This is a genomic window from Pseudoalteromonas aurantia, from assembly GCF_005886875.1.
In the GTDB taxonomy this organism is placed as follows: domain Bacteria; phylum Pseudomonadota; class Gammaproteobacteria; order Enterobacterales; family Alteromonadaceae; genus Pseudoalteromonas; species Pseudoalteromonas aurantia_A.
In genome coordinates, this window is sequence record NZ_PNBY01000089.1 from 1 (window position 1) to 57671 (window position 57671).

Below are 57671 nucleotides of genomic sequence, written 5' to 3' on the forward strand. Positions count from 1 at the left end.
CAGGTACAGGTACAGGTACATCATGAATTGAGCACCTTAGATATTACGACCAAAAGCAAAACGTTCAAGTCTGACAAAGAACAGTCAATTGCTAGATATATGAATACCAAAATAGGTCATCATCACAGTAAAATAACACACAAGCTATATAGAAAATTAAGCTGAGAATTTATCGTCCCCAATCGTCACTAAATTTGTTCATATTTTTTGGTTGTCACCCGACGCCACTTTGGCGTCATACGCTTCCCATTAAATAGCTGGCCCAGCCAAGTATATCGTACGAGTAACTGATAACTAATAACTGATACAATAGATGTGATTGCAATATTAACTAACATTTTTATATAAAAATGCCACGTATAATCGTAAATAGCGTGACTGATCAAGAGTATTATTGGCAAATGGATAATATAAACCCAATAAGCACTGTCTGATAAATATCTAAGCCAAGGTTGATAACCATTGATCCACTGCTTAAAAAACCCACACAATGCAAAACTCCAACACCACCCCCAAAGGCCATAACAATAAGCCACGATAAAATTATCAAATTGCTCACCTGCATCATTGAGAAATGGCTCTATCGCCACCAAAGTTGCAAACATCATACAGCAACCTAAAAGAGTATAACGACCCCAGCAACGCTGGTAGTGTTTAAGCCATATACATCTATATTTAAAAATAAAAAAACCAAAAGCGAAATAGGGAAGATAATGGAATAACTGTAAGAAATTAGGTGTGAGGTGACCTTCAGCTGGGATCATGCCTTTATCATAAAAGCTATCTAAATACGCAATGAGTAAGGTATAAAAAAATACCATTGAGGGGTGACCAACCCAATACCTTAACTTTTTTAAGAGGTGAACTTTGCTTGATGTGAGCTTATAAACAAACGGGAGTATGATTATATGGCAAAGTAGTAAATAATATAAAAACCACAAATGCGCAAAATTGAACTGATACTCCTGCGCTTTAGCAAGCCACTCTGGATCAACATAAACCCCATTGACTTGCATTACCTGTAAGTATTCCAAAATGATGAATGCCAGTAAAAAGGACATTAACGGCGAAAAGATCAAAAGAGGTCCACCAATCCTTAGTAAGCGCGACTTTAGCGTTGCCTTTAATCCTTTGCGCTTCAAAATCGCTGCTAAAAAGAACCCTGACAGAATAAAAAATAATGGCATTCTAAAACTATGTATTCCAAAAACCAGCATATCAGCCCACTCGCTCAAGCCACTTTCACGCAGCTTTTGTGGTGTCTCAGACACCATTTGCAACATAGCAACATGGATTACGACACCGAGTAACATAATATAAGCACGCAAATTGTCTAAGTAGTTAACGCGTAGACGTTGAGTTTCCTTTTTCATTACCTGTCTACTACTTCTTTTAATGGCTGTTTTTTCAAAGTTCGACTGGCGCATAACTTTAATATTGCAACACTTACTCCCGTTAGCGCACACAGCAATGTTAATAACACACTCATTATTATTGCCGTTTGATATCGATAACTCTCTATATCAAAAAAACCGTTAAAAGCAGCTAAAAACATTACTAGCCCAATTGGCACAAACATAATTAAGCTAAAGGCTTCTGATCCCGTAACATGTCCAATACCAGCCAAATGTATACGCCCTAGAATATGATCCAACCGAGCCATCTGTCCCACTTCAAGCCACAGCCAAACAGCAACAAATACACCTGAAATGTAACTACTACCAATAACATAACCCGTTTCTACATAACCGCTTTCATCTGCCAAACCCAAATAGTATTTCACAAAAAAAGTAAGGAGTGTCGCTGATGCAATACCTGCCCAAGGTAGCAAGTGAAAGCGAATACAATGATCAATTGTTTTTGTGTCATTAGACACTCGCCTACGTACTAGGTACGATTTATACACGGCAACAGACATAGGTACTGATGCATTAATGATCACCCAGTTTGCACACGCGAAAGTAGCGATGATGATAGCAATGAACAATACAAGCAAATCAGTAAAGCTCTTTGCACTTTCGCTATAACATAGCGCAATTAATACGCCACAAGACACCATCACTAGCACCTTCTTCCAGCTAATATATTGCCATGCTGATGTCACAAGTTTTTCATTGTTAGTATCAGTAATAGTTATATTTAAGTGCTTTGCTTGCACCATCACCTGTGAAGCAATTTTAGTTAAACCATTTACTGCAACCGAACAAGCACAAGCGGGTACCATAATTAGACAAAGCAGATACCAAAAAACCTGATACGACGCAAAATAAGGCTTAGTGAGAAAAAATAACAATACAATGACAACGACTTCAAATACACTCAGCATCAATATTCTCAGTAGGTATCTTGGAGATTGAGCTTTTATAAGATCTAAAATTTGATTCATTTTTATGCTCCTTTGACCTATTGAGCGTGTTGTGACAATTTTGTAATTTGAAGGTTTAGCCACGACATAACATCATCTACAAATCGCTCAGAAAAACCATCCTCTTCCCATAAAGACACTTTAATTAGCCACCAAAGAGACGGTGTCAAGTGGCCAAATTCACTATTTTTAAGTAATGTATGATCTGCATTTTGGTATGTTTTTAGCTTTAGTTGGGCAGGGTTTTGTGTAAATATCCGTTCAAAGTGTGCTGCATTATTGGCGACGTTAATATTCACATCGTGGTTACCGAATGCGACAAACAACGGCTGATGTATTTCTCTTAACTCAAGCTCTGAGTCTACATTGATATTTTTTTGCACAAATTGGTAACGCGACTTGTTCATTGCCGACTCTACTGCGTTTGGTGCAGTACGTTCTAAAAAGTCTAAATACGTATCATATTTCGCCCCTTCAGCAATCAATTTCGACACATCTTGTGCATGCTTCATTTTTTCTGATTTAGATTTACCAGTGATGCCTGCCCTTTTTAATCGTGTTTGTGTTAAAAACTCGCTCTGTTTTAGCCAGTTTATGGGTGTTGAAACAAAAACAGCAAAGGAAAGTTCTGAAGACTCTTTCAGCGCTTTAGGCATTACCCACCCTGCCTGTGAAAACCCTATGAGTCCAATTGGAATATCTTTAAACCGTGGCTGCTTCCTAAGCATAATAACTACATCAAGTATTTCATTAGCACGACTTTGCATATTTTGCTCAAGCCAATTGCCCTCAGAACCACCTACACCTGCTTTATCCCACGAATAAGATGCTATACCCTCTTTTGCAAGCCGCTGCCATAAAGGATAGTAATAACCAAAAGCACTGCGCCCCATGGCTCCATCGCCATGTACAAAAATCATGAGCCCTCTGGGTGAGGACACCTTTGTAGGCATAATAAGCGCGCCTGAACGATTTGAATGATCTGTCGTAAAATCTTGAGTAATATTTTCATACGGTGCGCTATCGAGCATTAGGACCAACGCACCAATCAAACCAAACACCGCAATATAGAGGCTCCAACGACTGAACACTACAGAGTTCTTACCGCCTAAATTCGTCAATTCATTCCCTTCTTGTTGCATCTATATTCCCTTACTTTATTGCGTAATGCATGATCCTATTGTGAGGTAGTATCACTAACTTTGGCTATCTTAGGTCAATATCACCTATACAACTGCTAATGCTTCACAATTCACTCCAAAACACCGATAAATCAAACTACATAAAACACCTATTATGAACCCAAGCATACCTGCTTATGAATCAAACACCGTCATTGTCACTGAGCATCTAAACCAAATGGTCACACACTGTAATACTCAAATTAAAACGACCCCTGTCATTCTTTCATTAAAAATGTCATATACGCATTTTTTAAAGGGTCTCTAATAACCCCATTTTCTATACTGATCTTTTATATGAATTTGAACAAGAACTTACAGGCGAAAGTAACGACTGCTGAAGCTTGTGATAGGCAAAAAGTACAGCCGCCAGGATCCCGACAATAGCTGCAAATATAATAGTACTTACCGCGATTAAAATTAGCCATATCCCACTGCTTATTACTGGGACAAAAAAGCCTATAAAAAACAACGCTAACCACGCGATAAACCCGATACCAAAGATCATGCCGGTTAATTCTGAATAGGTGAACTTATCTGTGCCTGACAAAAACATTGGCTGCAATTTCATATCGACTTGAATCGATTGTAATACGTTGTGGCAACACCAAAAACCAACAAAGGAGAAACTAGCATAGCTATATGCGGCAAGACTAGACAGACTAATTTCCCCAACCTCTCCGACATAACCTAAATAATACTTACTCATCAGCAATCCAAACACACAGGTAGCAAATATTAACCAAGGCAACAAATGATATGTCACTAAAAAGTCAACAGTTTCAGACTCGCTTAACGGTTTAGGATCTCTGCCCTGTTGAAATGAACCTGCAACGAGTGCTTTTGCATAACGTTCAAATACAAGTGCGCTCCCTATAAAAATAACCATCCCAGTTAGTAAGGCGAGTAATAACATCACCAACATAGTCTTTGAGCTATAAAAATATGCCATCGCGCATCCAGCTGCGGCGAACAATGTCACTAAAAGTGCTCGAGTGCTGACACATTGCCATTGATGAAAAATAGGTTTATCACTTATTGATGAAACGATAATATCACTGAACTGAGTATGCCCTGCTTGCGCAATACACCTTAATTTTGCTAACGCCAATGACGCCTCAGAAAATATATAAAAAGGAATGAATAAGAAAAAGAATCCATACCAAAATATGTTGAGCGTTTCAAAATAAGGAGTGAGTAAAAGCATCACAGCAAAGATAGCAAGCACTTCTAATAGACAAGAGACAAACATACCCCACAACAAATCTTCACGTTGCTTTTCATACCAAGTTGTAAATTCATTTTGCATTGATATTCACCTCTTCAATATACAACTGAGTATGCGTTTTCACGAATCCCGTCACATCCTCTATGAAGCTGTCTGCCATCGCATCTGCACCGAGCCAATTCATTTTTATGCCAAACCATATCGAATCACGGCGAATATCTGAAAAGTATTCATTTTTAAATAAGCCATGGTCAGCATTTTCATAAACCTTATAACGGAATAAACCTGAAAGCTCTTCCTCGTAATGTCTAATACTATTCTTAACATCAACTACGTCATCCGAATCACCAAATAAAGCCAACACTGGCTGAATAACTCCAGATAGCTCATTTCGAGCATCAACATCCATATTGTTTACGACAAACTCATAACGCTTTTTACTCAGAACCCCACCACCGTAGCTTTCTGGCTGACGACTCTCAGTAAACTGTTTATATGTGTTATATGGCACCTGCTCATTAAGTAAGCCATCCAGTGTAGCGTTATACTCCAGATTCTCTCGAAGTTGCTCTCCCTCTTGGCCTACCGATGTTAAACGCTGTAAAGTTTGATAATGACCTTGTTGCTGCCAATTAACCGCTGTAGATACCATTATCGCGTATTTCAACCTGCTATCATTCGCCAACACTTTAGGTAAGACCCAACCTGCTTGAGAAAAGCCGATCACTCCAATTCGCTCAGGATCTAGGTTTGGCTGGTTTTCTACCCAATCAATGGCGGCACTGATTTCATCGGCTCGCTGCGCCATAGTTTGATCTAGCCAATGACCTTGTGAACCGCCTATTCCCTGTTTATCCCAAGATAAAGAGGCGACCCCTTCATTGGCGAGTGCCTGCCAAAGTGGCTCGTAATAGCCGTAGCTACCGCTGGACATTGGCCCATCACCATGCACAAAAATAACCACGGGAAGTAGTTCATTACTCTTTCGTTTAGGCGTTACGAGCGACCCGAATAAAACGTTTTCCTGATTGATAATTTCTACCGCTTGTCGTTCATAATTAGAAAACCAAACAACAGCAACAAATAAAACGATAAAAAGTCCTATTGCACTTTTAATTATCGGATGCATTGATATATTCTCACCAGTAAATATTCATGAACACACCTATGTGATTGGTGTTCTTTTCTACACTTTGAGTATAAATTTTCCCCATTGTAGGTCAATCAAATCTAGACCAATTTGGTCTCCTCCTTACAATGTCTTACTAATGGGGATTTAATGTACTCAAATACCAGATGCAAACTTGTGGTCACCATCTGACAGTTCAACTTCAAGTACCCCCTCAAACTCTTCTTTTAGCAACTGCTCTGCGTCTGATGTGAGGCATTGATGCGATACACGAATACCTGGACCTTTCACTGCGTGATTTTCAATATAGAAATTTAAAACATCTTTTTCCCATTCACTTTCATCTGGGGGTAATGGAAAATCTAATTGTCGCTGAAGGGTTATCTGGCAAGTTTCCTGATCAAGATCTAACGCTTCATTGAATTGGTTTTTTGGCTCATAAAAAGATGGTAGCATGTTAACGTTAATGGTCATGGCTCGGCATTGGGGACCTAAAAGCTTAACGTTCTTATTATCTTCAATGTCAGCTGCTGCAATGGTAGCAAAGTCTTTCAGTGCGAGAGGTGATAGACCGGATTCTTGACTCATAAAATGATAAGTACCACTGAAAGCAGTGAGTACTTCTAACCACCAAGGACGGTTTTGTATTTTATTTTCTCCGAGAATAGATAACGGAGTACTCCAAGATACATGTCGATATTCATAAACAGCCAACGTTGTTTTTTTTACTTGCGCAAAAAGTTCGTCAAAAGGCTGTGTATCTAAATTTCGTATAGGAATGGGAAGCGAAGTCAGTAACGCCCCAAATAACTCTCTCGCCCCATCGATATCTCGGTTCTCTTGAACGGTTGTAAGGCAAAGGCTAGTGTTACCTGTTACTTTTGATATTACTTTTGCGAATAACGCCAAAAACACCATTTGCTGAGTCAATTGATATTCTGAACACCAGCGTCCAATCAGGTTTAACTGCGGCTGACTAAGCGGGATAAAAACGCCTCGCCTACAGCAATTACTTATATCTAATAATGATTGGTCAAAATAAGTATGCTCAATCCCTTCTAGTTGCTTCAACCAAAATTGTTCTGCACTTTCACTTTGTGTGTTTTTTTTAACCTGCTCTTGTGAGATATAACTTGCCAAACTAAGCTTACCGGTCGTTCTTAGTGGCTTTCCCTGCAAGGCTTTTTTATACAAAGTGCGCAACTCAATGTCTAATTGATGAAGCGCTGCACCATCCATTGCGAAGTGCGGCGTAATCAACATAAGTAAATGTTTCTGTGGCGCTAGTTTCACTAGGCAGGCTCGAAGTAATGGCGGTCTCATCAAGTCAAAATTAGGAGCACAATACTTTAAAAATAACTCTCCCATAGCAGTCGCTATCGCACTGTCACTGAAGCGACTTAAATCAACGTAGGGGAGGTGAAAATACTCGTAAGGGCATACGTATTGAATCGCACACCAATCACTCACCGATACTCTAAGTATTTCATTATCTTGTAGCAGTGTATTTAGCACTTTTTCAAGATGCTCCGTTTGCAGCGGACCATCAAATTCATAGGGCAAGAAATGATTCGCAGTTTCCTTTGTCAATTGATAAATATACCAAAAACTCATTTGTCCATTCGTTAAGGGGATCTTTTGTCTATTATTATCAATACGGATCTTCATGATGTCACTCCATCACTTTTAGCTGATGTATGTGCCAACACTAATTTGCTCAACTTTGCGATACTTGGTCTTTCGAGTATATTTTGCAGTGTCAGCTTCGTAGCGAACATATCATTTATACGATTAATAATTTTAAGCGCTAACAAAGAGTGCCCGTGCAGCATGAAAAAGTCATCATTACGGCCAATCTGAGATAAATAAAAATAGCTCTGCCAAACTTGTGTAACTTGCTGCTCTAACGTAGTTTTTGGTGCTTCATATGGAATATCCAACGCTGGGCGGGCTGCATAACCTTGTTGCTCTTGCTGTAAAGACTGCTCACTCAGTTTATTTGATAACCCTTCACTCAGTAACGCTTCATCAATAAGCAGTTGATGAACAGGTTGAGACAATACACTTAGATACTCTGAAAGCGCTTGAACATTTAATTCATGATTAGCAAATACAGCACTGGCAAACGTGTACTGGTCTAACCCTCTATGCCACCATTGAGCACTATTCGTTAAGCTTGCTGTACATGGCCCCTGTAATAGTACCATTGCACTAAGTAAAGGGGTGCACTGCGCCAATTTACTCAACAACTGAGTGAACTCCTCATTCAATGCTTGTTGCTCAAGCAAATTTTCGGGTTGGCTAATTCCTGATTCGGTTGTAATCAAGTTAATACACATATCACTGCCGAGCAACTTAGAGCATTTATAAAGTGCTTGCTTATGCTTGCGAATATGCCATGTAAACTCAATCCCTTCTTGGTGCCAACGATCAAAAAGCAAGATGATCTGACTATACAAGTTATTTTCTACATGCGCTTGTAACCACTGCGACCAACTCTGTTTTTCTGGAAACCCAAAGGGTAGAATAACCACGATTTGATCACACAAAGCCGGTAACTCTGATGCAACAGTAACCCCATTTGGACGCTCGATTCCGAGCAGTGAGATTTTAGAAAACCTTATGTTGGTATTGCCTATCAAATTTGACCGAGTATGAGATAAACGAAACAATTGCTTATGCATTATTTTAAATTGTCGCGCTTTACTCTTAGATACATGCGTTAGGACTGAACTTGATATAGGTGCAGCTTGTCGCTTAACGTTCACTTTTTCCAACTCACATAAAAGCGTATGAGGCGGGGCATCAAGCGATAAGTCTTGATATTGAGCTGTAACATAATCGAGTATACAGTGACCTAATTGATTACTCGTTTTCCAAGAAAGATGGCTTTGAGTGATATAGAGCAGTTCCCACTGCTCTGCCCGCTTCTTTAAATACTTATCGAGTATTTGCCAACTATCTCGAAGCCCGTAATCAAGCATCATATTAATCAAACCTTCAGGCTTGCTCTCAAACAAGTTTAATCTTGCATCTACCCAAGTAATCGATGATTTAACGCAAGTTTTCACATGCTGCTCGATTGAGTTTAAGTGTTCGATTTGAGTTAAATCAGCAAAAAAAGTGTTATCATTCTCTGCTTCAAATTTACTGGCCGTGTGCACGTACCAGACAGCCTTATCAGCTGGGTCAAAACAACTGCGCATTTTACGTGCGGCTTTACCTTTTGGCATAAGTACAATTATTTGCTGATTTTCTTGTGGCTCTGCGTCACTTTTCAGCCAGAGCTGTTGCAGCCATTGGGTACTTTGGTGTTTGTGTAATGGCAACTTATAACTGGTTTTCGAAAATGCATAGCCCGGAATTGACATCGGTGCAAAGCGCTGTCTAAAATAGCGTTCACTATCAAAGCAGAACCCATGCTGCCATAATTCCCCAACTATTAAAGAAATATCCGTTTTAATGCATAACGGGCACTGCTCAAATTTAGCTAATGGGTCTTCAGGCTCTTTCCCAAACAAGGTTTGCCAAAATGTATTTGTTTGCCAATCGTTTGCTGTAATAACGTCATTTGAACCATTATAGAATAGGCTGGTAGAACAACTAGCGGGCAATTGTGCTACATCTGAAATTGTGTGCTGCTTCAATAGAGATAGAGCCTGAGTAGGTGTTAAAAGACCAACCCACTGCGCAATGGTGATAAACAAAGCGCCAGATGCATGCAGCTTGCTAAACTTAATACCAAGCTGTGATAATCTAGAGAGTAAACTCAGCCATACTGCGTGGTTAAACTGGGTCGTTAACTGAACGCTTTCATCCAGTTTGATGCGTAGTTCATGAGATAGAGATTGTGAGCTACATAACGTTGCCAATTGCGGTGAAAGTACAGACAGGTGCTTTTTAAAGAGAAGACTCAATGCTTCATCCCGCTCAACTAAATGCTGCCAAGCAACTATTTCCGTTTGAGATAGTGTTCGTATCGAAACAATTTGTTCGCCATCAGCTTTAATTACATCTTTTTTATTAATTGTTTTAAGAACTTGAACATCATTGTTCGAGGAGATGCTCATAATCGCCCGATAAGGCATTGCAACTTTACAGTTATACAAGGTCCAACTCAGCTGATTTGCATTATATCTAGGGTTGCTTTTCAACCAGGCACATAGCTCGTCGCGATTTCGCAACACGGCCTGAGGATCTTTACCACTAATGAATAGCACTTGCTTTTGAGCATTCGATACCCGAAGTGGGGCCGACTCATGAGATTGAAGTACAACATGACCATTAGTCCCACCAATACCGAAAATATTCAGACCAGCAATCAACGGCTTCGATTCTGGCCAAGAGGTCGCTTCACGCTGAATACAAAAGGGACTCTCTGGCGAAGTTAGTTGTGCCAATGGCTCTTCACAATTAATCATGGGTAGCAGTGTTCGATGATGTAACATCAAACTTACTTTCACAAGACTGGCTAATCCAGATGCTGCATCCAAATGGCCAATATTGCCTTTTACCGAACCAATGGTGATAGTCTGACTACCTACAGCTGGCATATATGCCTGCTGTAGAGCTCGAAGCTCAATCCCATCACCCAACTTGGTACCCGTGCCATGCGCCTCAACATACGCGATTTCACTTGCTTCAACATCAGCATTGAGCATTGCAGCAACGGCTACATTTGCTTGACCATTCACTGATGGTGCTGCATAACCGAGTTTATCTCTTCCATCATTATTAAGCGCACTGCCTCTGATCACAGAGTAAATTCGGTCACCATCTGCCAATGCATCTTCATACCGCTTTAATACTACTGCTAATGAGCCACTACCAGGCACCATTCCTGTGGCTTGCTCTGCAAACGGTCGACATATCCCATCAGGGCTCAGTGGGCCTCCCGGCGTAGATGCATACCCTTCGTAATGAGGATAACCTATACGACTTGCTACCACTAACGCCGCTTCACAATCCCCTCCGTTAAGTGCTAAGCAAGCATAGTGCAGCAATACAAATGATGTCGAGCACCCTGTTGTTAACGACAAAGCCGGACCATTTAAGCCAAGTTGATAGGCTAACTTACTGGCAAATAACTCCTGGGCATTATGATGAATTAACTCGTCAATTTCTATTGCACTATCTAAGCGATCTTTATTGCTAACCCCATGCGTTAAGTAAGCACTCGTCGGCGCGCCTGCATACACACCAATAGGCACATCACTGCGCTGATTGATCACCCCAGCATCTTCCAATGCCTGCCAGCTAATTTCTAAACTATGACGAAGCTGGGGATCCATCAAACACGCCTCTCGGGCTGCTATGTCAAAAAAGCTAGCGTCAAACCCATGCACATTGTCCAATACCCCACCTAAGTTACCCCTTTGCTGCGGGTAACACTGCTTCTGCATTTCTAGTATATCTTTTCCTGCTAATAAGTTATCCCAATACTCACCTAAAGAGTTAGCGCCAGGTACGCGTGCAGCCATACCAACAATTGCAACTTCAAGCCCTGTCACCGTATCCATACTATGCCCTTTTTCCTTGCCGGTTTCTTAATTTGAGCATTCGAGCTCGCGCATCTTGTTTGCTTTTAAGTTTGCTACTATTCAGTGGTAGCTGAGTTGATTGAGTACCACAGATAAATTTGCAAAACTGCTCAATAGATGGGTAATTTATCAAATCTAAAGTGGTGATTTCCCCGAGTGCAATTGTGACTAATTCGCTTACTTCTCGCTGTTCAGGAAGTGCCTTGAGCTGAGTTAGCAGTGGTAAAAACAATAACGAGTGGCCACCTGCATCAAAGAAGTTATCTGAGTCACTCACATTACTTTGCAGTAATGTTTGCCACGTTTCTCGCACTCCTTGGATTAATGCTTTGTCAATTTGTGTGGTTTCCTCCTGCTCACTATTCGCTTCAAAAACCACGCTCGCTGGCGCTGAAACTGCGCCACACTCGACATTATCATTCCTACATTGTGCCGCTACTAGCGCACCATGCGTAAACAATTGATGCTCAGTTTGCGGGTTTTGTGCCATCTGTTCAAAAACCGCTAAATATAACTCGCCGAGTGCTACAACTTGATCTCGGGTCAATAAATCGTTGTCATAATCCAATTGTATAGACACATCATTGGCTTTTAGCCCAGAAGACAAAGTCAAATGCTGAAAGTGGACGGTTAAAGCAAAGTTAGTGCCTTCGTGAACTTGATCTGTACGCAGATTATCTTTTACAGACAACCCCAGCTCCGGGCATAGCGCCTCGTATACATGAAAATCCATATAGTTAAACAACACATCTTCAAGCAAAGCCTTCTCACGGCCAACCAAACGCTGTACTTCTGCCAAAGGAAAACGGCGATGTGGAATAAGGTCACATTCAAGCGCAAAAGTATGCTGAATAAGCGTTTGCCATGAACCATCATTGAGTTTTTGTCTAAAAGGCAAGGTATTAATAAACAAACCATATTGTTTATCACCACCTTTTCCTTCATAACGACCATTAGTAGGGATCCCGGTAAGAATATCGTGCTGGTCACTCACCAAACTCATTACCTTAATGTGACCAGCAAGCAATATGCTTTTCAGTGGTACATTCGCTTTTTTCATGAGTGTTTTTAAACCGGTATACACGTTATTTTCAATACGTAAATGTACCGCACGAAGCTGCTTTGATTCACACATAGCATCGCTTTGCAGTGGCAGTGTAAGCGGTTGAAAATCTGCTAAATAGTTCTGCCAAAAAGAAATACTTTGTGGATTACTAATGGTGGCCTTTTCTGTTGCAACAAAATCTGAATAACGCCAGTTTAGCTCAGGTAACGCAGTCTTGGCGCGACGACCCATTTTTTCTGCGTATAAGTTAAATACGTCAACAATAAGAGAGTGATAACTCCAACCATCAAAAATAGGATGGCACTCTGTCATAGTAAATTGGAAGCTCGTTTCACTACGGCTTTGTATGAAAAAACGCAGTAGTGTTGGTTGAGTCAAATCAAATGGTGAGGCTTTTTCTTGCTCGATAAGTGCCAAAACCTCAGCTTCTTGTTGCTCTTCATTCAAGGCTGAAATATCTGTAAATTCAACAGGAAGCACAGCGTGTTCATGTACACATTGAATAGGTTGGAAAGCATTATGCAGATCAAAACCGGTGCGCAATATTTCATGATGTGCCACCAGCTCCTGTACAGCTTCGTTAAACAATACTTGATTGAGCTTATGATCTAAACAAATATGGGAGGTTCCTGTGCAATGATAGATATTCGAATCGGGTGCCAACATCATGTGGTAAAACATCCCCGCTTGCATACCACTTAGTGGGTAAGCATCTATCACATCATCAGGTAACACTGCCCTCTGCACGTCACTGATCATACTAAAAGCAGAAACCTGTTTTACTACCCCCATAGAGTCTGCATCATTATGACTAACATACTCAGCCAATGTAGCTATGCTCTGTGTCTTAAAGATTTGTTCCAGAGGCAATACAATCCCTTGCTGCTCCAGCAACTCGTTTACCTGTACGGCACGCAATGAATCGCCACCGAGTGCAAAAAAGTTATCACTCACACTGACTGTATCTGTATTCAATACTTGCTGCCAAATTTTAGTAATTGCCACTTCGATGGCTGAACTTGGTGCAATAAACTCATCCGCAAGTATACTTCTGTCTACTTTTGGCTCAGGGAGAGCCTGACGGTCAATTTTTCCATTGATGGTTAATGGGAATTCTTCCAATGGCATAAAAATAGCGGGTACCATATACTCAGGCAAAGTTTTGGCTAGTTGGTCACGCAATGCTTGTACGTTAAGTTGCTCACATACAACATAAGCCACTAATTGAGCGCCATGCTGCGACGCATCATAACTTAATACTAAGGCCTCATTAATCAGGTCACACCCTAATAAAGCACTTTCTATTTCACCCAATTCTATTCTGAACCCTCGGATCTTAACTTGGTGATCAGCGCGACCTTGGTAAATGAGCTCACCTTGATTATCGACTTTGACTAAATCCCCTGACCGATACAAAGTTGGTTGGCGTTTGTTAAATGGATTTTCTAAAAAACGATCCGCGGTTAACTCGGCACGATTATGGTACCCCTGTGCAACACCGTCACCCGATATAAATAGTTCACCAGTCATGCCATCAGGGACGGGCTGTAGCCACTGGTCAAGAATATACATAGATAAATCAGGAATTGCTTCGCCGATCGGTGCTGCGATACGATTAGCGAGCAATTCTGCTGATAACTCTTGATAAGTAACATGTACCGTTGTTTCCGTGATCCCGTACATATTAATAAGCTTTGTCTGCTTTTCTGAGTGCTGTTCAAACCAATGTGATACGGAAGGAATATCTAATGCTTCACCACCAAAAATGACATAACGTAAATGATAAGGCTGCCCCACAGCCGCATACTGTTTGAATGCTGAAGGTGTCTGATTTAAAACCGTAATCTGATATTTTTCAACCCATTGTGCAAATACATCCGGTGCACGAGACACTTCTTTAGGGATAACAACTAATTTAGCCCCATATAATAATGCGCCCCACATTTCCCATACAGAAAAGTCAAACACGCAAGAATGGAACAAACTCCACACATCGTGACTATTAAATTCAAACCAGTGGTCCGTCGCACTAAACAATCTGAGTACATTATGATGAGTGGTGATCACACCTTTGGGTTTTCCTGTTGAACCCGAGGTATAGATCATATATGCCTGATCAGCAGGCTCAATAGATATATTTAAGTTACTATCATCACAGTTAAAAATACTCCCAGCATCAGTATCTAAACAAACTAATTGGAGACCCCGCTGCGCAAATAATGACAGGCTACCTTGGTTGCCAATCACGACATCAACACTCGCATCATCTAAAATATATTCTAAGCGTTGCTGCCCTGCAGTAGGATCTATTGGGACATACGCTGCACCTACTTTCAATACAGCTAGAATAGTCACCATAGTATTTACGCTAGGAGATAAAGCAACGGCAACTTTGCTTCCCTGCCCAAGAGTTGGCTTGACTGTAAGCAAATAATGAGCAAGCTGGTTGGCCTGTTTATTCAATTGTTTATATGTCAGTGAGCTCATGCCATCCAACACCGCTTCGTTGTCGCCAAAGCGTGCCACTATATGCTCAAACTTTGCACAAACACTGCTAGATTGAGGTAGGTGTGGGACTGATGCTGAAGAAAACCTCGCAATTTGCAATGCCTTTGCATCATTATTCAACAAGGGTAGCTGATAAAGAGGAATGGATGGCTCTCTCACAATAGACGTTAATAACTGCGTATATGATGCAGCAATACGCTTAACAGTTTGCGGGTCAAATAATTCAGTACTGTACTCCAGCGCCATTGACACACTATTTAAACTATCTTCAAGTGATAATGTCAAATCAAACTTGCTGGTCTCATTATGCACTTGCCAATTTTTTACGCCCTGCAGTGACATATCCGCATCAGTTTGAGCATCATGGCGATAGTAAGCAAACATCAGTTGAAAAAATGGCGATGTCTCTAGACTGCGCTCCCCATAAGTCTCACTCACTAACTTGGCAAAAGGCAGTTGCTGATATTCCCATGCGTCCAGTACCGTATTTTTTACTTGGTCAAGATAGGTATTAAAACTGTGTGATAAATTACATTGCGTACGATAAACCACCGTATTGACAAAATAGCCAATAATCGGGTCAAGTTCAGCTAAATCGCGCCCAGCAATAGGCGAACCTACGGTAATATCTTCTTGGCGTGCATAGCGACAAATTAATACCTTAAACGCACTTAAATAGACGTTAAACGTACTGGTTAACTGCTGCTTTGCCAGCGTATTTACACCCTCGACCACATCCGCTGGTAAAGCAATTTCCAGTTGCCTTCCTTGAAAACTTGGTACCGCAGGTCGAACTTTATCTGCAGGAAAAGTACATGGTGTTACATTGGCCAATTTATCACGCCAATAGTTTAATTGCTGTTCAGCCTGCTCTTCACCGAGCTGCTCAACTTGCCATTCGGCATAATCACCGTACTGTAGCTCAAGCTCGACTAATTCAGGTGTGCCCCCCTGCGCAAGCACCTGATAGTTTTGCCATAATTCACGTTTAAATATCTCGGCAGAAACACCATCTGTAATAATATGATGAAAAATAAATAATAACTTGTCCTGTTCTGGCTGCACGAGACGGATCACTCGAAACAACGGCGCAGTTGACAAACTAAACTTTTCTCGAGTTAAGCGCTGCACCAACTCGCTCTCTTCATGCTTTGCGCAACCAAACTGCTCAATACCCCAGTCAAGATCCTGTAAGATGTATTGTTTAACTTCACCTTGTTGAAACTTAAAAATAGTACGCAGCGACTCTTGCTGCGCCACGATAAGCGACATTGCCTTTTCAAGCAGCTCATTTTGAACTGACTTATCAATCAAAAATCCCTGGCATACATGGTTATGGCCTGTACCAGAAAACAATGTTTCACTGAGCCACATACCTTGTTGGGCCATTGAAACCGGAAAAGAAAGTTGTTCAGTCATTGTGTTATCCTCATCACTGCTACTTAAAGCAAAAACTTAGTTATTATCCTTGTTCGCCTTTATTGACGCTTTCTACGTGAACTTACCTTAATACTTGATGTGCTTATTTTGGGTGCTTTATCTATTACACTCGCTACAGCACTGAGCGTTGGCATTCGTAAGAATGCAGACAAAGGCACTTTCACTTTGAATTCTTTTTGTACACGTGCCAGTATCTGGCTTGCTTTCAACGAATGCCCACCCAAGTCAAAGAAACTACATTGCTGGCCAACCTGCTGAACTTGCAATTGCTCTTGCCAAATCACAGCTAGCGCTTTCTCAGTTTGCGTATCTGGAGGTGAAAATGTCACTGGCTGATGTTGTAACTTCGAGAGCAGCGCCTTTCGGTCAACTTTTCCGTTGGCTGTCAGTGTTAAATGATCTATTTCTTGCCATATATCTGGGCGCATGAAATCCGGTAGACTTTGAGCCAGCGTATGCTGCAAACTCGCTTTTAATGAAATCCAATCTATTGCATTCACCTCAGGAACAACAAAAGCAACTATCCGAGTTCGAGCATTACCTTCTTTATTTCCTTGCTGTAATACAACTGCGGCATGCGCTACACCATTGTGGTTTAAAATGTTTAGCTCAATATCACTGAGCTCAATACGATGGCCTCTCACTTTCACTTGGTCATCACAGCGGCCTCGATAATGTAGCCGTCCACTGTGGTCAAAATAGGCTATATCGCCCGTTTTATAGAGCTTTTCACCTTCATTAAATGGATGGTCAAAAAAACGCTCGTTGGTTAAATTTGGTTGATTCACATAGCCTTGCGCTAATCCTAAGCCACCAATGTACAACTCTCCTTCTGCGCCGATTGGTAGTAAACATAAATTTTCATCAAGTACATACAGCTGAGTATTTTGAATTGCATGGCCTATCGGTACATCTGCGAGCGATTCATTCTCAGGCACGTCATAAATACAGCACCCAACAGTCGCTTCTGTCGGCCCGTATTCATTAATTATGCGTACCTTACTTTCAAGCCATGGTTTGCATGCTGCTTGGTGCAGCGCTTCACCTCCGACGATCAGTGTATGAATATTAGCTTTAAATTGACTGCCTAATTCTTGATAAATTAAATCAAGATGTACAGGCGTCAACTTCGCTAAACAGAAGCGCCCTGTTTGCAAACCCTTCGCAAGCTCCATAAGTTGCTCATCCTGATTGAACAACACGATTTCACTACCACAAGCCAAAGGCGCAAGTAAGGTCGTAACTGTGGCATCAAAACTAATAGAGGTTGTCACTGGTACTTTGCCACTTACAGGATAATGATATTGACGCTGGCAATGGCTAACGTAATTCATTAATGCCCCATGGTTGATCGCCACTCCTTTTGGTTGGCCCGTCGACCCCGAAGTATAGATCGCATAACAAGGGGATTTATGCGTTAAATGTGGCCATACTTCGGGGCGCGGATGTGGTTTAGTTATTAGTTGAGTTACCTGGTAAGTAGCTATATCTATCTGAGTTGCCCAGTCTTGTCGTACTTCATCACTGAGTAAGAATCGAGCACTCGCTTGCTTAAGCATATATTGCTTACGCTGAACTGGATAACTTGGTTCAATGGGAATATATGCAGCGCCAGCGCGCATAACACCGATAATAGCAACTAATAAATCACTATGAGCGTTAAAGCATATTCCAACATACTCCCCAAGAGAAATACCTTGCTCAAGCAGTGAACTGGCTAATTGCTCACTCCTTTCACATAGCTCCCGATAAGTTAATGATTTATCAGGTGCTGTAATAGCAATAAGATCTGGATAGTCGACTACCATACGTTCAAAGGATGTTAGAAAGTCCTCACAAGGCTGTGGTTCATATTTGCCTTGCCAAGTTTCAAGTAAGGTCACTCTCTGTGTATCTGGCACAGTATGAAAACGAGATATAGGTAGGTTTAGATTACCGTCCGACATCTGATTCAGTACGGTGTGAAATTGACCTATAAGCCCTTCAAGTTGTACTTGACCGTACTCTGTGGGGCTATGGTAATTAAATTTAAACACCAAACCATCGTGCTCACTTATTACTAACGTCAATGGTGTTTCAGTTTTTTCAATAGCAAAATCAAAAACAAAATGGCTTGGGGAAGACTCATGTGGATAATTTTCAAATACCATCAGGGAATCAAATAATCGACTATCACCCGATAAACCAGCGATGACTTTCAACTCAGCAAGATCCGCAGCTTGATTTTGTATTAACCCCATTTGCGACTGAATATACTCTAACCAGTCACAAATCAATGTTTGCCCTTGATAAGTAATTGGCAACGGCAAAGTTTCAATAAAAAGGCCCACCGATTGTTGAAGTCGTCCACGCTCAGGCTGACGACCCGCATGAGTGACACCAAAACAGACCGTTTTGTGCCCCTGTTGACGTTGTAACACTAACGCCCATGCTGCCTGCAAAACCGTATTTATTGACACGCTGGCACTACGCGAAAACGCTTTTAAAGCATCTGTTTCAGACTTGCTGAGACGTAAAAATTCGCTTATGTAACACCCAACTTTACCCTCAGCCTGCTCGATGATAGACAGTGTCTCTAAAGGCAATTTACTGTGTGCAAAATCTGTGAGCTGCTCAGCCCAAAAGGCTTCAACCAGCTTGAAATGGGGCTTGTCCGCACATAAGTCATAATTGACTGACGCTATTGGCTTTTTATTAAGTAGAGCGGTGAATTGCTCAAACAGCAGACTGATAGACCAACCATCCAAAATACTATGGTGATGCACGAACAGCATCGAAATCTTCTCGCCTTGTTCTATCCAATATACTCTATGTAATGGGCCTTGCTCTAAGCTAAACCCACGTATTTTATCTTCTTTAAGTAATGCCTCTATTTGTTTATCACTGCTAATATTCACCGCTTGCCATTCAACTTTTACTTGAGTATCGACGACAATTAAAGGGCTATCATTGACGCCTCTCATAAACCTTGCTCTTAGCATAGGGTGAATCTCAACTAACTGCTGCCAACATTGCTTATACAACATTTGTTCTCTAGGTTGAGCCTGCGGTAGATTAAAGCACAATTGTTCGTGATAAAAATGGCCTGTATCGTGATGCTCACTATGGAACACCATGGCTTGCTGTAGACTGTTAGCTGGCAGTATGTGCTGGGTTTGTGCTGTTTTGTTTAGCTGTAAAAATTGCGAGAGGGTGATATCGGCACGTGGGTCACACACGTTCAAAAAAAGCATGCTCTGCTCTTCCTGCAACAGCATAACCAGCGATTTCAAATTAGCCTCAAAGCGACTCGCTAACGCTTTAACACGCTTTGCGCTATCACCAAATTGTGCATGATACCAATATAGACTTAACCCTTGCTCTGTAGCTTCTATGTCTAACGTAAGTACAAAGCCTCGGTGATTTTGTTCTCCTATTTGATGTGCCAATAACAGTTTGGGGTCTAATCTAATGACTTGCTCATTATCATAAACAGAGGATTTACCTAAAAAGTTAACGCATACATGCGACTTTTCAAGCGAACTTATATCAATAGCCCGATCTACACTAGCAAGTTGCTGCGTTGCTAATATTTGTTGGTGGCTCACATGCAGGGTCTCTAACAAAGATGCCGATGTATTAATTGCAACAGAGTTAAAATGAGTAAACCAACCAACAGTGCGGCTTATATCTATGCCCTCTACCGTTCTCCCATGAGTTTCATGGGCAATAACGACTTGTTCGATTGCCGCCCATTCTCTCAAAGCTTGAGCCATAGCACTTAACAACAAAACTTGTTGCGTATTTTGCGCAAGCGTGCAACTTTCCAGCTCACGATACAAATCTACGTTCACGGTTTGCAGCATAACTTGGGTGTCACCCACCAAACACTGAGTATCCACTTTACCTTCATAAAGGGGTAAGCAAGGTGTACTCATGGAAGGTATACCTGCCATATTTGCCAAGCAGTGTTCCTGACACCACTGAGACCAAGTTAAATAATCACTTGTTGCACCGGCTAATTGCACTTGCTTACCCGCTTGCAATTGCTGATATGCGGTATTGAGGTCATCTAAAATAATTTGCCACGACACATGATCAACCACATTATGATGCATCACCCATAATAAACGTGGTTGATTATCTTCGCGTGTAAACAGCTTTGCGAGCCATGGCTGTTGGGTTAAATCTAAACTACTTTGGGATGTTTTTAGCCAGCTATCAAAGCACTCTTCATTTACCATATCACAGTCATTCAGTGATACTTGGGTCAAAGGCGGTGTAATTTGAGCATGCCATTGCTGCCCTTTTTGCTGCATCTTAAGACGTAACATGCCATGGTGGTTTATCACACTGAGCAAAGACTCACGCAACAATGTGCTATCGTAATTATTTGGGAGAATAAGAATACGAGATTGATTCACATGATGGATGTTCGGTGAGTTATAGTGTAAAGCCCATTGTATAATTGGCGTTATAACAAAATCGCCTTCATGCTGGACAAATTGCTGCTGCGTCTCGCGTGTTACAACCGTCGCCAACTGTGCAATACTTTGATGTGTTAACATCATTCTTGGCGTTATCTTTAACCCTTGCTCACGTGCTTTAAAAATGATTTGTAAACTAACAATCGAGTCTCCGCCAAGGGAAAAGAAATTATCATCAATAGAGATTTCTTCCTGCTTTAGAACCTCTTGCCAGATATCACGAAGCATTTTTATTATTGGGTTACTTGATACCTCGTGTGAAAAACAACTTAATCGGGGCTCAATAGACGCCAATGCAATACGGTCAACTTTGCCGTTATAAGTTAGAGGCATCACAGACACCTCACATAATTGTGCGGGGATCATATAGTGAGGCAATAGCGTATTGAGCTCTACACGCAGTTGTTGCTCAGAAAAATCCTCGCTACACACATAATATAATGCCAGAATTTCATTGCCTTGATTGTTTGTTTTTATTAAAGCAATCGCTTCAGTTATCACACCAACTTCTAGCGCACACGCTTCTATCTCAGGTAATTCAATACGATGTCCGGCAAGCTTAACCTGATTATCCTTGCGGCTTAAGTATACTAACTGGTCATCTTGGTTATATTTCACCAAATCACCACTTTGATAAATACGCCTAGTTGAATCAAAAGGGTGTTTTCTATACTTCTGAGCAGTCTCATTAGGCAGGTTAATATAACCATTTGCTAAACTAAACCCAGCAATATAAAGCTCACCAATGACCCCTTTAGGTACCATCTTATTATCTTCATCAAGCACCAAAAGCTCCGTCCCAGCAATAGCTTGACCGATAGGCGTAACACCACCGATGGCCACATCTTTCGGTTTAAATTGATAAACACTGCAGCCAACCGTCGCTTCTGTGGGTCCATACTCATTGAATACACTAACATCTGTATGACGCCAAGAATCCAGTGCGCCATGATGCAGTGCATCGCCTCCAATAATCAAATGAGTAACATTGCCTAAGTGCGCCATTGGAACGTGTTGGCGCAATACATCTAAATGCGCAGGAGCTATCTTCACTGCACTGTAATGGCGTGTGGCGAACAATTCACACAAGGACTCAAGAGGTTTGGATGGATCAACGATGTATAAAGGTCGCCCCGTCAGCCAGGGTAAAAACAAGCTGGTGACTGTTGCATCAAACCCGACCGAGCTATGCAAAATCATACCGCCTTCTAAGTGTTCCGGTAAGTACGTGGTCTGCGCAAAATCCAGATAGTGAGCTAAACTAGATAAGCCCACTTCTACGCCTTTGGGCCTGCCAGTCGATCCCGATGTATAAATAATATATGCAGCAGAGGCATTAGCGACATCTGGTACATTTTCGCTATGGTACAGCCATGGCACTTGACCGTGGTCAACTTCCAACGCTGGAACTTGCTCATCAAATTCAAATTCAACTGCACTTTGTTTATCCGTCAAAATGACATCCGGCGATGCATCTTCAATAATATGCATAACTCTCGCGGACGGATAAGTCGGATCGATTGGGATATAGCACCACCCAGCTTTCACCGCTGCCATGATACTCACTACCAACATTGGACTGTGCTGTTGTAAAATCAAACATCGAGGTTGCTTTCTTGGATTTGGGATCTGCTCTTGTAACCAATTGGCAATTTTATTACTCTGCTGATGGGCTTGTAAGTAAGTTAATTGCACATCGCCTTGAATAAGCGCCATTTGATTCGCATACTTGTGCTCTGCATTTTGCAATTTTTCTCTAAGCCAATTACACGAAAGAGGCTGTTCGGTAAGAAACGTTGGCGGTAGGTAAGTATGATTATCAATTGCTATATCAGCCAACACAGTATTACCACTATCTAATTGACTTAATTGCGTTAAAAATATATGCCATGCAGCTTGGATCCGTTGCATATTAATCACACTCAGGCGGCTGCTATCATATTCCCATTTGCAATTAGCACCGTGTGCTTGTTGATCCGATTCCACAAATAAAGTCAGAGGAAATTTGGCCTGTTGGCTGTCAAATAACGTCGTTTGACACTGCACACCTGCCAAATCTTGTTCAGTTGGCATATCTTTATAAACAAACATTACCTCTGGCGTTTTGTCTCCCCCCCACTCTAATGAATCCACAACTTCATCAAATGGTATTTGACCATGACGTGTTGCATCTAAGAAATGCTTACGCGTTTGTGTAATAAAATGATTTATCGTTTGCTGACCATCTATTCGCTGTCGAAGTGCTAATGTATTTAAACGCAGGCCCACATAATCTTCTTGGGCAGAAAGACCAAGGATAGGAAGCAACAAAGTAATATCTTTTTGTGCGCCACAGTATCTATACAAGAACGCATAGAATAGTCCAAACCAACAATTGAATTCTGAGCATTGCAGTTCTTTTGACCGCTCCAGAACCCAGCTTTGAACTGCTTTACCGACGTATTGCGCTGTTGTCGATACCTCTGCTATTGCCTGTGATTTTTTTGCAATAGGTAAATTCAGCTGTGTTTGTGAATCTAGTAACTGACTTTGCCAAAAATCAATACTGTTTTTCCATGCAAGAGAAGACCTGCTTTTTTGCTGATAAAGCGCATGTTTAACAATCTGATAATCAACGTCACTATCAGTGAGGGGATTAGGTTGACCAGATTGAGTATTACATAATTGCAAGTACTTGCTGTGCCACTCAGTACGAAAACGTATAATTGCTTCTTGATCAACCATAATATGATGGCAGCCTAAAATAACGGCGTGATGTACTTTATGATCTGTGATCAAAGTAATATTTAATGGAACTCCATCATTGAGATCCCATACTTGGCGGCGAAGTGTGTGGCTAAAGTGCTCACAGTAATCTTCGAAGTGCTCAGCATTCGCTGAATAGTCGATTTGTTTTAACTGTAAGGCATTATCCACTATGCGCTGCTCAAGCCCTACACTCGATTGCCTAAACTCACATCGCAACCCCCCATGTCGGAATAATGTCAAATGAAGCGCTTTATAGAGCTCACTAGTTTGTAATTCACCTTTAAAAAGATCACAAAAAACCAAGTTATAACTAGTTGATTTTTCTTCAAGTTGTTGAAGGTAATACAAACGCTGCTGAGAGGCTGTCATAGGGTACCAAGTGTTCTCCATGACTTGAATACTCGTAACTTCAACTTGCTCTGGCGCTTCTAATTGCTGCTGTTTAATATACAGTGCCAATTCGCGCACAGTGGGATACCGAAACAATTCACTAACCCCAAGGTCAAGAGAAAAGGTTTTACTTAACACCCGCATCATCGCAACCGCAAGTAAAGAATTGCCTCCTAAATTGAAGAAGTTATCGTTTTGAGTCATACACTCAACAACCAAAAACTGCTGCCAAGTTTTCCCTATTTCAACCGCAACAACATCATCACTATCCAACTGATGTATATGCGAAGTTTGTACTTGTGGATCGGGCAATGCTTTGACATTAATTTTATTATTAGGTAATCGAGGGAAGTCTTTTATGGCCACAAAACGATCAACTTGCATGTAACTTGGCAACCGTTCAGCCAAATAACCACGAAGTATAAGCTCATCAACGTCACGTTCGCCAATACTCACATACGCAACCAACATAGAAATAGACTGTACTGACTTAACGACAACTTTCGCATCAATGACTTGATCACTTTGCCTTAAGACGGTTTCGATTTCACTCGGCTCAATACGGTAACCTCGTACTTTTACCTGCTCATCAATACGGCCTAAAAACTCTAATTGCCCCTCTTTATTTAATCTGACCAAATCTCCCGTGCGATACATTTTTGCATTACTGTTTGGCGAAAAAGGGTCTGCTACAAACTTTTCTGCGGTCAGTTCTGGACGATTCAAATAACCTTTAGCAACCCCAATGCCCCCCACATACAATTCACCGGGTAAGCCGATAGGCCTTAATTTTTGAGCACTATCTAAAATCCAAGTTTGTACATTAGGTAGCGGGCGACCAATATGGACAACACCTCCATCCCACTGCAACTCGGCATTACTCGCACTCACCGACGCTTCTGTGGGCCCATAAGAATTAACGAAACGACGCCCTTTTCCCCATAACTCTAACAGATCAACCGCACATGCTTCACCCGCAGTGATGAGGACACTCAAATCGGGATATTCTTGATAGGGCAATGCTGCCAATGATGAGGCTGGCAATGTCACATGGCTAATTCGCTGCTCTAGCAAGGTATTGGCCAAGTCTGGCCCTGGTAAAATAGCCAGTTTATCAGCCATCACCAGTACCCCTCCCGAACATAGGGTCATTACGATTTCCCAAATTGAGGTGTCAAAGCTAAATGAAGCAAATTGCAAGACGCGACTGCCAGGCTTCATATCTAAAAAATCCACCTCGCCATACGCCAAATTACATACACCAATATGAGGAACTTCAACGCCTTTAGGCTTGCCAGTCGAGCCTGATGTATAAATAACGTAAGCTACATCTTGGCCTGAATGTTCTGACACATCACTTGGATTAGTATTTACACCTTCAGTCACCAGAGAGGGCTTAGCATCGGCTTGAAAAATATCTCCCTCATCATTAAATGCCAGACACTTTACACCCATCGATTGGTACTGACTTACAACTTGTGTTTCACACAATAGAAAACGCATTTGCGTGTCTTCAATGATAAATTCTCGACGTTGCGTGGGGTAATCTGGGTCAAGAGGCACGTAGACTGCGCCAAGTTTTAATATGGCATAAAAGCCGACAACCAATTCTATTGAGCGTGAAATACTCAGGCCAACCCTTGTTTTAGGCCTAACACCCAAGTGATAAAGCTGCTTTGACCATTGCTGGGCGCGTGCCTCTAACTCACTGTAACTAATAATACATGATTGGTAGGTCACAGCTGCCAAAGTTGGAGTTAATCTAGCTTGGGCCTCGATCATTCCATCAATAGTATGAATTTTTGGCATATCTCCAGCAACCCTAGCCAGATCATGAAGTTGCTGATGCTCTTCCTCATTTAACATGCTCAGCTGCGATAATAATACTGTGGGCCGAACAATAATATGCTCTAAGAGCTGGCTAAAATGCGTAACCAATTGCTGCGCTTGATAATCATCAAAGGCAATATGACCATACTCAAACAAACCTTGAAATTGACCTTCGTGTAACCACATATCGACACTTAAGCTATATCGTGCAATTTGACTATCTATGCGTTTTAAGCCGTCGTGAGTATAAGTAACAGGAACATTACTTTCATGATACGCAAACAGGCTTTGAAAAACTGGATGGTAGCCAAGAGTCCCTTGTAAATTTAAGTCGCTTACCATACTAGAAAAAGGATATTTTCCATGATGAATAGCGACTTGAATATCTTGCGCTACGTTTCTAAGCAACTCTACGAATGACTGCTGCTCATCAAATTCAGTTACGATCGGCAATAAATTTACATTAAAGCTTTCCTGAAGATCGGATGAAAGCTTAAAAGGGAGTCCCGTTACAATCTGTGATTGACAAGAATACTTAAATAAAAAGGTTTGAAATGCAGTAAATAGCAGACTATTTACAGAGATTTGTTGCTGTTGTGCCAACACAAGTAACGATTTAGTAAGCTCTGGAGATAATGAGAATTCAAGTAATCCACCAGAAAATGATGAACAATTATACTGCATACCTGTCAGATCTAACTCTGTTGATACACATTGTAAACGCTGTTGCCAATAGGATTGAGCCACTGAGTGACTTGCTAGTAAATGAGTATTATTTGCTCTAGTTGGCGCGTCTACCCATGAGGTTCCATGGTATGATGCGAGTAAGTTTTCTACGATTAATAAAAACCTATCTGCATCCATTAACAAATGGTGAGCACATACTGCCAGCTGCCAGTGCGACATACTTTTTACAACCATTACCTTTAATAATGGTCCCTCGCACAAATCAAATACTTCTCTAGCCCATATTTGCAAGGTAGTTTCAGCATCTGCAACGTCCTCAACATCCATTATTTCTATAATAGGTATAGACCCTTTCCGCCAACGCTGAGCATTTAAGTCAATCGCTCTATCAAGCTCGTACAACTCAGACACATCATGTAATGCACCAGTGAGCTTTTGTACATCTACGGCCCCCTCAAATACAATCGCATAGGGCATATTGTAAAGTGGCTGTTGCGGATACAATTGCTGTGTAAATACTAAACCTTGTTGTGCCAGTGTTAATGCCAATACATCTTGCGCCTTGCTTTGCGAGATATTAACGTCAACATGCTTATACTGTTCGCACAAGTTCAATAGATGAGCTGCGACTGGTTTAGTAGCAAACTCAAAGTAAGGAACAGCAACTCCGGTAAGCGTTTTCAATTGCGCCAATACTGAAACCAACTGTAAAGATGATCCGCCTAAGGCAAACGCAGAGGTGGAGGCTGAAAATGTACTTTGCTCAAAAGTAGACTGCCATATATCTTCAATAATTCGCGCAATATGGTTATCTGCTGGCCACAATTGAGTATCATCATTCGAATCCAAAGCGCGTAGTAAAACAACGTCAGTGCATGATACTTCTCCCTTAGCCAACTGAAGTAGCCTCATTCGATCTACTTTACCATTGGGTAAAAGCATAAAATCAGTATGTAAAAAAACTTTGGAGGGGATCATGTACGGTGGCAATTGCTCAATGAACTGTTCATTCACAGTCTCGATATCCAGGGTCGCTTTTGCCACTAGGTGTGCACAAATATAATGATTACCTTGATCGGATTGATGATAGGTAACAATTGCTTTATCAACACCGAGTAATCGCTCACAAACCAACTCAATTTCAGTCAACTCTATACGTTGACCGTTGATCTTAATCTGTTTATCTAAACGCCCAAGTATTACTAAATCCCCCTTATGATTAATCGTTCCGTGATCTCCTGTAGCATACTTACTATAACCATCTGGCGAGAGTGGAAAAGCCAATGCTTGAAGGCTTTCTGCGTCCCAATAACCTGCTGAGCTATGTTTAGTTTCTATAAACACCTCGCCGCTATTGGAAAGTGCATCATCATGTTTAAGCATAAAACGACTATCAGTGATCGGCTGACCAACAGGTACAGTTGCACCCATCGCTTGTAGTTCACTCAATATGAGGTTGGGGACGCAATAGCAAAACCGAGCCAAAGTTGTTTCGGTCGGCCCATAAAAGTTGTACAGCGTCAATGATGTAGGTGCCAAAGAATAAATATCCGTCACTAATTCTGGTCGTAATTTCTCACCAGCTAACATCAGCGCACGTACCCGCTTCAACCCGTTTTTAATATCCAGCTTTGGTTGCTGTAGCCACAACTCTACAATCGAAGGGACTTGGTGCACCAAGGTAATACCTGATCGAGCCAAAAACTGTAACGTTTGCTCAGGACTCAACAAAATCTCTGGATCAATAGGTATGACAAGTGTGGCACCATTGCATAATGGTAATAGCGTATCTCGAAGCACGGGATCAAAACCCACCGATGTAAGCATACTGCTCTTATCTCGCTCAGTGATTTTCACAAAATCGGTTTGCCAACGAATAAAATGTGCTAAAGAATCTGTGCGACCTAAAATGCCTTTAGGTGTTCCGGTCGAACCCGATGTAAAATATAAATATCCAGCTTGCTCACTGTCACTGTCACTGTCATCTTCATTACAGCCCGCAGAGTGGTCAAGAATACTTTCATCAATGACTAAAACTAACTCAGCGTCTACTAAATTAATAGGGGGATTATCACTACATATAACAACGTGAGGTTGAGCCTGACTCAAAATTAATTGAGTGCGCTTTACTGGCCAATTTGGATCAATGGGAATGAAAATATGCCCTGCTTTTTGCGTCATGAGCAAACTAGTTACCCACAATGGTGATTTGTCTATATAAACAGCAACTCGTTGTGGCTGGTCTATACCTAACTCAATTTGAGTTAGTCTTAACTTATTTTTGACCAAACTCTGCAAACGTTTGACAGCGAGATCGAGCTGTTGGTAAGCATATGTCAAAGAACCGTATTCTATTGCTACATTTGAGCTGTATTGCTTGGCTATTAAAGAAAAATCATGCCACACGTTCATTGTTCAAATTCCCTAAACTATTATAAATACGAACAGCGCAATTGCTTGGTTTCCGTCAAACGCATATAACTTACAGAAGCTTCTCTGCGCGACCCCTAATAAATAAAAGTGCCTCAAAATCGTTCACAGCACGATTAAAATCATTCTTGCATCAACCTATATACCTCAAACAACAACGTGCTTATAAGTTCCCGTCATCGTGTTTGACAAATGTTTAAAATTGTTAAAATCTATTAAAAAACAACTTAACACAAAATAACATTTAAAAAACAAAAACTTAACACCAATTTATTGCACTATTAATAATAAAATACCTATAAATGGCTGTTTCTAATAAATATGAAAATATTCACAAAAACATCGTAAATAAATGATAAATAACATGTTTACCGTTATTGGGTATACATATGATATACGCAGCTGTATAAAGAAACTACAGCTCCTTACAATCACTTACTGAATTGTATTTTCGCACTCAGTATCGTAACCCCTGTAAATACAACAGGCACTCATTAGCAAAATGTCAATGACAAAGAATGAGACTTTTGAGCAATTGGTCCACCGTATTACAAAGCAACTGCACAGCGACTTTTCAGTGGTAAAGGACGTTTTTACTGTGAATAAACAGCTCTAATGATTAATCGCAACCGTGCTAGTCAAGAGTTATCTCTGTGAAAAAATTTGGATTAAAAGGAAAGCCAAAATGAAAAAGCATTTATATACACTTACACTTACTTCGGCACTTTTGTTAGGTGCAGCAGACAAAGCTCAAGCAGCAGGCAACTTTGGGGTTGGATTGGGCTTATTCAATGGGTCTACCGAATACAAAGACATAGATACGGAAGTTTATGTACTTCCTGTTTTAATGTACGAAGGCGAGAACTTTAGCATCTCCCCAACGCGTGCCGAGTATCACGTTCAATTTAATAGCAACATGTGGGCAAGTGCAATTGGCGCACTTAGACTGCAAGGATATCAAGCAGAAGACAATACAACATTCAAAGGTATGGATGACAGAGATATAGGTGTCGACCTTGGCGCAAGTGTAAACTATTATTCACAAGAAATAGGCTTTGTTTCAGTCGAATGGCTGACAGATATTAGTGATCAATCTGAAGGTAATGAATTTTCAGCAATTTGGGCATTCCCAATTGAAGGACAAGCGTTAACAATCACACCGAGTGTATTCTGGCGCTGGCAAAGTGAAGATCTAATAACGTACTATTATGGCGTGAAACAAAAAGAAGCCACGGCAACTCGGGCAGCTTACACAGCAGAATCAGCCTCAACCTTTGGTGGTGCGCTTTCATTCGATTACAAACTCACTGATAGCGTTATTTTATTCAGTGAAATCAGCGCCTACTCACTAGATGATGAAGTGAAAAACAGCCCACTTGTCGATAACGATAAAGACTTTGGTTATGGCGCATCAGTAGGGTTTATTTACCGTTTTTAATAAGTCTGTTAATTGACATTTTTTGGGAGAGGGTTCTAATAGATACTTTCTCTCCCTATACATATTGGTGCTGTATTTCATTATCTACATTAAAGACTACATTTTCACATACCCCCTCCTCTTCAGAAACTACTTATATTACGTAAAACTACCCATATTTGAGTTTGGTATCCCTAACTAATAAGCCTTTATTTGATTGCAAAAGCGTTTACAAAGGCTTACTGAACTTACCACTCCTTAATCGTATTATGCTCGATAAACATTGAATCTATCTCAAACAAGGAATGACCCATGTTGATTCGTGCAACTTTACTTTGCGCTATGCTTGCTCCCTTCACTGTAACTAGTAACCCTCAGGTAGAACCTGAAGGAGTACTCGAAGTAATGATAAACTCAGCCAAAAACGACGATGGTGAAATACAAGTCACATTGATGAATAACGAAGCACAATTTAATTCAAAAGAAACCCCAGTGGCGATATGTCGAAAAATTATTACCGAAAAAAAATCAGTGTGTAAGTTCGAAAAACTCACACATGGTGATTATGCAATTTTTGCCTATCATGATGAAAACAAGAATAAAACTCTCGACGAAAACTTCTTGGGCGCGCCAAAAGAAAAGCTAGCGGTCAGTGGGGTAGATTTAGCACAAAATCAATCTCCAACTTTTACACAAAGTAAGTTCACATTTAGGAGCCAATTGGCACAAATCTTTATTAATTTACAGTAGTATCGTTTTTGGAGCTTGCTATGAAACGAATATTTTCAAGTTTAAGAGTAAGACAAGCAATTGCTACAACAATTGCATTGTTTTTATTACTGGTAGTGTTAGACGAGCTAGAAAAAGCGGAGCAAGCTAACATCCCAGCACCAACAAAAAGCGTTGGACCTAACCTACACGTCGCGTCTATTGTTGATATGAAACCGGTTGCTCAGCTACCAAAATCAATGCGTTTAGGGTATGTTGAGCCACTAAAAATGACCGAATTAATGAGTGATGTATCTGGACGCATTATTTCAGTAACGAGCTCATTTCGACGCGGCCAGCTACTAGAGCAACACAGTCCATTGCTACATATAGACCCTCTTCCCTACCAAGTAGCACTGGCCAACGCACAATCACAATTACTAGAAGCAAAAACCAATCTCAAAAATGCACAAACTCAGTATGATGCCAAAAGCTTAGTGGTTCAATCTGCACAAAGTCAGTTAAAACTTGCAAAATTACAGATACAACAAGCCGAAGTCGACTTAAAACGCACAACCATTTTACTGCCGTTTGATGGTGAACTCGTGGAAATAAAAGCCAATTTAGGGGAATATGTCGCAGCTGGAAGCAGTATTGCATCTGCTTTACCCAAGGCTGAAAGAGAAATAAGAGTCCCCATTAATATTGCTGATTTTGACAAGCTAGAAACGCCTTTACTTAACAAAAAGATAGACGTATTCAGCTTAAATAAGCAAACATCCTGGCAAGGCACTGTATCTGGTGTGAGTCACTTTAGCGAAAACCAGCAACGTACTTTATATGTTGTTATTGATAGTCAACACAATAGTCTGCCTATGTTTGGTGAAAACGTTTATGTGCAACTTCCTCATACCCGTTGGAAACAAACTTATGCATTGCCCGAGTCTGCGTTGACTGAAAAGTATGAAATTTGGTTAGTGGATGATGACAATAGAACACACCGTCATAAATTAGAAGAGTTTACACTGAACAATGGCATGGTGTATTTCCCAATGCCAAATAATGAACTCATGCGTGCTGTTCAGTTTCCTCGAGGCTACCTGAGCCAAGGTATGGAATTAGCAGTAAAATTACCTACGCCTACGAAGGAGGCGTTATGATCCAATGGTTTATTCGTCACCCAATAGCCTCTAATTTGTTAATGATGTTTTTGCTACTTGGTGGGCTATTAAGTGCCAGCAATATGCGAAAAGAAATCATCCCTAAGCTGCCCTCTAATACGTTAGTGATCTCTACTTATTATGAAGGCAAGACCGCCGATCAAGTTGACCGTGAAATTGGCCAAAAAGTCGATAGAGCTTTAGAGGGGATCAGTGGTATTAAATCCATTAATAGTGTTGCTGGGCAAAACAGTTTAACCGTGACGATAGTTAAACAACTCGATTATGACATGAACCGTTTAATGGCTGATGTAAAATCCAGTGTTGACAGTATCTATGATTGGCCCGTGCTAGCCGAGCGCCCTCAAATAATTCAAGAAGCTTTAGTCTTTGATGCATTACTCGTGCAGCTCTATGGCGATACAGATTCTGATAGCCTAATAAAAGCAGGGGAAAGCGTAAAGCAAAAATTATTAAGCTACCCTGCAATACAAAAAATTGAAGAATACGGTGCGCATTCATACGCCGTGTATATTCAAATTGACCCGTACCGAATGCGCCAATATGGACTCAGTTTTGACGATATCTCATTAGCAATCAGACAACAATCTGTGCGGGCTAAAAGTGGTATATTAAAAACCTCTAACGGGAAATATCTGCTCTATTCAGATCATGTTGCTGAAACAGAAAAAATGCTCTCAAGCATAGTAGTTAAAGTAACAGAGCAAGGTCATGTGATTTACCTTTCTGATATTGCTGATATCAAAGACGATATCACTGAACATGACTCCAACGTAACCTTTAACAATAAGCCCACGATGGGGTTTGCAGTAAAGATGTCGGCAACCAGCGATGTTTTGGAAATCTCAAAGCAAACCGAACAAGCCGTTGAAGAAATCAATGCGACTTTACCTAGCAACTTAAAGATCACTGTCTGGTTTAACGCTGCTAACTATGTACAAGAACGCTTAGATCTACTGGAAGACAATGCCATACAAGGTTTCATTCTGGTTTTTATCATTCTGACCTTATTCTTAAATATGCGCTTAGCTTTTTGGGTTGCTATGGGGCTACCCGTAGCCATTGCAGGTACATTCATCGTACTTGGCGAACTGGGCTTTCAATACACTATTAATGAAATTACAACCTTTGGCTTTATTCTTGTCTTAGGTATTTTAGTGGACGATGCGGTCGTTGTTGGTGAAAGTATATACAGTTATAAAGAAAAACATGGTATTTCTTTGGAGTCGACCATTAAGGGGACTGAACGTGTTGCATTACCTACTATTTTCGGTGTATTGACCACTGTAGCAGCGCTGCTCCCAATGACACGCTTCCCGTCAGAAACAGGTCGTTTATTTGCCGGGTTTGCCTGGGTCGTTATCGTTGCCTTACTATTTTCATTAATTGAATCTAAGTTTATATTACCCGCACACTTGCGCTCACTAAAATTCGACAAAGACCCTAAATCTTTTACCCGTAAATTAACCATATATCCTCGCAAGTTATTAGATCTACTGGCATACAGAGTTTATCGTCCAATATTGAATACGTGTTTAAAATACCGCTATGTTTGTCTAATTACTTTTTTCACCTTGGTATTAGGCATTTTAGGCAGTTTGCAAAATGGTACAATCCGTAGCGTTATGTTTCCTGATGTTCCCAGTGATTTAATTATCTTAGAACTCAATCTAGAACAAAATGTCCCTCTATCATTACTACAAAAAGCCGAAACACAGGTCAAGTCAGTTAGAGCACAAATTAACGAGCAATATCGTAAACAACATCAAATTAATGGGAATGTGATAGAAAAAGCGATGACGGTCACCTTTGAGCAAGGCAATATAGTGGTGTTCGCAGAGCCAATTAGTCGCGACATGCGACCAAATGTCAACCTAAAGCAAGTAGCAAACACATGGCGTAAAGCGCTACTAGACATTGAAGCTATTCAGAGTGTAGAGGTTACTGTTTCCTTGGATGGTACCAGTGCCGGTACTTACATTCGACTAAACCACCCAGATATCGACACGCTAAATGAAATTAGTAAATCAGCAAAGCAATGGTTACTCAAACAAGAAGGGGTTAACAACGTCTTTGAAGAGAACTTATCAACGATGCCTCAACTCAGTTTTACGCTCAAACCTGAAGCGCAACTGTTTGGCATTACGCACCGCATGCTCTCAGAGCAACTTTCAACTGCATATGGTGGTTTAGAACTGGATCGATTCTACCGCGACGAACACCGCGTAAAAATGTATTTGACCTTACACCAACAATTACGCGATTCTCGCTCAGATCTTAATTCATTGTATATATACAATGACAAGGGTCAACCGATCCCACTGTCAGCCATCGCAGATGTAGAAACAAAAACGGTTAATAACACCCTCACACGCTTTAATGGTGAACTTACACGTTCATTGAAAATTGATGTGGATAAGGCCGTCATCTCTCCAGAATTGTTATATACAAAACTAGAGGAAATCTATGCGAGTCAGATTCAATCCAAATACCCGAATGCAGGGATCAATCGTGCCGGAGAGCTTGAGCAAAGTGTCGAGTCTACAAAAGGTTTAGGCGTTGCATTTACCGTAGCTATTGCCCTGATTTATGTACTGTTAGCTATTCCATTAAAACGCTATGATCAACCTTTACTGATTGTATTTTCAGTACCTTTTGGTTTAGTTGGAGCGGTACTAGGGCATGTTTGGCTAGGTCTCGCCGTTAGCTTATACTCTTGGCTCGGTATGCTCACATTGTCTGGCGTAGTCGTCAATGATAGCTTATTAATCGTCAATCGCTACAATCAGCTATGCCATGAATTAGACAATAAAATCGATGCAGTTCGACAAGCTTGTCAGGATCGTTTTAGGGCTATTTTCCTAACTACGATTACCACCTTTATGGGCTTATTGCCGCTCCTCAATGAAACCTCCGAGCAAGCGCAATACTTAATCCCAGCGGCAGTGTCACTGGCATATGGATTATTATTTGCCACTGTTATTTGTTTGGTACTGATCCCAACGTTATTGATTATTTCATCTGACATTAAGGCTTATGTGACGATGAGAGAGTTCTCTATGGCCAAGGCACATGAAACTAAAAGGACAGTCGGCAAGACCGTGCATACCATCAAGTTAACGGAATAAGCTTTACGGTTACTATCGATAAGAGAAAATCGCACATTTTAGGATGTGCGATTTTTGTGCTTGATAGGCTAAGCAAATATGATTGCCATTACGGCAACTTATTAACTACTTAACCTCAGATTTGAATAAGGGTTTTGGAATAGAAAATGTTTTGAAAACAAACTTACGTACAATCCAATGATAATATTTTGTGCAATATCAAGGCGCTTTTATGCAGTAATAACGGGCTATTACAAATGAAAGCAACGCCAAGAGTGTGTAAAATGGCTTTATTGGAAAAATTCGCTTATCCAGAGCTGAGGTTACTTAGTAAAAAGCCAGTTGGATCTGAACAGGTCGTTAGCCTTTCTATTTGATGTGAACCTGCATCAAACTCAGCATTCGGGGTGCCTACCAATAAATCTGCTTGGTGTGTCTGTTTGTCATAACGGTTACGACAAAGCCGTTATTGATATAGAGTAATGCAGCAGCGTCAGTTACTGACTGGATATTTATAAAAAGGCAGTGTATAACTGCCAATCCTCTAGGTCAGTCGTGATGTTTTGCGATGGATGTATATAAGAACAAAGGCTACCGTGAAAATACTGATCACCGGATCTGCTGGGCGTGTTGGCAGAGCCATTTATATCAAATTAATGCAACACCATGATGTGATTGGGGTTGATACTATTCCATGCTCTACGGTCAATATTGTTGCAGATATTCGAGATACACCCAAAATAATACACGCCCTGAAAGGCGTTGATGCCATTATTCATAGCGCCGCTTTGCACGCACCGCACGTTGGACTAGCGACGGAACAAGACTTTATTCAAACCAATATAAATGCCACAGAGCAACTTGTATTAGAAGGTATAAAGCAAAATATTAAACATTTTGTGTTTACCAGCACGACAGCACTGTATGGCTTGGCCTCGACCCCTCAAGGGCAGGCTGGTTGGGTTAATGAACACACTAAGCCACAACCAAAAACGATTTACCATACTTCAAAAATTGAAGCTGAAAATAAGCTCAAGCGTATTTCTCAGTTATTTAATCTACCCATTACCGTTTTGCGTATGTCCAGATGCTTTCCCGAACCTGCTAACTTCATGAGTGTTTTTCGCTTAACACGCGGCATTGATGTGCGTGATGTGGCACACGCACACGCATGTGCCATCTCAGCTCGGTTAACAGGTTTTAGAACCTATATTATTTCTGGCCATACACCTTTTGATCGAGATGACTGCATTGCGCTTTTTCATAATGCGGGTGATATGCTCCAAAAAAAGGCACCTGATCTAGCAAAGGCATTTGCACAACGGCATTGGCCTTTGCCTAACACACTAGACCGTGTCTATGACTCAGCTTTAGCGCAGAAGGATTTACAATGGCAGCCAAAATATGGTTATCAAAGTGTAATAGATATGCTCGACAGCGAGCTGCCCGAAGTATTGCCGCCAGTCCATTTTACCAATACGATACAGCGCATCTAATAATAAGAAAAAACAATCATTAACGCACTATCAACGATGCCTTATACCGCGCAATGCCATTGCAGCAATATTACGGCAACATTTGATGCACCAGTGAACGCTCTTACATCATGTAATTTTTCAATTTCCATAAACTAGGAACACTGTGGGGCTTCACCCAGCCGAGTAATATTACCGTCAAAGCCGTCGCTGAAAATACAACTTCGTATTCCCACGGTGATAAATATATTGAGTTTCACCATTGCCCTCTGTGCGGCTGCACAACTCACTACACACCAACAAAAACAGGGAACCCACAAAGAATGGCGGTAAACTTTAAAATGGTGTCAAAGAAGCTAATCAACGACGTCAAAATACGCCATTTCGATGGAGCCGATACATGGACGTTTATTGAAAATTAACCTGCTCACGCAAAACATTGCTCTTGCTTATCAAGCAAGAGCATACTGTCAGAACACTGGAAATCGCAAGGTAACTCAGTTAATGTACCTAAAAAAACTAAAGGATGCATTGTTGGTATGATAGACATTCTAGCGCATTATCACACTTCCATTTTCATGGTCGGCATACTCGCGGGGCTATTTCTGCTGCAACTTATTATTGCTGATATTGCTTTGTTTTTACACAAGCACCAAGCAGGGCATCCCGTAGAGCCTGATCATACTCGCTTTGTGTTTCGAGCAGTCAGAGCACATGCAAATACCAATGAGAGTATTAGTATTTATATTTTGCTGCTTCTTTTTGCCGTTTTTTCACAAGCTAATGCTGATTGGTTGGCTCTTTTCTCAGGGGTATACTGTTTCGCTAGAATAACGCATATGTGTTTTTACTATTGTAATGTGCACCTTGCACGCAGTATTTCGTTTGCACTGTCACTGGTTGGTTTATCGGGTATGCTAGTTACTGGATTAATAAGCTGGATTTAACCTAAAACTTTAAAAATAAAGGCACCGACGATGCAATTTAACCTATCTCGACCCTACATTCTTATTTCCCTACTCATACTGATTAGCTGTGCACTCTTTACCCTTTATTTTAAGTATCAACAAGCATATACCTCACCCTATATTGATATTACGCTCGACTCAAAAGTATTGAGCGAAAGCCGTAAAATCTTCATACGCTTACCTAACAATTATGATGATACAAAAAGCTACCCGCTTATCATAAAATCTGATGGTAACTTTAACCTTACCCGCTGGGATAACGTTATTACCGACTTGTCCAATAGACAAAAAATGCAAGATTCAATATTGGTTTCAATTCCCAACCAGTTTTGGCAAAACACGCGTAATAGGGACTTAGTACCGCCTTTTGCGCGTCAAGACGTCAGCATTGAAGCTCGGCCAGTAACTGATAATGACCCTGCTATTTTTGGTCAAGCCAACCTGTTTTTATCATTTATTGAAACTGAGCTACTGCCGTATTTAGAAAGTAATTATGCAGTCAATAACAACAGGGTATTAAGTGGCTTTTCCGCAGGTGGGAGCTTTGTACTTTATACCATGATCACCAAACCGGAGTTATTTTCAGGCTACTTTGCTTTCAGTCCAGCCGCTTGGTATGACGACTCAGTCGTAGTTAAAGAGTTTACTCAACATATAGCCAATATTCATGGCAGTCCAAAGTACCTTTTTTTGAGTTTAGGTGGTCTTGAAAACGAGATTATCACAGGGTCATTCAAAGGACTGCTTTTAGCATTAGAGCAACGTGCACCGAATAATATTACTTGGGAATATAGCTACAGTGCTGGTGTTGGCCATTCAGAAAATCCCTATATTTCAGTTCCACCGGCATTAGAAGGGTATTATAAAACGATGCTCAACTTTTAACATAGAATTGCTCAGTAAATAGACTAAAATAGGTAATTCATTTAAAGTCATCACCTATTTAACTTCGAGATAAAGCTATACTACCTTAGCTCGCGTTACAATTGCCTTGTTGGCACTGATGATACAAGTAATTGTATAAAGGCACACTGCTACCACAGGCTGATCCACCATTTTGTGCAGCACATATTTGACTACGTTTTTGTGCAGCCCACTGTGCACAATTAGAACTACACGCCGCCGCGATAGCTGAGGTAGCACTAACAGATAACAGTAACATCGCAACTGCCATTAATGGTTTTTTAGTCATCATTTTCATTGTTATTCCTTTCATGTTGTTTATTTACCTAGTTAAACCATAAGTAAACTGTTCAAAAATAGAACTGCAATAACCTAACATTTCTATTTTGTAAAAAATATTGAAAACAATTAATGCACAAGAAAACATGTAAAAATTCATAAAACGTCAGAAATCACAAAAACCTATATTTATGGAAAAAATTTTAAGATAATAAAATTAATTAAACCATCCCCCTATAAAGTTAAGTGAAAAGTAAACTAATATTAAAAATAGAGAGAAAATAGAAAACATGTACATGTATAAGTTATTATCCATATTTATGTTTATAATTACTGCACATCATGTGTCAGCACAGCCAAAAAATCTTTACGATAAAGAGCGAGCTCGCACCATTCCCATTTCTATTTCTGAGCCAGCGAACACATCAGTACAATGCACCAATCAAAGTCAGTGTTCAGTTGCGTTTATTAGCGCTGGATACGGAGTACCTCACAATGACTATACCTTTATAAGCGAGCTATTAAATAACAGAGGGTATTTAAGCATTGCTATACGTCATGAATTAAAAACCGATCCACCCCTTTCCATCACTGGCAACTTATATCAAACTCGCTTAGAGAATTGGCAACGTGGGGTTAAAACATTAAAGTTTGTTAAAAAAACCCTCGAGAAACAATTAACCAGTTATGACTTTAATAATTTATTACTCGTTGGGCACTCTAATGGGGGAGATATCTCTGCGTTATTGGCAAATGAATCACCAAGCTATGTTAAAGAACTCATTACACTCGATCACCGAAGAGTCCCACTTCCCAGATCAAAAGCCATCAAGGTGCTCTCTATTCGCGCCAGTGATTTTTCAGCCGATCCTGGGGTACTACCCTCTAACATTGAGCAAAAGCAATACCCAAGCTGTGTAATAAAAATTGATGAGGCTCAGCATAATGACATGTCTGACTCAGGTCCCTTGTGGCTTAAAAACAGAATATCTCACATTATGACTAACTACATAAAAAGCCATAAATGCGACACAGTGAATCACTAATCGTCGTATAAATGAAAAAACTCAGAGAGATTAAAGGCACCGTACGTTTTGCACGCTGCCTTATGTGATTAAATTGAAGATAAGCTAAGGGTTACCAACACCTCAGTTTAATAAGGTCAAACGACTGACATTGCGCACGCCAGCATGGCTCATATAGTTATTTTTGATCCCTTCAACACGTAATCGTTTACCGATCACATTAGAATTCAATTGTGGGCTATACCTGTTACGTTGCGACGACTCCAATTTAATATACACCGTATCCTGTGTGTTATTATCATCACGTAGCTCTAACGCATATTTACCATTTACAGCACGGGTGATCACCCCAACCACTGTTACCGGCTCACCATTACTCATAGCAAGTACTTCAGCTACTGAAGAGTCTGAGCCAGGGGCTGGCTCATTGGTACTGCCACCCGATACGCTCAATTGTGACACTTGGCGAACACCAGGCTGACTCATATAGCTGTCACGTACGCCTTTAACAGTTAAAGTCGCATTCAGTAACTCTGGGTTCAACTGTGGGCTAAAGTCGTTACGCTGGTTGCTTTCAAGTTTAATATTAATGGTAAAATTCGCATTGTTACTGTCTTCGAGTACCAAGGCATAGATACCATTTAACGCAGACTTAATACGCCCAGTTACTTCAATCACCTCTCCCGTCGATGACGCCAATGCTTGCTCAACAGATAACGCCGTCGGTGCAATTTTAATATCGCTGACATAACGAATACCTGCGTCACCCATATAGCGATTACGCATCCCGGTTACAATAATATTCTGGTTTAAAATCGCAGGGTTTAACTGAGGATTAAAATCAGCACGTTGCGCGCTTTCTAGTTTTACAAATATATGGCTTGCTTGCGCCGTTAAATCATTTAACTGCAGACCATAAATGCCATTAACTGCGGCTGTGACTTTACCTATAACAACAACTGGTTGCCCTTGTGCTGTAGCGAGCGCATCAGTTACCGAAATTGTGCCGCCAGGTGTTGGCGTTGGATCAGGGTCTGGATCTGGGTTCGTGTTGGTATCACCAAAAGGCGCATTAAATGAATTATTTTTGTATGTATCTGTATCCCAGGGATTAAAACCGCTTGCAGGCGTCCCCCATGGCTGACCATTATTCGGATCACTCATTTCTTGCGCAGCCATAGGGCTCGGCGTTACAAAACCGCTGTTATGGCCGTTTTGGTTATCAAAATACTGGTAACTCTCCGGCGTGGCTAGCCAGTCAATAATATTCACCGCAAGTGTTGCCGCATTGCCTGCATCAGTCCAGCCTGGGTAAGTACGCTTAGTACTGCCTGAGTCTTGGCGACGGTACTTAGGACTGGCATCTTCAATCGGTGATGAATCGCCAATAAAGGCGGCTTTACCAGCACCCGATTTAGCGATTGCTACATAAGGACCTTCCGCTTTACCACCAAAATACAGCCCTTGATCTTTAGCGTGTTTCCATTTAACTGGGTTATCTGACTCTGAAAAATACACCAAGCCCTTGGCTTTTTGTGCATCAACAACCGCCAGCGTCGCGCCGGCCGCCATCAATATAGGTTGTACGCCTTGTGTAATACCCTCTGTCTGTGCACTTGGCTCTACACCACTTACCCCTTGCTTATAATCAACGCCGTTAAAACGAAAACGAATCCCAAAATTCTCAACTAACCACCCCGCATTAGCTGACTTTGGGTTACGCCAATCGCCATATTCTCCGCCTAAGTTATATTTACTTAAGTCAGAGCGGTTATAACCGTTAAATACTTCAGTGGCATCCCACGTATTCAGGTTGCGGTCTGCATCATAATGATCAGCGACAAAAAATATACCTTTACCTGCGGCGATATATTGCTCTAGCGCTGCTTGTTCTGACATTGTAAAAGGACGATTGGTCTCCGCTAACACGAATACATCAGAACCTTTGATCGCGTCATAAGTAATAATGGCTTCGTTTTGCGCACCATTGCCAGTACGGTCGTCATAAAAGCGGATCGCGCCATCATTATTTAAATCGATACCTCGGTATTCTTTTACCGTATACCCTTGTTGTACTAACGCATCGGCAAAGTCAGAAAATGCCCCATCAATAACCCAGTCTGCATTGCCCTCTACGCCACCATGCGACACATCAAAATAGACTGTTTTACCATTATTATTACTCGCTGATGGCGTTTTAACTGGCACGACATTATTCCAGTCGTAGGCGGCGGCCGACACGCTATTTACCTGTGCAAATAAGCCTGCGCCAAACACCATTGCCAGCGTTGTTTTATTTATACTGATCATAATTCAATTCCCGTTGAGTGTATGTGTAATGAAAATGCTCACGCTCGTTATATAAGCAACGTACGTGAACGAAAGAGCAGGCATTGCGCTTGCTCTTAAGTAAATTGGCTAGTTAGGTTGAGTTAAGTCCAAGCGATACAAAGCAAAGCCGTCAGGATTGGTTTTGTTTAACGCTTGAATATGACCAAATTGCTGACTGTACGTTTTAGCATCGTCGCTATTAGAGCTAATAAACTGAATGTCAGCATGGCTATTTGGCGCAAATCCCCAGTTCATATCTGCTGACGGATCAAGTCCTTTACCGGCATTTTGTTCACTTTGATAAGCAATATAATCGGCTACTACTTGACGGTTTTCATTGGGTGAATCAATAACAATTTTATCTGCCCCAATGTTTGGGAAGTTACCACCACCAGACGCACGGTAATTATTGGTTGCCACTAAAAACTGCTGCGCTGCGGTCACATCTTTACCCTGATATTGTAATGACACAATGCGTTCACCATCAGACACTTTGACACCTTTACTGTCATAACGCGCTGGTTGCGCAACATCAATCTGGTAGGTAACACCGTCAATCACATCAAAGTTATATGACGGAAAAGCAGAGTTTATCAATGACTGAGTCTGGGCATTTTGGCTATCAACTTGGTTAAACTGCCCCGCAGACATCTCAAGCCATTCCTTGACTTCGGCGCCATTAAGCTTGAGGACTTTCAGTACATTCGGGTAAATATATAAATCAGCCACGTTACGATACGCGATGTCACCTTGTGCAATCGAGGTGTAATCATCTGCTCCGCCTCGACCCGCTCTAAATGGTGCGCCTGCAGACAATATTGGTAAATCTGCAAGCTCAGTGCCCTGTACAATTTTTTGGGTATACCAAGTTTGTGCATCCGTCACGATTTGTATCGACGGATCGTCATTAACTAGGGCAAAAAAGCTATTCACTGAACCGGTTACTTTTGCAAAAGGCTCATTGACCCATGTGCGTGTTTGCGTGTGCTCATGAGTGACCGCGGCTTCGACTTCTGGGTCATTGTCAACCAAGGCAATCGTTTGGCGATTATCACCTGTCTCATAAATTGCCTGAAGTGAAGATTGAGAGTCTGTAACTTGCCATTGACCCGCGTTGTACTGCAAGGTCAGATCAATTACTCCTAAATGATTACCCCAAAACCCAGGCATCACCGCAGCTACCCCATTGACCGTGCCTTTTTCTATATCAATGCCTTTATCTGCCATACCTTCATAACGGCTGCCGGGAAAGTTCGCATGCGCATGACCAAACAAAATGGCATCAATACCAGTCACTTTAGACAAGTGATAGCTGGCATTTTCTTCCATTTTTTTATGCTCAGCCACCTCAAGCCCTGAGTGCGGAATGGCAATTACAATATCAGCGCCTTTATGCTTCATTTCGGGCACATATTTTTTTGCCATTGCCACAATATCTTTTGCAATCACTTTGCCTTGTAAATTCGCTTTGTCCCACTGCATGATCTGTGGCGGCACAAAACCAATAAAACCAACTTTGACTGTGTGACTATTGCCTTGAGTGTCTGTAAATGTTTTGTCTTGAATAAGGTAGGGTGAGAATAAAGGCACGTCATTCGTTTCATCATCATCACCATCGTCTACAAATACGTTAGCCGAGATATAAGGGAAATTCGCGTCATCAATCGCCTCTTTTAAAAACTCAATGCCAAAATTAAATTCATGATTACCAATATTTGCTACATCATAATCCAAGGTATTCATGGCTTTATAAACAGGGTGCACATCGCCTTCGGCTAAGTTTTTAACTTTGGCCATGTAATCCCCTAACGGGCTCCCTTGGATCAAATCACCATTGTCTACCAACACTGAGTTGGTTGCTTGTGCACGCGCTTGATGGATTAAAGCGGCCGTTTTCACTAGCCCTACTTTATCGTCTTGCTTATCCGCAAAATAATTGTAATTCAGCAAGTTAGCATGTAAATCTGTGGTTTCTAAAAGGCGTAGTTCAATTTGTGTGCCCTGAGCTGGCGCTGGCACTGGTGTGATAACTTCTATGTCATTATTTGAATCAGAACATCCTGTAAATAGTGCAGAAGTACCGCATAAAACCGCCAATTGCAGTAATTTTGTTTTCATAATCCCTTTCTCATTTATCGTTTTTAGAAACACTACTATAGAAGGTGAAAAAGACATTTAAGCTAAAATAAAGTGGCAAATTGGTGCCAGATTTATGACAATTTTATATTTGAGAGTAAATAAAAAAACAGATGAAGTTTAGACCGTTTGTTAGTCAATTTACTCCGTGTTAATAGATGATTATTAAGCGAAATTGACAATAGCCATTTATATTGGCCATAGGTAATATAACTAACCTCAGCTCTGGATAAGCGAATTTGCCCAGTAAAGCTATTTTTCTCACTCTTGGCGCTGCTTTTATTTACAATAACCCGCTATTACTGCATAAAAGCGCCTTGATATTGAGCGAAATATCATCCTTGGATTATACGTCAGTTTGTTTTCAAGACATTTTCTATTCCAAAACCCTTACCCAAACCTGAGATTAACTAGGATAAATAAAAAGGATTCACAATGAACATACTCTGGACTGATCTTATTTTGATGTTGAAGCGCCTTAGTTTAATGCTAGTTATCTGCATAGGGTTAAATCAGCCTGTATGTGCCAGTGATCACCCCGTATGTTGTGGTCAGATCGTTCCTAACAATGACAAATCAAATAGACAAAACCCGTTAAAGCCCCGTTCAAAAATACAAGAGTTAAAAGGGTTACAAAAATATGTCGATTATTTAATAAACACAGAAATTGCACGGCACAATTTACCCGGGGTGGCTGTGTCTATCGTTAAAGATGACAAAATTGTCATGTTAAAAGGCTACGGCTTTGCTGATCTAAATAGCCAAATAAAGGTGGACCCTAATAACACGCTGTTTCGCATAGCATCTATCACCAAAACAATGACCGCCATTGCGATTATGCAATTAGCAGAGCAAGGAAAGCTCGCATTGGATACTGATATCAACGACTACCTTAGCGCGTTTAAAATCCCTAACACATTTAATGACCCCATTACGATCCGCGCTTTACTCAGTCATCGTGCGGGTTTTGAACAGGCCGATGCTGGTAACTTGTTTGTGCAAAACCCGTTAGAAATTTTGAGTACTGAACAATATTTGGCAACGCATATGCCCCAAAGAATTTGGCCACCCGGTCACTTGGTCTCTTATTCAAACTATGGCTTTGCTTTGCTTGGCTATCTCGTGGAGTTGCAGTCTGGGATGAACTTAGCGACGTATATGGATAAGGCTATATTTTCCCCGCTAGGGATGGGTTATACAACATTACGAGAGCCGATAAAAAATATCATAGCCTCCACGTCTATGCAGTCGGTATTAGAAAATCACCTTGCCACAGGGTATTTTCGAAATTCAAAAGGCCAAAATATCGCCAAAGCTTTCGAATTAGCGGGGCATATTGCCGGAGCAGGAGCAGCGTCTTCAACCGCACATGATATGGCGCTTTATATGCGTGCGCTAATGAGTAATAACAATCGTTTAGTTAACCGAGAGACTCACGAGCAAATGAAGCAACGGCTTTACAACGATAGGTCATTAGCAACAGGCATTACACATGGTATGTTTAATGACACCTTTAAAGGCTATCAACAACATCATCATTCAGGTGAAACCCTTACATTTTCATCTAATATGGTTATGTTCCCTGAGTTGCAATTGGGTGTTTTTATTTCAACCAACGCGGTTGAGCCGCAATCTCAATTAGTGCTCTTCTTAGCTACTGCAATCGTTAACAAATACTATCGACATCAGCTAACCCCCTCCCCGGCAGAATTTAAGGCAGAAAAACAGACTCAAACACACTCCTACAGTCAGTTTTTAAGTGAAAAAATAACTCAACGGCACCTAGAAGACTACACGGGAACGTATCTAACAACGCGCCGTTCATATACCCAATTAGAAAAACTATCAGCGTTAAATGGACCGACCTCTATCTCGATAAATAAGCAAGGTGAGCTCGTCATGACCAATTCAGGGCACCAACTAATCCTTAAACGGCTTAAAGAAAACGTCTTTCAAGGAGTATCTAAAGCGGCCCCAGTGTTTTATTTTTATCACGATGACTCGGGGAATATCGACCGCTTTTCAGCGAGTATGTACGCTGGTGATTATGAACGAGTGAGTTTTTTACAAAGCCCGTTGTGCTTTTATTTGGCTTTGGCGCTCGCTTCATTATTGTCGATGTCGACTTTATTACTCAGCGCTATGCGACGCTTTAAAAGTAATACACTGAGCAGAGCTGAGCTATTGGCATGTTGTTCCGCCGGAATGATATTAACGGCTGTGTTGGGTTTTATTTTTATGAATGTTGTTTTAGCAGTTGATGATTATGACTTTCTTGTAAACTTCCCTACGATTGAGGTAAAACTACTATTGAGTTTACTGATGGTCATTGCGCTAACGACCTTGGCTAAGGTGAGCTACTTGCCAGTGATATCGCGCCTTAGCTGCCTGCCTTTATTTTATAAAATACATTATTGGCTTTTTACACTGGGCTGCTTAAGTTTTATCTATGTATTTTGGATATGGAATGCGATTGGGTTTAACTATTTTACCTAAACTTTGTCCTGCTTAGGGATCAACATACTCAGATCTTACCAATGCCCGTTGTGGAGGCCTAACAACATTGACTTCCACAAAGAGCGTTACGGATGGTTAATGACGGTGTTCCCCCGCATCACCATGACTATGACTTCTACGCTGCAAGTTTTGCGGCCCTGCGGTAAAACTAGTATCAAGGTTGCCTTTAAAACAGCCTAGTACCCATGGGAAAGTATCGGTAATATAGTAGCCATACTGGCCATCGACGGTCATACCATTACACTCATCTAAATCACCTTGATTAGCTTGATATTCCCAGTCTCCTCTAAACTGTCCATCATAATTACTGCTTGCCACCGCACCAGTGCCACCAACAGGTGTAGTGTATCCAGATACAGCTTGACGTGCGCCTCCATTATTTTTAAGTACGTAACTTGAGGTTGCTTTACGAATAATGCCCGTATTTGAGTCTTTAAAACAACTCCCATATATTGGGTACCCATCGGCTGCAAAACCAATCACGGCAGATGAGCGACTACCACACGTTTGGTTGAACATAGCAACAGGGTTGCCATGATAATGATACTTACCAGAAGGCTGAGTATGCGCATTGTGTGAGTCAGTACCAAATGCATTCAAAGATGACATAGGATCATATCGCCAAGGGTTATCATTTTGGTCTGCACCACAGCCTATTTTTTCTTGTCCAATCGGCTCACTCCCCACGTCGTAGCATGCAGCGGGTAGTAAATCGAGCGTCACGCCATTGAGTAAAACGCCCTCTGTAGTCCCGATACCTTGTGCCGTTATTGAACTGGCCAATGTAGGCGTAATTGGTACGTTATACACTAAGTTTTGCTCTGAAGCATTGGTAGCAAAAGACGCAGTCTCATCATTAAAGTCATGATTTGGAATAGAGTTCATCGTAATGGTACACGTACTGTTATTCACCGTCAGCATCACATCGCCCGTAAAATCAGCCGCTCTTTTAATGTCACTGACGTTCGAGAAATAACTGCCTTCGTAATTACGACAACTGACGGCCTCGTTAGTGAATATCTTATCTGTGATATCCACACTAGTATTACTTGCCGTCACCTTCAGTGTATCTGTTGCTGATAAAGTACCAGAGGTTACAGTTAAGCTTAGCTCAAACACCCCTGCAATATCTGCGTTAAACTCCGCACTCACTTGCGCCTTATTATTAAGCTGTGCACTACTGTTGTCGGGTTTGCTCACCAACTGCCATTGATACGTTAAGCCTTCACCGCTACTTTGGCTGCCACTGAGCGCGACAAAGTCACCAACAATAACACTTTGGTCATCGCCAGCACTGGCAGTAGGTGCGCCAGCTTGTGCCTCTGCGGTTATCGTGATCATATCTGCCACAGAGTTCATTTTACCGTCATTGACAACCAAAGAAAGCTGATAAGTACCTGCGGAATCTGGCGTTAGCTGCACAGATTCTGACGTGCTACTTGAAAGTACAGTGTTACTTTGTGAGGGCTTACTCACAACACTCCAAGTATAACTAAGTGTGTCATTATCAGCATCACTACTGAGCGAACCGGATACGGTTACCACATCCGCAACACGCACTGTTTGGTCGCTACCAGCATTGGCAATAGGTGCTTGGTTCGTGGTCGATGCTTGTGCCACCACTGTCATTTTATCTTGGGTTGATTCAGTTTGCCCATCACTGACCGTTAACCCCAGCTCATAATTACCTGCAACGTCAGCCGTGAACTTTGCATTCACCAATTGTGCATCTGTTAGCGCCGCATTACTGCCATTGGGTTTAGACACAAACAGCCATTGGTAACTCAACGTATCACCATCAGGATCTTGACTTGCAGCCCCCGATAACGTTACCTCTGTGCCTGGTACTACTTGTTGATCGCTACCCGCATTCGCAATAGGCATTTGATTGACTGCGGACGCATTCACCGTCACTGTATCTTGGCTTGAATTAACCGTGCCATCATTCACAACGAGACCCACAGTATATTGCCCAGCAATATCTGGCGTGAACGTCGTGTTACTGCTTGTGGCATTGGCTAAGCTAGACTGGCTTGACGCTGGCTTTGTAATAAACTGCCATTCAAATGAGAGTGTATCTCCATCAGCATCTTGGCTTTGACTGCTACTCAATGTCACAACGGCCCCCACAGAAACCGATTGCTCACTACCCGCGTTTGCCACTGGTGCTGAATTACTCACCACCACACTGTTGCCATCATCCGTATTTGGCGTTGTCACTGAATCGCTATCACTCCCTCCCCCGCACCCACTTAGCATGCCCGAAGATACTAGCATCAACCCTAATAACCTTTGTCTTGTCATGATTTACTCTCTTTAGATGCAACCCAATAAGTCTTGGCAATAAGCACAGTTATTACCACGGTGATGATAAGAAATTTAGAAAGTAAATGTGCAAAGAGTATGCACGGATCAAATCTATACTGTTTTTTACAACAAAAAATACATAAATCCCTATTTAAGGTGCAGAGCACATGCACTACTAGGTACAAGCACCCTACATAAATTTAACCATATGGTGTGCATTTTTGTGACGTTAGCGACTGTACTGTGTTAGTTTAATCAACGTGTTACTTCACTAAAACCAGCACAAAACGTACTTTACCTGTGTGAAATCGCGTTAGTATAAGTACTTAATAAACTGGCTAAACAATTATTGAGGTGAATAAAATACAGAGAATTTTACTTGGTATACTACTTATTGCGCTTCAAGACTGTGTTCATACTCCCGAATCAATAGCGCCCATGGAATCAAAGCTTGCTTCTATTGGCCATACAGCGCTTAGAGATAATTTAAAACCACATTTTTAAATTGTTCAACGAGTCAGAGCGACGAACTGTTAACCTTATAAGTTTTTCTTATTAATCAAATTCATCACTCAACTAAGTACTAAGAACACGCAAAGCGCGCTTTGAAGTTGCAAAACAAAAAATAAGTAATTGATGTATAGTTAAATTTATTTTTTAAATTGTTCCCGCCCCTTTTTTAAAACATCAATTAGCCTGAAGCCCCTAATGTGAGGCTAAGCTTGCATTAATATAAAAATTAGCTGTCAATCAATAGGAGTGATTTAAACTGCTCTTTGTAACGTCTTGATAGATTTATTTTTTTACCATTTTTCAGGGTGATTTCGCTATCTCCACTGTGTATTGGCATGATCGAACAAATGGCATCTAACCGAACTGCATAACTACGATGAACCCGACAAAACCCCTGAGAAATGAGTTGCTCACTGAGCTTGGTTAACGTTGTTCTGAGCGGATAAACTCGCCCATTAATATGTAAATTAACGTAATTCCCTGAAGACTCTATCCACTCAATCTCACTCACTTTAATAATAAACTCTTTGCCTAACTTTCTCACTAGCAAGCGTTCAAATTGCGGCTGCACTGACTCTTCGGCGCTTTGCAACACTCGAGCCTCACCTTTGAGTTGAGCCATAAAATATTGATAACCTTTTATCACTACAATCAGAAAAGCAAAGCTCAATAAATCTTTACGGTACTCGTATAAGAACTCATACCACAATAAGCCAAAATCATAATCACGATTTTTACTCCAATACACAAGCTCCCTAATGCCAACCATTATACTGACATGCAACACACTAAATATAATAGATGCTAGCAAATAGACTGACAGTGAGCGACCCATTGCCTGAAAGTTAAATGGATAAGCTGTCAGTAAATATACAATACTCGGTACAAGCGCCAATGTCCCCAGTGCACTACTATATTCCCAAATAAATGGTTCCCACCATTCAAACAGCAGGTTATTCAACCGTTGCGCTTCCATAATATCTGACGTGGCATTAATGGTGTTATTAATGAAAATATACGCAGCTAAAAAACACACACCATAAAGATTCGAATACTGTAAAAAGTGTGGTGAACGCATCGTGACATAACCTTATTTGTTTGATGGTTCTCCAGACTATCAATTAACTGAGTTTACCCCAAGTTGTTTATCCCTGTATTCCTCCGCTTATCCCTAGTAGCTGTTTTTTAAGCACATATTAATATGAACCCACCTCAAATTAAGAAAAGCTATACACATCTAATCACACCATTTTATAGGGTTATTTATGCTAAAGCGCATCATAGCATTGTGGCAATCATCAATATTTTCATTGCAAACAACAGAGCGTATGGTTGAGCTAGATTGGCTTCGAGTCCTTGCCTTTGGCTTATTGATTTTTTACCACACCGGCATGTTGTACGCTCAAAATTGGGGTTATCATTTTAAAAGTTCGCACATAAATACCCATATCGAAAGCTGGATGTTATTGCTATCACCATGGCGAATGGGGGTAATTTGGTTTATTTCTGGCGCAGCATTAAGTAGCATTTTACAAAAAACACCAATGACACACGTGCTACTCAATCGCTCGATTAAAATCTTGTTGCCTTTGCTTGTAGGAGTGTGGATTGTCGTACCGATTCAGCTATATGCGCAAATGCAACAGGAAGTCGGGCTATCAATGAATTACGTCGAGTTTTATAATGCTTTTTTAGATTTATCCCACCCTTTATTCACACAATACCAAGCAGGTATTTGGCCCCACGTTGATGTCAATCATCTTTGGTATCTGCGCTCACTTTGGCAATTTACTCTCTGGATACTGGTCGTATTACCAATTTTACGGAGCAATTGGCTGCAAAAATTTATTCAATATTGTTTAAAACAACCGTTTATTTTCGTTTGCTTAGGGCTATTGCTCCCTCTATGGGTCCTTAAGTTAACTTGGCCAAACGAAACATATCGTTACCCTATGGGGTTTGTATTTTTGTTATATGGCTTTTTATTGGTACATCACACAACGTTTTTTACTCAGTTATGCCGATATTGGCAATGGCTACTTGGGTTATTCGCCTTCACATACATAATAATTGTTTATGGCTACCAAGCGATTTGGCTCAGTAGCAGTAGTCTTCACTGGCAACTTGTGAGCATGAATATGATATACACGGCTCAAAGCTTGCTGGGTGTATTGGCAATACTGGCATTAGCCACACGTTTTTTGAAACGCCCCTCCAAGCTACTGACAAACCTAAACACGGTTGTTTTCCCATTTTATATTTTCCACCAAAGCGTCATTATCGCTCTTGCTTACAGCTTAAGTACGTTAAAACTAGGCCCTTGGCTTGAAGCCTTCATTATTTTATTAGGGACATTTTTGGTGTGCGCAATACTCTGCTTTATTGTATCGAATGTTAAAATCCTAAGACCGCTTTTTGGTATGGACACCAATTACCCCTACTCAAAAAGAGTGGCATTAATTGGCAAAACTGTCTCAATTATAGCGATAACACCTATGGTAATAAAACTATTAATAGTTTAACAAAAACCACCCCATAATGAGATACCAAGCCCCTATGCTTATTATTTTTAAGCCTAAAGCCTTGTCCAAAGGCTTTAGGGCAATTATTTAACCCCCGGTTTAGATAAGGGTTTTGGAATAGAAAATGTTTTGAAAACAAACTTACGTACAATCCAATAATGATAGTTTGCTCAATCACCCTGCGCCTCGTCGTTTACCCTACAACACAGGTACTTACTTGTTAAAATACTGCTGTTTTAATTGGGTGATCACCTGTGTACTCACCCAATAAAGATTAGACGCACCACTGGGTTCGTTATAGCGCCCAAAGAATAAAAACTGACCATCTGGTGTAATTCTCGGCGCCGTTTCTGTGTGCTTAGTATTTACTGCTGGACCCATATTAATCGGTTTTGACCATGAGCCGTCTTTTTCTTTAAAGTAAATAAATATATCGTGATCTTTTCTTTGTTCATCATCTGTATTTCGCGCATTTACTAATAAGTAATCGTTTGTAGTTGACATAAAGCCATGAATACCAAATTCAATGTCCATTGGCTTAGGCACAAGAAAGTTACCCTTGTCATTTTTTGCGTAATACATTTTCCGCTCTGACATATTGGTGAAAACTAAGTCTCCATTTCGTCCTTGATTCATATCAGATAACCGGCCTGTGTTATACGGCAATTCATATCTTTGCGCTTCACTAAAACCACTTTCAGTGCGAGTGACATACCACACACCAGATCCTTTGGAGTCTGGTTTACGGCCAGTAAAGTAAATTCTGTTATCATTTAGGCTTGCATAAGGCAGTAATTCATAGGTCATTTTACCTTTGGTGAAATTAGCCTTTTTGGGTTTTGTCCATCGCTTATTTTCAAGTGTGGAATAGTAAATTTGTGGGTTTGTGTCCACGCCTTCTATTATGTCTAACGTGGTAAAATACATTGCAGTTAAGTCTGGCGAAAATGAAATACCAAACTCATAACGCCCCTCAACTGACACCATATCGGGTGCAAACAACTCAGCCACCACGCCTGGAGTTTTCTGGCCAAACCATGGCCCCTGAAAGTCACTAAGCGATTCATTAGCACTTGAATGACTTGCCATAGTTATAGAGGCGATTAACAAAAAGATTGATAAGGTAATTTTATTCATTTTATATCCTTAAACTTTCCAAAGGCAGGATGGCGCCTACCTATATCCAAAATGGCTGGTTGTGCATGTATCAGTACATTACTTTGACTTTAGGCACTGTATATCAATTCATTGGTCTATCAATCTTATAATTTCTAACAAGATTGAAACTGCATTCAATCTATCAAATACAAAGTAAAGTGCATGTGATCCAATGTAAACTAGTGTAAAGGTTCAACAAGAGAGTGTGACTTGACGATGAGATAAATGACAATTTAGAAGCTAAAAAACGTGCGAATAGATGATAAATATATGGCAAAACTCTCTACTAAGTGTGGCTGCAAAAAATTCCACTGCGTACTTTTAGTTTTGAACCCCGAAATAACCAGCTACTCAACCTTGCCGTAAAATGCTTAAAAGCCGTGCGATTGAATATTTAAACTTTTTCGGAACAAGTCTCGCCTAAATAACGATTCTAATTACCTAAAAGACGGTGTATGGGGCCAGTATTGCGTATAATCTTAGCTGTTGGCGGGGCTTTATACCGCGCATATAAAGGCTAGACATTAGTAAGAAAATTCAACCCTTCGTCTCCCTGAACTTGATTCAGGGTCCACATAACAATTCAAATTCGTGTCATTTAACCCATCTGCTTTCTAAAAAATAATGGATTCTGACCTGCGTCAGAAAGACGGAGTACTCCATTTCACCTAAACTCGTTGGCGAGGCTTTATGCCACGCATATAAAGGTTAGAAGTTAGTAAGTAAATTAAACCAATTTCGTCTCCCTGAACTTGTTTCAGGGTCCACAAGTCAATTCAGCTACACGTCATTTAGCCCCATCCTCTTCCTAAACAAAATGGATTCTGACCTGCGTCAGAAAGACGGAGTATGGGGCCAGCATTGCGTATAATCTTAACTGTTGGCGGGGCTTTACACCGCGCATATAAAGGTTAGACGTTGGTAAGAAAATTCAACCCTTCGTCTCCCTGAACTGGTTTCAGTGTTCACATATCATTTCAGCTACACGTCATTTAGCCCCATACTCTTCCTAAACAAAATGGATTCTGACCTGCGTCAGTAAGACGGAGTATGGGGCCAGCATTGCGTTTCATATTAGCTGTTGGCGGGGCTTTACGCCGCGCATATAAAGGCTAGACGTTAGTAAGAAAATTCAACCCTTCGTCTCCCTGAACTTGATTTAGGATCCATATGTCAATTCAGCTACACGTCATTTAGGCCCATGTATCGATAAAAAAGCACGACATTCTAAACATAAAAAAACCCTTATTAGTTGATCCTAATAAGGGTTTATATTTAATAACTTATGTTTTGGTTAGCGTCTTACTCGTCGTACCAAGGCAGGTACTAACAACAAATATATCAGCACTGGGAAGCTACCGCCGCTAGACGATTGTGTTGCATTATTCGACTCCACTGCCGCTCTGGCTTTAACCGTCACGTCAACATTACCTGTGCTTTGCATACCGTGTTCGTCAGCCACAATGTAACTAATCGTCACTTGGCCTTCACTGCCTATAACCGGTTGATACACTAATTGCTCTGCCTCAACTGATACCGCGCCAGAACTGGCCACGGCACTTAACAAAGACAATGCGTCATTATTGGGGTCTGTGTCATTTTTTAATACATCAATCACACTGCTTTCATCATTAAACACGGTCGCGCTATCATTGTGTGCAATTGGCGCGTGATTTTCTTCATTCACCGTGGCAGATATGGTCACTGTGACATACGCGTTGGCAGTCTCACCTTGACCATCACTGATGGTATACGCAATCCGGTCGCTACCAACAAAGTCTGCGGCACTGTCATACAACAACGTCGAGTCACTGTTTATATGTACGCGCCCGAACTCTGCATACGCACTAATGACGTACAAGGCATCATTATCAGCGTCGGTGTCGTTATTTAGCACCGATACGACCGCTTGCGTATTTTGTGACATAATCATCGTATCATCTACCGCAACAGGTGCCTGATTATCGCTCACCGCAACGCTCACACCACCTGGGTCGACAATTTTGCCGTTCTTTAAACCGTCTGCATCATATTGACCACCATCTACTAGGGTCAACCGTACACACCAAGCCCCTTCGATTAAACCAGATTGCCAGCTCGGATCATCTATAGCAGGACAATGCCCTTGTTGCCCCATAGCAGAGTGTAATTCATTGCCATTTTCTTCAACGAAGGTGATCCACCCTTGCTCTGGCAAGAATTTACGATACTGTGCATTGGCTGGGATTGCAGACTGTTGAGGTAACACAACCTTAACGCTCGACACCCCACTGGCAGTAGTCACAACGAAATCGAAAATCCCGCCTTGATTTTTCATGCCAGTATCTAAGCTTAAATGCGCTGAGTTTGCGATCTGCTCTTCATTCAGTCGCGCATTGGCAGCCCCTAAACTGGCGCTGCCTAACGACATACACACACCGGTTTCGACTTCTATTAATCCAGTACGCCACTCATTTTTTTGAGTTGGTAAAACGTTACACTGGCTATCAATTGGATCTAAGTAATTGGCAATGCCGTCACCATCATCATCAGCAAATCCTTCCAATGCATCATTGAGCAAATCGCCATCGGTGTCTTTCGTTTCATCAAGGGTTGGCGTAACTGCAACTAATTTAAAATACACATTTTGCGTATCTTGTAATCCCTCTTCATCAGTCACAGTCGCACTCAATTGATACATACCCGGTACAAGTGTTTGCGGGTCAATACTCAGCTCATTCGACTGTGAAGTACTATTAACTACCCCATCCGGTAGTTGCCAGTTTATGGTATATGAATCATCAGGATTTTGGTCAGTTACCGCCGCATGTATCAGAATATCGCCATCTTGCTGCGACATAGTGGTACGCAGTTGATCCGCTTGCGTCGCACTTAGCGTCACAACCGGAGCAAGGTTTAATTCAGATATCACAATTTCATGATTCGTTTGCTTACTTAAGTTTTGCTCATCACTTTGCAAAGTCAACACGATTGATTCACCACTGTCGGCTAACGTATCACTCAACACGTCAATTTCAATCTGTCCGTGTGTCCCTTGTGCGATCACCAGTTCACCACTTGGTGAAGCGAAGTCATCGGTGCTTGCCGTACCACTGATTGAGTACCCAAGTGTTACTGGGTACTCAAAATGTGTACCACTTAGTACCACAGAGATCACCGCTTTATTGCCTTCAAGTACCACTTGGCTTGGCGATGAAAAACCAACCAAAGGTTTAACGTTTACTTGCTGGGCGACTTTATCACACACCTCATTACTACATGCTTGCCAGTAAACTCTGTTAAACCCTGAAGGTAAATGTTCACTTCCTTCACGCGTAACAGCAATAGCCTCACCAGCCACATTTATCGCAGTTGCAACGCCCAAGTCTACTTGGGTAAATTGCCCGGTTGCGTTAACCGTTATTGGGTTTGGTACGGTGATCGTCGGTGCTGAACCTTGCTGTTGCTTTATTTCCAATAACCCTTCGTCACGCCCGCCGAATCCATCTGCAATAGCGTAACGCACCTGTGCGTGGCCTTGGAATGTATCAGTCGTGGTAAAACGAATGGTATTGTCAACAACCATCACAGACCCCGCGTCTGTACTTACCGCAATTAAGGTCAATACATCATTGTCAGCATCAAGGTCGTTCTCTAATACGTCAATAAGTACAGAATCTTCATTGCTATCAAGTTCAAAAGTATCATCATGGGCGATAGGTGATACATTTTTAGTATTAATAGTGACATGCACTGTGGCAGCGCCAGTCACCGTGCCATCACTTATTGTATAGGTAAGTGCTGCACTGCCAGTGTTAAGTTGAGGCGCTTGATAAATAAGGGTGTTATTACTGATGCTAACTGCACCCACATCAGCCGACGCAGAAACAATATTTAATGTGTCATTATCGATATCAGAATCATTGCTTAGTACATCGATTGTTGTTGCACTACGCGCAGAGGCAAGTGCTGTGTCGTTATTTAACACTGGTGCATCATTCACGGGCAGTACGGTAATCTTGGCAATAGCACTCGACGTGGCACCTTGAGAGTCTTCAATGGTGTAACTTAGCGTCGCAACCCCATTAAAGTGAGCGCTCGGCGTGTAAGTCAGTGTTGAAGCGGTATGTGTCACAA

General features: G+C 41.2%; 26 protein-coding genes (1 of these 26 running past the window's edge). 10 read left to right on the top strand and 16 right to left on the bottom strand.

Annotated elements, in window-relative coordinates; translation table 11 throughout:
• Positions 1–188: 188 nt before the first annotated feature.
• The 9 genes from CWC18_RS16495 to CWC18_RS16535 all read right to left on the bottom strand — a co-directional run bounded on the left by CWC18_RS16495 (position 189) and on the right by CWC18_RS16535 (position 28990).
• A complete protein-coding gene (locus tag CWC18_RS16495) occupies positions 189–1373 on the bottom strand; it encodes an acyltransferase family protein (RefSeq protein ID WP_171041139.1) in 1185 nt (394 codons plus the stop codon).
• Positions 1373–2386 (bottom strand): hypothetical protein, encoded by a 1014-nt coding sequence (locus CWC18_RS16500; protein ID WP_138675713.1) that lies wholly within the window; start codon positions 2384–2386, stop codon positions 1373–1375. The genes CWC18_RS16495 and CWC18_RS16500 overlap by 1 nt, the downstream gene beginning before the upstream one ends.
• 17 nt (positions 2387–2403) lie before the next feature.
• Positions 2404–3507 (bottom strand): alpha/beta hydrolase family protein, encoded by a 1104-nt coding sequence (locus CWC18_RS16505; protein WP_138592972.1) that lies wholly within the window; start codon positions 3505–3507, stop codon positions 2404–2406.
• 319 nt (positions 3508–3826) lie between these two features.
• Positions 3827–4855: a hypothetical protein gene (locus CWC18_RS16510; protein WP_138592971.1), complete on the bottom strand. Its 1029-nt coding sequence runs from the start codon at positions 4853–4855 to the stop codon at positions 3827–3829.
• Positions 4845–5903, bottom strand: a complete 1059-nt coding sequence (locus CWC18_RS16515; RefSeq protein WP_138592970.1) for an alpha/beta hydrolase family protein — start codon at positions 5901–5903, stop codon at positions 4845–4847. The genes CWC18_RS16510 and CWC18_RS16515 overlap by 11 nt, the downstream gene beginning before the upstream one ends.
• A 156-nt stretch (positions 5904–6059) precedes the next feature.
• Positions 6060–7571: a condensation domain-containing protein gene (locus tag CWC18_RS16520; RefSeq protein WP_138592969.1), complete on the bottom strand. Its 1512-nt coding sequence runs from the start codon at positions 7569–7571 to the stop codon at positions 6060–6062.
• Positions 7568–11422 carry a beta-ketoacyl synthase N-terminal-like domain-containing protein gene (locus tag CWC18_RS16525; protein ID WP_138592968.1) on the bottom strand — a complete coding sequence of 1285 codons (3855 nt, stop codon included), beginning with the start codon at positions 11420–11422 and terminating at the stop codon, positions 7568–7570. The genes CWC18_RS16520 and CWC18_RS16525 overlap by 4 nt, the downstream gene beginning before the upstream one ends.
• 1 nt (position 11423) lies before the next feature.
• A complete protein-coding gene (locus CWC18_RS16530) occupies positions 11424–16436 on the bottom strand; it encodes a non-ribosomal peptide synthetase (RefSeq protein WP_138675714.1) in 5013 nt (1670 codons plus the stop codon).
• A 59-nt stretch (positions 16437–16495) separates the two neighbouring features.
• The gene (locus CWC18_RS16535; protein ID WP_138675715.1) at positions 16496–28990 is read right to left on the bottom strand and encodes a non-ribosomal peptide synthetase; all 12495 of its coding nucleotides are present in this window, start codon (positions 28988–28990) and stop codon (positions 16496–16498) included.
• Between the two features lie 703 nt (positions 28991–29693).
• Between CWC18_RS16535 and CWC18_RS16540 the strand changes: the two genes are divergently transcribed.
• The 7 genes from CWC18_RS16540 (at position 29694) to CWC18_RS16570 (ending at position 38749) form a co-directional block, all read left to right on the top strand.
• Positions 29694–30446 (top strand): MipA/OmpV family protein, encoded by a 753-nt coding sequence (locus CWC18_RS16540; protein WP_138592965.1) that lies wholly within the window; start codon positions 29694–29696, stop codon positions 30444–30446.
• Between the two features lie 291 nt (positions 30447–30737).
• Positions 30738–31175 (top strand): DUF2141 domain-containing protein, encoded by a 438-nt coding sequence (locus CWC18_RS16545; RefSeq protein ID WP_138592964.1) that lies wholly within the window; start codon positions 30738–30740, stop codon positions 31173–31175.
• Between the two features lie 20 nt (positions 31176–31195).
• Entirely contained in the window at positions 31196–32293 is a 1098-nt protein-coding gene (locus tag CWC18_RS16550) for an efflux RND transporter periplasmic adaptor subunit (RefSeq protein ID WP_138592963.1), read from the top strand.
• Positions 32290–35442: an efflux RND transporter permease subunit gene (locus CWC18_RS16555; protein ID WP_138675716.1), complete on the top strand. Its 3153-nt coding sequence runs from the start codon at positions 32290–32292 to the stop codon at positions 35440–35442. The genes CWC18_RS16550 and CWC18_RS16555 overlap by 4 nt, the downstream gene beginning before the upstream one ends.
• A 575-nt stretch (positions 35443–36017) precedes the next feature.
• Positions 36018–36917, top strand: coding sequence for an NAD-dependent epimerase/dehydratase family protein (locus CWC18_RS16560; protein WP_138675717.1), 900 nt, complete (start codon positions 36018–36020; stop codon positions 36915–36917).
• A 518-nt stretch (positions 36918–37435) separates the two neighbouring features.
• On the top strand, positions 37436–37843 hold the full coding sequence (locus CWC18_RS16565) for an MAPEG family protein (protein ID WP_212747738.1): 408 nt from the start codon (positions 37436–37438) through the stop codon (positions 37841–37843).
• Between the two features lie 30 nt (positions 37844–37873).
• Complete coding sequence (locus CWC18_RS16570; protein ID WP_138592960.1) at positions 37874–38749, top strand: alpha/beta hydrolase; 876 nt, start codon at positions 37874–37876, stop codon at positions 38747–38749.
• A gap of 85 nt (positions 38750–38834) precedes the next feature.
• Here the strand turns inward: CWC18_RS16570 and CWC18_RS16575 are convergent, their stop codons facing one another.
• Entirely contained in the window at positions 38835–39065 is a 231-nt protein-coding gene (locus CWC18_RS16575) for a hypothetical protein (RefSeq protein ID WP_138592959.1), read from the bottom strand.
• A gap of 301 nt (positions 39066–39366) precedes the next feature.
• On the opposite strand from CWC18_RS16575, the gene CWC18_RS16580 reads away from it, so the two are divergent.
• Positions 39367–40092, top strand: a complete 726-nt coding sequence (locus tag CWC18_RS16580; protein WP_249930147.1) for an alpha/beta hydrolase — start codon at positions 39367–39369, stop codon at positions 40090–40092.
• Positions 40093–40194: 102 nt separating this feature from the next.
• Here the strand turns inward: CWC18_RS16580 and CWC18_RS16585 are convergent, their stop codons facing one another.
• Both CWC18_RS16585 and CWC18_RS16590 read right to left on the bottom strand, forming a co-directional pair.
• Positions 40195–42381 carry a DUF6359 domain-containing protein gene (locus CWC18_RS16585; RefSeq protein ID WP_138592957.1) on the bottom strand — a complete coding sequence of 729 codons (2187 nt, stop codon included), beginning with the start codon at positions 42379–42381 and terminating at the stop codon, positions 40195–40197.
• 108 nt (positions 42382–42489) lie between these two features.
• On the bottom strand, positions 42490–44520 hold the full coding sequence (locus tag CWC18_RS16590) for a bifunctional 2',3'-cyclic-nucleotide 2'-phosphodiesterase/3'-nucleotidase (RefSeq protein WP_138675718.1): 2031 nt from the start codon (positions 44518–44520) through the stop codon (positions 42490–42492).
• Positions 44521–44973: 453 nt separating this feature from the next.
• On the opposite strand from CWC18_RS16590, the gene CWC18_RS16595 reads away from it, so the two are divergent.
• Positions 44974–47034 carry a serine hydrolase domain-containing protein gene (locus CWC18_RS16595; RefSeq protein ID WP_138675719.1) on the top strand — a complete coding sequence of 687 codons (2061 nt, stop codon included), beginning with the start codon at positions 44974–44976 and terminating at the stop codon, positions 47032–47034.
• A 96-nt stretch (positions 47035–47130) separates the two neighbouring features.
• On the opposite strand, the gene CWC18_RS21080 is transcribed toward CWC18_RS16595, so the two are convergent.
• Complete coding sequence (locus CWC18_RS21080; protein WP_171041140.1) at positions 47131–49359, bottom strand: YHYH protein; 2229 nt, start codon at positions 49357–49359, stop codon at positions 47131–47133.
• Between the two features lie 742 nt (positions 49360–50101).
• Positions 50102–50953 (bottom strand): LytR/AlgR family response regulator transcription factor, encoded by an 852-nt coding sequence (locus tag CWC18_RS16605; protein WP_138591320.1) that lies wholly within the window; start codon positions 50951–50953, stop codon positions 50102–50104.
• Between the two features lie 187 nt (positions 50954–51140).
• Between CWC18_RS16605 and CWC18_RS16610 the strand changes: the two genes are divergently transcribed.
• Entirely contained in the window at positions 51141–52397 is a 1257-nt protein-coding gene (locus tag CWC18_RS16610) for an acyltransferase family protein (RefSeq protein WP_138591321.1), read from the top strand.
• A gap of 213 nt (positions 52398–52610) precedes the next feature.
• Here CWC18_RS16610 and CWC18_RS16615 read toward each other — a convergent pair whose 3' ends face one another.
• Together CWC18_RS16615 and CWC18_RS16625 are read right to left on the bottom strand one after the other, a co-directional pair.
• Positions 52611–53534, bottom strand: a complete 924-nt coding sequence (locus CWC18_RS16615; RefSeq protein WP_138591322.1) for a PD40 domain-containing protein — start codon at positions 53532–53534, stop codon at positions 52611–52613.
• A 1315-nt stretch (positions 53535–54849) separates the two neighbouring features.
• On the bottom strand, positions 54850–57671 hold the 3' end of the coding sequence (locus CWC18_RS16625; RefSeq protein WP_138675720.1) for an ExeM/NucH family extracellular endonuclease. Its footprint extends 5212 nt past the window's final position; only the last 2822 of its 8034 coding nucleotides appear in the window; the start codon falls outside the window, past its right edge; it ends in the stop codon at positions 54850–54852.

Bases quoted from the DNA above. Each gene is read 5' to 3' on its own strand.
- CWC18_RS16530 (WP_138675714.1), bottom strand. From the start codon at position 16,436: ATGACTGAACAACTTTCTTTTCCGGTTTCAATGGCCCAACAAGGTATG.
- CWC18_RS16500 (WP_138675713.1), bottom strand. From the start codon at position 2,386: ATGAATCAAATTTTAGATCTTATAAAAGCTCAATCTCCAAGATACCTA.
- CWC18_RS16555 (WP_138675716.1), top strand. From the start codon at position 32,290: ATGATCCAATGGTTTATTCGTCACCCAATAGCCTCTAATTTGTTAATG.
- CWC18_RS16520 (WP_138592969.1), bottom strand. From the start codon at position 7,571: ATGAAGATCCGTATTGATAATAATAGACAAAAGATCCCCTTAACGAAT.
- CWC18_RS16595 (WP_138675719.1), top strand. From the start codon at position 44,974: ATGAACATACTCTGGACTGATCTTATTTTGATGTTGAAGCGCCTTAGT.
- CWC18_RS16605 (WP_138591320.1), bottom strand. From the start codon at position 50,953: ATGCGTTCACCACACTTTTTACAGTATTCGAATCTTTATGGTGTGTGT.
- CWC18_RS16550 (WP_138592963.1), top strand. From the start codon at position 31,196: ATGAAACGAATATTTTCAAGTTTAAGAGTAAGACAAGCAATTGCTACA.
- CWC18_RS16505 (WP_138592972.1), bottom strand. From the start codon at position 3,507: ATGCAACAAGAAGGGAATGAATTGACGAATTTAGGCGGTAAGAACTCT.
- CWC18_RS16545 (WP_138592964.1), top strand. From the start codon at position 30,738: ATGTTGATTCGTGCAACTTTACTTTGCGCTATGCTTGCTCCCTTCACT.
- CWC18_RS16585 (WP_138592957.1), bottom strand. From the start codon at position 42,381: ATGATCAGTATAAATAAAACAACGCTGGCAATGGTGTTTGGCGCAGGC.
- CWC18_RS16610 (WP_138591321.1), top strand. From the start codon at position 51,141: ATGCTAAAGCGCATCATAGCATTGTGGCAATCATCAATATTTTCATTG.
- CWC18_RS16515 (WP_138592970.1), bottom strand. From the start codon at position 5,903: ATGCATCCGATAATTAAAAGTGCAATAGGACTTTTTATCGTTTTATTT.
- CWC18_RS16580 (WP_249930147.1), top strand. From the start codon at position 39,367: ATGTTTATAATTACTGCACATCATGTGTCAGCACAGCCAAAAAATCTT.
- CWC18_RS16525 (WP_138592968.1), bottom strand. From the start codon at position 11,422: ATGGATACGGTGACAGGGCTTGAAGTTGCAATTGTTGGTATGGCTGCA.
- CWC18_RS16590 (WP_138675718.1), bottom strand. From the start codon at position 44,520: ATGAAAACAAAATTACTGCAATTGGCGGTTTTATGCGGTACTTCTGCA.
- CWC18_RS16615 (WP_138591322.1), bottom strand. From the start codon at position 53,534: ATGAATAAAATTACCTTATCAATCTTTTTGTTAATCGCCTCTATAACT.
- CWC18_RS16575 (WP_138592959.1), bottom strand. From the start codon at position 39,065: ATGAAAATGATGACTAAAAAACCATTAATGGCAGTTGCGATGTTACTG.
- CWC18_RS21080 (WP_171041140.1), bottom strand. From the start codon at position 49,359: ATGACAAGACAAAGGTTATTAGGGTTGATGCTAGTATCTTCGGGCATG.
- CWC18_RS16510 (WP_138592971.1), bottom strand. From the start codon at position 4,855: ATGCAAAATGAATTTACAACTTGGTATGAAAAGCAACGTGAAGATTTG.
- CWC18_RS16540 (WP_138592965.1), top strand. From the start codon at position 29,694: ATGAAAAAGCATTTATATACACTTACACTTACTTCGGCACTTTTGTTA.
- CWC18_RS16570 (WP_138592960.1), top strand. From the start codon at position 37,874: ATGCAATTTAACCTATCTCGACCCTACATTCTTATTTCCCTACTCATA.
- CWC18_RS16495 (WP_171041139.1), bottom strand. From the start codon at position 1,373: ATGAAAAAGGAAACTCAACGTCTACGCGTTAACTACTTAGACAATTTG.
- CWC18_RS16565 (WP_212747738.1), top strand. From the start codon at position 37,436: ATGATAGACATTCTAGCGCATTATCACACTTCCATTTTCATGGTCGGC.
- CWC18_RS16535 (WP_138675715.1), bottom strand. From the start codon at position 28,990: ATGAACGTGTGGCATGATTTTTCTTTAATAGCCAAGCAATACAGCTCA.